At 71.4% G+C, this 56,239-nt stretch carries 50 protein-coding genes and 1 other RNA gene (1 of these 51 cut by a window edge); 33 read left to right on the top strand and 18 right to left on the bottom strand.

The genetic code is table 11. From position 1 onward, the window contains the following. Positions 1-565, top strand: the end of a protein-coding gene (locus J2X36_RS23975) for a bifunctional [glutamine synthetase] adenylyltransferase/[glutamine synthetase]-adenylyl-L-tyrosine phosphorylase (RefSeq protein WP_310354414.1). 2,360 nt of this gene lie to the left of the window's left edge; only the last 565 of its 2,925 coding nucleotides appear in the window; its start codon lies beyond the left edge, outside the window; the stop codon is at positions 563-565. Positions 566-643: 78 nt separating this feature from the next. Here J2X36_RS23975 and J2X36_RS23970 read toward each other — a convergent pair whose 3' ends face one another. Next, positions 644-3,022 carry an ATP-binding protein gene (locus J2X36_RS23970; RefSeq protein ID WP_310354413.1) on the bottom strand — a complete coding sequence of 793 codons (2,379 nt, stop codon included), beginning with the start codon at positions 3,020-3,022 and terminating at the stop codon, positions 644-646. Positions 3,023-3,199: 177 nt separating this feature from the next. Beyond that, on the bottom strand, positions 3,200-5,854 hold the full coding sequence (pepN, locus tag J2X36_RS23965) for an aminopeptidase N (RefSeq protein WP_310354411.1): 2,655 nt from the start codon (positions 5,852-5,854) through the stop codon (positions 3,200-3,202). 296 nt (positions 5,855-6,150) lie between these two features. Here pepN and J2X36_RS23960 point away from each other — a divergent pair, with 296 nt between their 5' ends. Further along, positions 6,151-6,945: a class I SAM-dependent methyltransferase gene (locus tag J2X36_RS23960; protein WP_310354409.1), complete on the top strand. Its 795-nt coding sequence runs from the start codon at positions 6,151-6,153 to the stop codon at positions 6,943-6,945. Positions 6,946-6,996: 51 nt separating this feature from the next. Here the strand turns inward: J2X36_RS23960 and J2X36_RS23955 are convergent, their stop codons facing one another. The 4 genes from J2X36_RS23955 to J2X36_RS23940 are packed head-to-tail and all read right to left on the bottom strand — an operon-like array spanning position 6,997 to position 12,401. Further along, the gene (locus J2X36_RS23955) at positions 6,997-8,631 is read right to left on the bottom strand and encodes a hypothetical protein (protein WP_310354407.1); all 1,635 of its coding nucleotides are present in this window, start codon (positions 8,629-8,631) and stop codon (positions 6,997-6,999) included. Between the two features lie 43 nt (positions 8,632-8,674). After that, positions 8,675-10,642 carry an NAD-dependent epimerase/dehydratase family protein gene (locus J2X36_RS23950; protein WP_310354405.1) on the bottom strand — a complete coding sequence of 656 codons (1,968 nt, stop codon included), beginning with the start codon at positions 10,640-10,642 and terminating at the stop codon, positions 8,675-8,677. Then, entirely contained in the window at positions 10,639-11,544 is a 906-nt protein-coding gene (locus J2X36_RS23945; protein ID WP_310354404.1) for a transketolase, read from the bottom strand. The genes J2X36_RS23950 and J2X36_RS23945 overlap by 4 nt, the downstream gene beginning before the upstream one ends. Further along, entirely contained in the window at positions 11,541-12,401 is an 861-nt protein-coding gene (locus tag J2X36_RS23940) for a 1-deoxy-D-xylulose-5-phosphate synthase N-terminal domain-containing protein (RefSeq protein WP_310354402.1), read from the bottom strand. Before J2X36_RS23940 ends, J2X36_RS23945 begins: the two co-directional genes overlap by 4 nt. Before the next feature lie 252 nt (positions 12,402-12,653). Here J2X36_RS23940 and J2X36_RS23935 point away from each other — a divergent pair, with 252 nt between their 5' ends. Continuing rightward, on the top strand, positions 12,654-13,094 hold the full coding sequence (locus J2X36_RS23935) for a VOC family protein (protein ID WP_310354400.1): 441 nt from the start codon (positions 12,654-12,656) through the stop codon (positions 13,092-13,094). A 44-nt stretch (positions 13,095-13,138) separates the two neighbouring features. Here the strand turns inward: J2X36_RS23935 and J2X36_RS23930 are convergent, their stop codons facing one another. Continuing rightward, the gene (locus tag J2X36_RS23930; protein ID WP_165937822.1) at positions 13,139-13,315 is read right to left on the bottom strand and encodes a hypothetical protein; all 177 of its coding nucleotides are present in this window, start codon (positions 13,313-13,315) and stop codon (positions 13,139-13,141) included. A gap of 204 nt (positions 13,316-13,519) precedes the next feature. Here J2X36_RS23930 and rnpB point away from each other — a divergent pair. The 20 genes from rnpB to J2X36_RS23830 all read left to right on the top strand — a co-directional run bounded on the left by rnpB (position 13,520) and on the right by J2X36_RS23830 (position 38,548). Beyond that, positions 13,520-13,918: RNase P RNA component class A (rnpB, locus tag J2X36_RS23925), an RNA gene on the top strand. A gap of 329 nt (positions 13,919-14,247) precedes the next feature. Then, positions 14,248-15,309, top strand: a complete 1,062-nt coding sequence (gene rsmH, locus J2X36_RS23920; protein ID WP_310354398.1) for a 16S rRNA (cytosine(1402)-N(4))-methyltransferase RsmH — start codon at positions 14,248-14,250, stop codon at positions 15,307-15,309. Further along, positions 15,306-15,761, top strand: coding sequence for a hypothetical protein (locus J2X36_RS23915; protein ID WP_132252577.1), 456 nt, complete (start codon positions 15,306-15,308; stop codon positions 15,759-15,761). Before rsmH ends, J2X36_RS23915 begins: the two co-directional genes overlap by 4 nt. Before the next feature lie 216 nt (positions 15,762-15,977). Next, complete coding sequence (locus tag J2X36_RS23910) at positions 15,978-17,708, top strand: penicillin-binding protein 2 (protein WP_132252650.1); 1,731 nt, start codon at positions 15,978-15,980, stop codon at positions 17,706-17,708. Positions 17,709-17,724: 16 nt separating this feature from the next. After that, positions 17,725-19,200 (top strand): UDP-N-acetylmuramoyl-L-alanyl-D-glutamate--2,6-diaminopimelate ligase, encoded by a 1,476-nt coding sequence (locus J2X36_RS23905; RefSeq protein WP_405029847.1) that lies wholly within the window; start codon positions 17,725-17,727, stop codon positions 19,198-19,200. An 8-nt stretch (positions 19,201-19,208) separates the two neighbouring features. Beyond that, entirely contained in the window at positions 19,209-20,672 is a 1,464-nt protein-coding gene (locus J2X36_RS23900) for a UDP-N-acetylmuramoylalanyl-D-glutamyl-2,6-diaminopimelate--D-alanyl-D-alanine ligase (RefSeq protein ID WP_310354422.1), read from the top strand. Positions 20,673-20,784: 112 nt separating this feature from the next. After that, complete coding sequence (gene mraY / locus J2X36_RS23895; RefSeq protein WP_132252581.1) at positions 20,785-21,870, top strand: phospho-N-acetylmuramoyl-pentapeptide-transferase; 1,086 nt, start codon at positions 20,785-20,787, stop codon at positions 21,868-21,870. A 54-nt stretch (positions 21,871-21,924) separates the two neighbouring features. Beyond that, positions 21,925-23,292 carry a UDP-N-acetylmuramoyl-L-alanine--D-glutamate ligase gene (gene murD / locus J2X36_RS23890; protein ID WP_132252583.1) on the top strand — a complete coding sequence of 456 codons (1,368 nt, stop codon included), beginning with the start codon at positions 21,925-21,927 and terminating at the stop codon, positions 23,290-23,292. Positions 23,293-23,412: 120 nt separating this feature from the next. After that, positions 23,413-24,579 carry an FtsW/RodA/SpoVE family cell cycle protein gene (locus tag J2X36_RS23885; protein WP_132252585.1) on the top strand — a complete coding sequence of 389 codons (1,167 nt, stop codon included), beginning with the start codon at positions 23,413-23,415 and terminating at the stop codon, positions 24,577-24,579. Continuing rightward, positions 24,576-25,685, top strand: a complete 1,110-nt coding sequence (murG, locus tag J2X36_RS23880) for an undecaprenyldiphospho-muramoylpentapeptide beta-N-acetylglucosaminyltransferase (protein ID WP_132252587.1) — start codon at positions 24,576-24,578, stop codon at positions 25,683-25,685. Before J2X36_RS23885 ends, murG begins: the two co-directional genes overlap by 4 nt. 48 nt (positions 25,686-25,733) lie before the next feature. Next, positions 25,734-27,140: a UDP-N-acetylmuramate--L-alanine ligase gene (murC, locus tag J2X36_RS23875; protein ID WP_132252590.1), complete on the top strand. Its 1,407-nt coding sequence runs from the start codon at positions 25,734-25,736 to the stop codon at positions 27,138-27,140. 204 nt (positions 27,141-27,344) lie between these two features. Then, complete coding sequence (gene murB, locus J2X36_RS23870) at positions 27,345-28,265, top strand: UDP-N-acetylmuramate dehydrogenase (RefSeq protein ID WP_310354395.1); 921 nt, start codon at positions 27,345-27,347, stop codon at positions 28,263-28,265. A 62-nt stretch (positions 28,266-28,327) separates the two neighbouring features. Then, entirely contained in the window at positions 28,328-29,251 is a 924-nt protein-coding gene (locus J2X36_RS23865; RefSeq protein ID WP_310354393.1) for a D-alanine--D-alanine ligase, read from the top strand. Beyond that, positions 29,218-30,153: a cell division protein FtsQ/DivIB gene (locus tag J2X36_RS23860; protein ID WP_310354392.1), complete on the top strand. Its 936-nt coding sequence runs from the start codon at positions 29,218-29,220 to the stop codon at positions 30,151-30,153. The genes J2X36_RS23865 and J2X36_RS23860 overlap by 34 nt, the downstream gene beginning before the upstream one ends. 59 nt (positions 30,154-30,212) lie before the next feature. Continuing rightward, positions 30,213-31,535, top strand: a complete 1,323-nt coding sequence (gene ftsA, locus J2X36_RS23855; RefSeq protein WP_132252599.1) for a cell division protein FtsA — start codon at positions 30,213-30,215, stop codon at positions 31,533-31,535. A 104-nt stretch (positions 31,536-31,639) separates the two neighbouring features. After that, positions 31,640-33,421 carry a cell division protein FtsZ gene (ftsZ, locus tag J2X36_RS23850; RefSeq protein ID WP_132252601.1) on the top strand — a complete coding sequence of 594 codons (1,782 nt, stop codon included), beginning with the start codon at positions 31,640-31,642 and terminating at the stop codon, positions 33,419-33,421. A gap of 843 nt (positions 33,422-34,264) precedes the next feature. Beyond that, positions 34,265-35,212, top strand: a complete 948-nt coding sequence (lpxC, locus tag J2X36_RS23845) for a UDP-3-O-acyl-N-acetylglucosamine deacetylase (RefSeq protein WP_310354390.1) — start codon at positions 34,265-34,267, stop codon at positions 35,210-35,212. A gap of 222 nt (positions 35,213-35,434) precedes the next feature. Continuing rightward, positions 35,435-36,313 (top strand): outer membrane protein assembly factor BamD, encoded by an 879-nt coding sequence (locus J2X36_RS23840; protein ID WP_310354388.1) that lies wholly within the window; start codon positions 35,435-35,437, stop codon positions 36,311-36,313. 139 nt (positions 36,314-36,452) lie between these two features. Continuing rightward, on the top strand, positions 36,453-38,126 hold the full coding sequence (gene recN / locus J2X36_RS23835; RefSeq protein WP_310354386.1) for a DNA repair protein RecN: 1,674 nt from the start codon (positions 36,453-36,455) through the stop codon (positions 38,124-38,126). A gap of 209 nt (positions 38,127-38,335) precedes the next feature. After that, positions 38,336-38,548 carry a hypothetical protein gene (locus tag J2X36_RS23830; protein ID WP_132252611.1) on the top strand — a complete coding sequence of 71 codons (213 nt, stop codon included), beginning with the start codon at positions 38,336-38,338 and terminating at the stop codon, positions 38,546-38,548. A gap of 4 nt (positions 38,549-38,552) precedes the next feature. Here J2X36_RS23830 and J2X36_RS23825 read toward each other — a convergent pair whose 3' ends face one another. Next, a complete protein-coding gene (locus J2X36_RS23825) occupies positions 38,553-38,849 on the bottom strand; it encodes a hypothetical protein (RefSeq protein WP_405029846.1) in 297 nt (98 codons plus the stop codon). A gap of 342 nt (positions 38,850-39,191) precedes the next feature. Here J2X36_RS23825 and pstS point away from each other — a divergent pair, with 342 nt between their 5' ends. From pstS to phoB, 6 genes are all read left to right on the top strand, one after another. Then, positions 39,192-40,232, top strand: coding sequence for a phosphate ABC transporter substrate-binding protein PstS (pstS, locus tag J2X36_RS23820; protein WP_310354383.1), 1,041 nt, complete (start codon positions 39,192-39,194; stop codon positions 40,230-40,232). A gap of 106 nt (positions 40,233-40,338) precedes the next feature. Then, positions 40,339-41,316 (top strand): phosphate ABC transporter permease subunit PstC, encoded by a 978-nt coding sequence (gene pstC / locus J2X36_RS23815; protein WP_310354381.1) that lies wholly within the window; start codon positions 40,339-40,341, stop codon positions 41,314-41,316. 11 nt (positions 41,317-41,327) lie between these two features. Further along, positions 41,328-42,230, top strand: a complete 903-nt coding sequence (gene pstA / locus J2X36_RS23810; protein ID WP_310354379.1) for a phosphate ABC transporter permease PstA — start codon at positions 41,328-41,330, stop codon at positions 42,228-42,230. Between the two features lie 52 nt (positions 42,231-42,282). Next, complete coding sequence (gene pstB, locus J2X36_RS23805; protein ID WP_132252620.1) at positions 42,283-43,098, top strand: phosphate ABC transporter ATP-binding protein PstB; 816 nt, start codon at positions 42,283-42,285, stop codon at positions 43,096-43,098. Between the two features lie 53 nt (positions 43,099-43,151). Then, positions 43,152-43,871, top strand: a complete 720-nt coding sequence (gene phoU / locus J2X36_RS23800; protein ID WP_310354376.1) for a phosphate signaling complex protein PhoU — start codon at positions 43,152-43,154, stop codon at positions 43,869-43,871. Between the two features lie 13 nt (positions 43,872-43,884). Further along, a complete protein-coding gene (gene phoB, locus J2X36_RS23795; protein ID WP_132252624.1) occupies positions 43,885-44,586 on the top strand; it encodes a phosphate regulon transcriptional regulator PhoB in 702 nt (233 codons plus the stop codon). A gap of 112 nt (positions 44,587-44,698) precedes the next feature. Here phoB and J2X36_RS23790 read toward each other — a convergent pair whose 3' ends face one another. Beyond that, positions 44,699-45,232 carry a GcrA family cell cycle regulator gene (locus J2X36_RS23790; RefSeq protein WP_132252626.1) on the bottom strand — a complete coding sequence of 178 codons (534 nt, stop codon included), beginning with the start codon at positions 45,230-45,232 and terminating at the stop codon, positions 44,699-44,701. 438 nt (positions 45,233-45,670) lie between these two features. Between J2X36_RS23790 and J2X36_RS23785 the strand changes: the two genes are divergently transcribed. Continuing rightward, positions 45,671-46,864, top strand: a complete 1,194-nt coding sequence (locus J2X36_RS23785; protein ID WP_132252629.1) for a patatin-like phospholipase family protein — start codon at positions 45,671-45,673, stop codon at positions 46,862-46,864. A gap of 31 nt (positions 46,865-46,895) precedes the next feature. Here J2X36_RS23785 and J2X36_RS23780 read toward each other — a convergent pair whose 3' ends face one another. The 4 genes from J2X36_RS23780 to J2X36_RS23765 all read right to left on the bottom strand — a co-directional run bounded on the left by J2X36_RS23780 (position 46,896) and on the right by J2X36_RS23765 (position 50,357). Beyond that, the gene (locus J2X36_RS23780) at positions 46,896-47,024 is read right to left on the bottom strand and encodes a TFIIS helical bundle-like domain containing protein (RefSeq protein WP_132252631.1); all 129 of its coding nucleotides are present in this window, start codon (positions 47,022-47,024) and stop codon (positions 46,896-46,898) included. An 83-nt stretch (positions 47,025-47,107) separates the two neighbouring features. Continuing rightward, the gene (locus tag J2X36_RS23775; RefSeq protein WP_310354371.1) at positions 47,108-48,619 is read right to left on the bottom strand and encodes an NAD(P)/FAD-dependent oxidoreductase; all 1,512 of its coding nucleotides are present in this window, start codon (positions 48,617-48,619) and stop codon (positions 47,108-47,110) included. Between the two features lie 10 nt (positions 48,620-48,629). Then, entirely contained in the window at positions 48,630-49,523 is an 894-nt protein-coding gene (locus tag J2X36_RS23770) for an alpha/beta hydrolase (RefSeq protein ID WP_310354369.1), read from the bottom strand. Between the two features lie 6 nt (positions 49,524-49,529). Next, complete coding sequence (locus J2X36_RS23765) at positions 49,530-50,357, bottom strand: SDR family oxidoreductase (protein ID WP_132252638.1); 828 nt, start codon at positions 50,355-50,357, stop codon at positions 49,530-49,532. A 134-nt stretch (positions 50,358-50,491) separates the two neighbouring features. Between J2X36_RS23765 and J2X36_RS23760 the strand changes: the two genes are divergently transcribed. Beyond that, positions 50,492-51,742, top strand: a complete 1,251-nt coding sequence (locus J2X36_RS23760; RefSeq protein ID WP_310354365.1) for a nucleoside transporter C-terminal domain-containing protein — start codon at positions 50,492-50,494, stop codon at positions 51,740-51,742. 45 nt (positions 51,743-51,787) lie between these two features. On the opposite strand, the gene J2X36_RS23755 is transcribed toward J2X36_RS23760, so the two are convergent. Then, the gene (locus J2X36_RS23755) at positions 51,788-52,147 is read right to left on the bottom strand and encodes a hypothetical protein (protein ID WP_310354362.1); all 360 of its coding nucleotides are present in this window, start codon (positions 52,145-52,147) and stop codon (positions 51,788-51,790) included. A gap of 99 nt (positions 52,148-52,246) precedes the next feature. Between J2X36_RS23755 and J2X36_RS23750 the strand changes: the two genes are divergently transcribed. Further along, entirely contained in the window at positions 52,247-53,248 is a 1,002-nt protein-coding gene (locus J2X36_RS23750; protein ID WP_310354360.1) for a LysR family transcriptional regulator, read from the top strand. Between the two features lie 12 nt (positions 53,249-53,260). Here J2X36_RS23750 and J2X36_RS23745 read toward each other — a convergent pair whose 3' ends face one another. Continuing rightward, a complete protein-coding gene (locus J2X36_RS23745; RefSeq protein WP_405029845.1) occupies positions 53,261-53,617 on the bottom strand; it encodes a DUF167 family protein in 357 nt (118 codons plus the stop codon). Positions 53,618-53,663: 46 nt separating this feature from the next. On the opposite strand from J2X36_RS23745, the gene J2X36_RS23740 reads away from it, so the two are divergent. After that, positions 53,664-55,064: a cytochrome P450 gene (locus J2X36_RS23740; protein ID WP_310354358.1), complete on the top strand. Its 1,401-nt coding sequence runs from the start codon at positions 53,664-53,666 to the stop codon at positions 55,062-55,064. Positions 55,065-55,074: 10 nt separating this feature from the next. Here the strand turns inward: J2X36_RS23740 and J2X36_RS23735 are convergent, their stop codons facing one another. From J2X36_RS23735 to minE, 3 genes are all read right to left on the bottom strand, one after another. Further along, positions 55,075-55,371, bottom strand: a complete 297-nt coding sequence (locus J2X36_RS23735) for a helix-turn-helix domain-containing protein (RefSeq protein ID WP_310354356.1) — start codon at positions 55,369-55,371, stop codon at positions 55,075-55,077. Positions 55,372-55,492: 121 nt separating this feature from the next. After that, a complete protein-coding gene (locus tag J2X36_RS23730; protein ID WP_245516762.1) occupies positions 55,493-55,783 on the bottom strand; it encodes a type II toxin-antitoxin system RelE/ParE family toxin in 291 nt (96 codons plus the stop codon). Between the two features lie 72 nt (positions 55,784-55,855). Next, complete coding sequence (gene minE / locus J2X36_RS23725; protein ID WP_310354354.1) at positions 55,856-56,161, bottom strand: cell division topological specificity factor MinE; 306 nt, start codon at positions 56,159-56,161, stop codon at positions 55,856-55,858. Between the last annotated feature and the right edge of the window lie 78 nt (positions 56,162-56,239).

The raw sequence follows: 56,239 nt of genomic DNA, 5'->3' as shown, positions 1-56,239 counted from the left end.
CCTGGAGGAGGCCGAGCTCTGGGAGCACATGGCGCTGACCCGCGCCCGGGTGATCGCGGGAGACCCGGATCTCGGCGCCGAGGTGGCGGAGGTGATCCGGGCCATCGTCTGCCAGTCGCGCGATCCGGCTTCCGTGAACCGGGCGGTGCGCGAGATGCGCGCCCTCGTCGCGCGCGAGAAGGGCGATGGCGGGCCCCTCGACCTGAAGCTCGCGCCCGGCGGCCTCCTCGACCTCGACTTCCTGGCCCAGGCGCTGGTGCTCGGCCACGCGGCGGCCCATCCCGACCTCGCCGGCCTCGACGCGCCCGGCGTCCTGCGCCGCGCGGCGGGTCACGGGCTTCTGAGGGAGGACGCGGCCGAGCGCCTCTGCGCCGCCTACCGCCTGCTCGACGACGTGCACCATTGGCAGCGCCTGATGGTCGAGGGCGACCCGACCGCGGCCTCACCCGTCGCGCTCGCGCGGCTCGCCACCGCCACCGGAATGCCGGACGCTCGGGCACTGACCGCGCGCCTCGACGCGGAGCGGGCGGAGGTGAGGGCGCTGTTCGAACGGCTGCTGAGATAGGGGCTCAGGATCGCGAGGTTGCGCGCGGAGACCTCGGGGTCTCGTCCGGGCGCGCGAGGGGACCTGTGTTTCCCCCTCTTACACCACTGCCGGCTGGACGGGGCTTGGGCGCAGGCTCGCGCCGGAGGCTTCGCGGAGCGCCGCGACGGTCTGCTGCGAGGCTTCCTCGGCGGCGAGAGCCCGGAGGCGCTCCTGCGTCGGGGCGGGCAGGCGGACGAGGACGACCGTGCCGAGCCCTTCCTCCGAGCGGATGCGGAGCGAGCCGCCGTGCAACTCGGCCATCGAGCGCGCGATCGCGAGGCCGAGGCCCGATCCGTTGTGGCTGCGGGTGAGGTTGGTCTCGACCTGCGCGAAGGGCGCGCCGAGCTTCGGCAGCGCCGCTTTCGGGATGCCGATGCCGCTGTCCTCGATGTAGAGGTGGACGTGATCGCCGGACGAGCGGGCGCGCACCATGAGGCGCCCCTCGGCGGGGGTGAACTTCACTGCATTCTGCATGAGGTTGACGAGGATCTGCTGCAGCGCCCGCTCGTCGGCGAGAAGGCGCAGGCCGGGGCTCAGATCGACGCTGATCGCGAGGGATTTCGCCCGTGCGGGCTCGGCGACGAGCTTGATCGCGCTCTTCACCGCCGCGTCCACGTTCAGATCCTTCCGCACCAGCTTCACGCGGTGCGCCTCGATGCGCGACATGTTCAGGATGTCGTCGATGACCGACAGCAGGTAATTGCCGCTGGAGCGGATGTCCCGGCAGTACTCGGCGTAGCGCGGCGAGCCCAGCGCCCCGTAGACCTCCGTCTCCATGAGCTCGGCGAAGCCGATGATGGCGTTGAGCGGCGTGCGCAGCTCGTGGCTCATGTTGGCCAGGAACTCGGACTTCGCCTGGTTGGCGCCCTCGGCGGAGGCCTTCTGGTCGAGGTAGCGCTCCGCGAGGTCGGCGAGCTGCTGGGTCTGCAATTCGAGGGTGCGGCGGGAGCGCTTGAGGTCCTTGACCGTCTCGATCAGCTCGCGCTCCGAGGCGACGAGCTGCTCCTGGTGTCGTTTCAGGTTGGTGATGTCGGTGCCGACCGAGACGTAGCCGCCGTCCTTGGTCCGCCGCTCGCTGATCTGCAGCCAGCGGCCGTCCGCGAGTTCGGCCTCGAAGGTGCGCGAGGTGGCGCCCGCGTGCTCCGCATCCGGCAATTCCCGCCGGACCCGCGGCAGCACGCCCCGGCCCATGATCTCCCCGTAGCGGCGCCCGGGCTGCGCGTCCTCGGGGCTCAGCGCGTGCAGGTGGCGGAACTTCGAATTGCAGAGCACGAGACGGTTGCTCGTGTCCCACAGGACGAACGCCTCCGAGATCGCCTCGACCGCGTCGCGCAGGCGCATGTCGGCGGTGGCGGTCGATTCCACGAGGTTGTGCTGCTCGGTGACGTCGACGGCGATGCCGACGAGGTGTCGGCCGCCGTCGCCCGGATCCGGCACGATCTCGGCGCGGGTGCGCAACCAGACGTAGGCGCCGTCGGCCCGGCGCATGCGGAACGCGTGGTCCACCGTGATCTGGTTGGCGGCGAGCCCGCGGGCGAGGCTGTAGAGGTCGCCATCGTCCGGATGGACCAGGGCATTGACGTCGCCGAAGGAGAGGAACTCGCGCTCCCGGCGGTAGCCGAGCAGCGCGTACATCGAATCCGACCAGTAGATGCGCCCACGCGGGATGTCCCAGTCCCACAGGCCGCAGCCGCCGCGCCCGAGCGCCGTATCGAGGCGCTGCTTGATCTGCTCGCAGAGCTTGTCGACCGCGTGCGCGCGCCGGGTCTGCAGGCCGTAGGCCACCGCGATGCCGATGATGACGAGGCCGGCCGCACCGAGCAGGATCGCCTGGTTGCGGGCACGCTCGCTCCAGGCGGCGAGCGCCTCGTCCAGGGGCTGGACCACCGCGACGCGCGCGGCGCCCGCGCCGGGCAGGCGGTGCATGGTCGCGAGCGCGCTCCCGCCGCTGGGCAGGGTGACGCTCATCACGCCGGCGCGCTCGGCCAGCACGCTGAGGGCCTGGACCTCGCCGAGCACCTCGGGCAGCCGGGTGACGGATCCCGGCAGCGCGGGATGGGCGGCGATGATCTGCTCGCCCGGGGTGACGATCAGGATCTGCCGCCCGCCATGCAGCGAGCCCTGCGGCAGCAGGGCGTCGAGGCGGCCGGGGACCTCGCGCTGCTCGAGGGCCGCGGGCAGGGCAGCGGCGGCGAGGCGCGCGAAGGTCTCGATCTCCCTGGCCGTCCGGTGCAGGACCTCGTCCCGCTGCACCTGGAGATGCAGGGCCGCGACGCCGCCGAGGCAGGCCAGGAAGGTCGCCAGCAGCGCGGGGACGGCATAGCGCAGCCAGGTCTCGGCGCGCACGAAGCGGGCGTGGGTCGCACGCGAGGGGCGGTGGATGCCAAGAATCGTGTCCGCGCGCGCGGAGAGGGAAGCGGAATCCGCCTCCGGCATAGCCGAACCTCGTCGCTCTCGGTGAAGGTCCGGGGCGGAAGAACGCTCGCCCCGAATCAAGGATATATGATCATCCGAGCGGCCAACTTGTCCACGGCTTTCTCGGCGCCCGGCTTGACAGAACGGACCCCTGTTGCCGGCGGGTTCGCGCTCTGCCCGAATCGAAATTTTCCAGCGTTAAGAATGTGTTAACGGAGTGCCGAGGGTGCGCGTGAGGATGTCGGCGACATCGCGCGAGAGGCCCTCGCGGGACCGCATCCCGGACAGAATTTCTCCGGCCTTGGAAGACCTTGCGGGCTCCAGCCGGCGCCAGGAATTGAAGGTCGTGAGAAGCTTCGCCGCGATCTGCGGATTCGTGCGGTCGAGTGCCTCGACGGTCCCGGCGAGGAGGGCGAAGCCGGCCCCGTCGAGCCGTGCGAATTGCGTCGGGTTGCCGAGGCCGAAGCTGCCGATCAAGGCGCGGACCCGGTTCGGATTCGACATCGAGAAGGCGGGGTGGCGCTGCAGCCGGGCGATCCGGGCGAGGGTCCCCTCTTCGGGGATCGTGGCCTGGATCGCGAACCACTTGTCGAGGACGAGGGGCTCCTCGGCGTAGCGGGTGCCGAAGCTCTCCAGGGCTCTCTCCCGTGCCGGACCGGGGATCAGGGCCAGGGTTGAGAGCGCGGCGAGCCGATCCGTCATGTTGGTGGCGGCGGCGAGCTGCGCTTCGGCGAGCTCGGTCCCGGCCGCAGGATCGGCCGCGGCGATGAGGTCGAGGGCCGCGTTGGCGAGCGCCCGGCGCCCGGCCGAGGCGGCGTCCGGGCTGAAGGGACCTCCGTCGGCCGGCGCCAGCGCCTCGCGCAGTCCGGAGAGGCGGCCGCGAAGGCTTCGTCCGAGATGCCGCCGCAGGGTCTGCCGCGCGCGGTGCACGGCGTCCGGATCGACGTCGCGGCCGATCTCATTGGCGATCTCCCCCTCGCCCGGCAGGCCGAGGACGAGGGCGGCGAAGGCCGGGTCCGCGAGGGCCTCGGTGTCGAGAAGGCCGCCGAGCGCCGCAGCGTAGGCCTCGGCAGAGGGCCCCGCCTCGTCGGCCTCGGGGCTGCCGGCGGCTGCGCGGTCGAGGAGGAGGCGCATCGCCACGCTCTGGGCCGCCTGCCAGCGGTTGAACGGGTCGGAATCGTGCCGCAGCAGGGCCAGCCGCTCGGCATCGTCGAGCGCGATCTCGAGGCGCACGGGTGCCGAGAAGCCCTGGAACAGGGAGGGTACCGGCGGCTCGGAGACCGCCTCGAAGGTGAGCGCGTCCGAGGCCTCCTCCAGCACGAACACTCCGTCCGAGACCCGCGGGCAGGTGGATTCGAGCGGGCCGGACCCGCCCACGAGACCGAGGGCCACGGGGATCACGAGGGGCGTGCCGTCCCCGCCGGGCAGGCTCTGGCGCAGGCTCAGGGTGTATCGGCGCGCGGACGCGTCGTAGCTGCCCTCCGCCGTCACCCGCGGCGTGCCGGGCCGCTCGTACCAGCGGGCGAAGGCGGACAGGTCGCGCCCGCTCTCGGCGGCGAAGGAAGCGAGGAAATCCTCGACGGTGGCGGCCCGGCCGTCGTTCTCGGCGAAGTAGCGGTCCATGCCGGCCCGGAAGGTCCCGGGCCCGAGGAGGGTCCTCAGCATCCGCACGATCTCGGCGCCCTTCTCGTAGACGGTCGCCGTGTAGAAGTTGTTGATCTCGGCATAGGCCCTCGGCCGGACCGGATGGGCGAGGGGGCCCGCATCCTCGGGGAACTGGCGGGCGCGCAGGGTTCGGACCTCGCCGATCCGGTGCACGGCGCGCGAGCGCATGTCGGAGGAGAATTCCTGATCGCGGAAGACCGTCAGGCCCTCCTTCAGGCAGAGCTGGAACCAGTCCCGGCAGGTGACGCGGTTGCCCGACCAGTTGTGAAAGTACTCGTGGGCGATGATCGCCTCGATGTTGGCGTAGTCGGTGTCGGTCGCCGTCTCGGGATCGGCGAGAACGTACTTGTCGTTGAAGATGTTGAGGCCCTTGTTCTCCATCGCCCCCATGTTGAAATCGGACACGGCGACGACGCTGAACACGTCGAGGTCGTAGGGGCGGCCGAACGCCTCCTCGTCCCAGCGCATGGAGCGCACGACCGCGTCGAGGGCGTAGCCGGCGCGGGAGCCCCTGCCGGGCTCGACGTAGACGGCGACGTCGACCCCGCGTCCCTCCATCGTCGTGAAGCGGGTCGCCACCCGGTCGAGCCGTCCGCCGACGAGGGCGAAGAGATAGGCGGGTTTCGGGTGCGGATCGTGCCAGACGGCGAAGTGCCGGTCCGTCCCCGCGACCGGGCCCGCCTCGCCCGGGTTGCCGTTGCCGAGCAGAACCGGGGCTTCCTCGCGTCCCGCCTCGATCCGGGTCGTGTAGACCGACAGCACGTCCGGCCGGTCGAGGAAGTAGGTGATGCGCCGGAAGCCGTCCGCCTCGCACTGGGTGCAGTAGACGCCGTTCGAGCGGTAGAGGCCCATCAGCTTGGTGTTGGCGGTCGGGTCGATCTGGGTCTCGATCCGAAGGACGAAGGGCCGCTGCGGCGGCCGGTGCAGGGTCAGGCTGGAGGGCGTCGCGGCGAAAGCCTCCTCGGGCGGCGCCTGCCCGTCGAGTTCGAGGCCGAGGAGGGTCAGGTCGTCGCCGTCGAGGAAGAGGGGGGCGCCGGCCTCGCCCGCCGGGTTCGGGCGGATCGCGAGCGTGGCCGTCACGCGGGTGTCGTGGGGCGCGAGGCGGATGTCGAGATCGACCCGGTCGATCAGGTGGTCGCTCGGCCGGTAATCCTCCAGCCGGATCGTCTGGGGCGTCTCGGTGCGCATGGATCCTCCGGCAGCCAGAGCGGGGACCCGCTTTCTCACGGCTCCGCCCCGCGACGCAACGCCGGGGCCAGGGCTGCCGCGAAGGCGCTGACCGGTGTTAGCCGATCTTAAGGATGTTCCGGCATGGCTTGATCCGTTCCTGCACGGGCCGGGCCGGCTCGAATGCCGGTGGCCGGGCTCCCGAATCGTGCGGGCAGTTCACCACGGCCCCTTGAGCCTCCGGACGGCCCCTCCCGCAGGACGGTTCGCTGCCCGGACGGCGGGATGAGCGGCTACGACGATCGGGTTGCTGTCGGATGAGTACGCACGCCAACCGCCGCAACCTGATCGGGCAACGGGCGGAACGCTTCAAGCCGCCCGTGTTCCGCCCGAGACGGTCCCGGTGGGACGACGTCCTCGCCGGGGCGCGGCGCTTCCTCGACCTCCAGGCCGGGTCCGCCTGGCGGGACATGCGCGCCGAGTTGGCGACCGCGTCCGGCAGCGTGCTCGATGTCGGATGCGGCGCGCAGGTCTTCCGATCCCTGCTGCCGGCAACGGCCCGCTACCGCGGCATCGACACGAAGGACGCCAAGGACCGGTTCGGCTACGAGGTGCCGGATACCCACTATGTCGAGAGCGACGATTGGGGAATCGCTCCGGGCTCCGTCGACGTGGTTCTCTGTACCGAGGTCCTCGAGCATGTCGAGGCGCCGACGCCGTTCATCGCGACCCTTGCCCGCTGTCTCCGGCCCGGCGGTCGCCTCGTCCTCACGGTTCCCTTCGCGGCCCGCTGGCATTTCATCCCTTACGATTACTGGCGCTACACGCCATCCTCGCTGGAGATCTTGCTGCGTCAGGCCGGGTTCGATCGCATCCGCGTCACGGCGCGGGGCAATCCGCTCACCGTGGCCTGCTACAAGGGCATGGCGCTCGGGCTCACCCTCCTGCTGGACGCGGACGGAAACCCGCTTCGCCGCACGGCGCGGCGCAGCCTCGGCATCGCCCTGCTGCCGGTCCTCGGCCTGCTCGCCACGATCGGCACCCTGTCGCTGCGGTCCGATTGGGGCGAGGATTGCCTCGGCTACACCGTCACCGCGCATCGTCCGGGATGAGGATCGCGCCGAAGCGGCCTGCTCTCACTGCGGGACGTCGGACATCACGCGTCAGGGCAGGGGAGCGGCGCCCTCCCGGACGCGATCCGGCCAGCACGGGCCGCGCGGTTCCGGCCGCAGCATCGTCGAGGGCATCGCCAGAACGCGGCCGGCAAGGCTCGCCTGCACGACATCGAGCCGTGCGAGGTAGTGGAATAGCGGTCCGTCGTTGGGCGGGGTCCGGGCGGCGGCGAGAAGATCGCATCCGCTGATCGCGAAGGCGGGTTCGCGCAAGGCCCGGCCGAGTTCGTACAGCGGCGTGACGGCACCCACTCCCAGCAGGGTGCAGGCGATGGCCGCCCGAGCGATGCTCGTGCCTGAGACCGCCGCGCCGACGCGCAGGGCCAGCAGCGCCAGAGCGGGGATCGACGCCCGCATCACGAAATCGGTCCCTCCGAGCCGGTAGAGCGGTACGAGCAGCAGCAATCCGACGACGAGCAGGATCTCGCTCCGGAAGCCCCGTGAGGTGATCGCGATCCGGTCGCGCGCGAGCCCCAGCACGATGAGGGCCGGCCCGAGTTCGAGGGCGACGAAGAGGACGTAGCGGATGACGAAGAGGTCGCTCAGTTCGTGCAGGCCGTGCGGAACGCGCGCGGCGTCCGAACCGAGGTAGAGGGCGACCGGGATCAGCCCGAGACCCGCCAGCGCCGCAATCGCCGACGATCGAACCGTGACGCGGCCTCGGGGCAGATCCCTCAGCAGGGCGCCGATCAGGAACGGCACGGCGCCGATCATGCTCAGAGGCGACCAGAACACGCAGAGACCGAAGATCACGGCGAGCGATGGGACCCGCAAGGCGTCCGCCCGCCAGAGACAATAGGCTCCGACGAAGATCCAGCCGGAAGCCGCGTGGTTCGGGACCCAGAAGATCTGGGTGACGTGGGACGAGAATTGCAGGTTCTTCGCCCATTGCTCCAGGTGAGTGCCGAAGCCGAGGGGCTGCTCGGTCAGCCAAGTGCCGATGACATCCCAGCCGCTGAAGCCGATGAAGAGCGCCAGAAGCGTCAGGCCGCGCCGGCGCGGCCGCACGATGCGGGCGAAGCCGTAGAAGAGGCATCCGAACAAGAGACCGTTCTGCGCCAGAAGCGCCCCGTGCGCTGCCTGGAGGCCCGCGAGCTTCCCGACGGCGGCCGGAACCAGGAACAGACCGAGGGGCGCGCGCAGCAGCGTCGGGTCCCCCCTGTAGAGGTATCCGACCGGCCAGGGCTCGGCGACGAGGTCGTGCAGCACCGCGTCGCGGATCAGCCAATCGTCGTTGGCGAAAACGAGGTGCGTCTCCCCGCCGAGCAGGCAGAGCGCGTAGCCGGCCGCGAGCGCGATCAGCAGGAGAGGCGCATCGAGCGGCTCGCGCGTGCGGGCGCAATCCCGGAGCACAGGGACGAGCGCCGCCAGGATGGCCGCCAGGCAGCCCGCTGCCAGCACAGAGCTCGCCAGGTGCGTGGCGAGGAACAGAAGGTTCGGTGCCGCCACGAGGAGGACGACGACGCAGAAGGGCAGGTGGCCGAAGCCCGCGCCTTCGTGCGCCCGACGGGTCTCGCCGGCCCGAGCGTCGGCGCGAGCGGCCGGGCCTCGATGCGCCTCAAGGGGGTGAGCCGCGGGGCGCTCCGGTCCGACAACCGACCGATCCAGGTCCCGGCTCGCGATCACGATCCTGCTCCGGGATCCCCGCTTGCGTGCTCACCGAAGCGGGTCACGGGCGCGCCCTCGCCTCGGGCGGGAGGTCCGTCGCGGTGCCGTTGCGGATCAGCGCCGCGCGGATGAGGCGTGGGCGCCCCTTCACCTCCTCCATGATCTTCGCGATGTACTCGCCGATCAGCCCGATCCCGAAGAGGTTCAGAGCGCCGAAGAAGAGGATCGCCAGCAGGATCGAGGTCGCCCCGCGCGGGGCGATGTCCGGCACGAGCAGGCGCAGGGCGACCAGCACGGTGCCGAGCAGCGCGGCGAGGCCGAGCAGCACGATTCCGGTGGCCGTGAGCATCTTGAGGGGCGTGCTGCTGAACGAGAAGATCCCGCGCTTGGCCCATTCGAGATTGGACAGCAGGTTGTTCGTGCTCGCGCCGAACATCCGCTTCGGGCGCACATAGTCCACGCCGGTCTGGCGGAAGCCGACATAGGCGCGCAGGCCGCGCATGAAGAGGTCGCGCTCGGGGCAGTTCAGCAGCCAGCCCACGACGCGCCGGTCCATCAACGAGAAATCGCCGGCGTCATGCGGGATGCGGATGTAGCTGAAGGCCGCGAAGACGCGATAGAACGCCTTGTAGAGGAGGCCCCAGACGACGGGCATCTCGCGCTTCACGCGCCGGCCGTAGACGACGTCGTGCCCGTCGAGCCAGGCCGCGTGGAATTGCTCGATCAGTTCGGGAGGATCCTGCAGGTCGCCGTCGAGGAGCACGCAGGCCTGGGCGGTCGCCAGTTCCATCCCGCTGCGGAAGGCCATCTGCGAGCCGAAATTGCGCGAGTGGGTGATGCCGAGCACGTGCGGGTCCGTCGCCGACAGGGCGCGGATGCGCTCCGCACACCCGTCCGGGCTCGCGTCGTTCACGAAGATGATCTCGTAATCGACGTCGATCTTCCGGAAGACCGCGGTCAGGCGGGCGTGCATGATCGGCACGGCCTCTTCGTCCTTGTAGCAGGCGACGATGGCCGCGATGCTGCGGCGTCGCACGGCACCGGACTTGGTCAGTTCGGACAGGCCCGCGCCGGGGCCGCGCATCCATTCGGCCGTGCGTGCGAGCCCCTCCGCCAGCGGCGTCGCGGCGCGCCAGCCGAGCAGGCGCTCGGCCTTGGCGGGGTTGGACTGCCAGCGCGCGAGGTCCCAGGCGCGCGCGGGCATCGCGCCGAAGCGGGGCGCCTCCGCGATGTCGAAGAGATCGCGCGCGGTCGCGGCCAAGTCGCGGATGGTCGTCTCGACGCCGGTGCCGATGTTGAGCGACTCCCCGTACAGGTCGAGGGACATCTTGGCGGCCGCCCGGACGAAGGCCTCGCAGACGTCCTCGACGAAGACGAAGTCGCGCGCGATGTTCGGATCGACGAAGTCCGGATAGGTGCCGGCGAGCCCCCTCGACACCACGGCCGGAATCAGGCGCCCGGCATCCTCGTAGGGGCCGTAGACCGAGTAGAGCCGCAGGTTGACCACCGGCCAGCGGCGCGTCTTGCCCGCATAGGCGAGAAACTGCGCCGTGGCCGCCTTGGAGACGGCGTAGGCGCTGTTCGGGACGAGCTGGGCTTCCTCGGCCGGGGATGCGGAGTTCAGGCCATACTCGGACGAGCTGCCCGCATGCACGTAGGCCGCGAGATTGCCGCTGAGCGCGAGGAGTTCGACGCGCGCCGCCAGGGAGGTGAAGTTGGTGGCGTAGATGAGGTCGGCATCGGCCTCGAAGGCGTAGGCGCCGTAGGCGATGCAGTCGAAGACCGTCGCCGGACGGATCGCCTCGACGAAGTGGCCCGCAGCCGCCCTGTCGGTGAAGTCGACGGCGACGAGGTGGGCCGGGTCGACGCCGCGCAGGCGGGGCGAGGGCAGGACGCGCGCGACGGCGAACACGTCGCGGCGGCGCGACAGGATGTGACGGAAAAGGTTGCAGCCCACGAAGCCGCCCGCGCCGAGAACGGCGATGGGACCCTTGAGGCTGTCGATCCAATCGGCGGCGGTCTGTGTCATGCGGCGAGCGTCGCGCGGATCGCAGCCGGGTCGAGACCGCTCTCGCGCCGGTGGAAGGCCTGGGAGCCGTAGGTGCCGGAGGGATATCCGGCGGCGGCAAGGTGGCGGAACTCCGCGACCGCGAGGCCGCCCTCCAGGCACCAGGCGGCGAGGCTCTGGCCGAGGCCGCCCTGGGCGACGTGTTCCTCGACGACGCAGAGCCTGCGGCGCGCGGTCAGCGCCGCCACGAAAGCCTGCGGCGGCGGGCTCGCGCAGAGCGGCAATTCGCTGACCGCCCACAGCTCCGGCCCGTCCAGGTCCTCGCGGGAGCCGACGGCGGACCAGACGACGCCCGCCATCGGTCCGACCGCGACGACGACCGGGCCGGTCCCCTCGCGCAGGCGTCGCCAGGGCGCGTAGGCCGGCGCGACGCAGCCCTCCGGCACCTCGCCGCGCCCGAGCCGGATGTAGGCAGGCCCCGCCTGAGTGCCCGCCGCGTCCACCACGGCGGCGACATCGGCGTCGAAGGCGGGCACGAAGATGTGCAGCCCCGGGAGCGTGGAGAGGACCCCGTAATCCTCCAGCGCGTGATGGGTGGGACCCATCACGCCGTAGGCATAGCCGCCGCCATTGGCGAGCATGCGCACCGGCAGGCGGTGGAAGCAGACGTCGTTGCGGATCTGCTCGAAGGCGCGGGCGTAGCAGAAGGGGGCGATGGTATAGGTCCAGGGCTCGAGTCCCTCGCTCGCGAGCGCCGCCGCGACCCCGATCATGTTCTGCTCGGCGATTCCCGCATTGAGGAAGCGCTCGCCGAGCGCGTCGCGCAGGGGCTCGAGCGCTCCGAAGCCGAGATCGCCCGTGAGGAAGACGAGGTCCGGGCGAGCGGCCCGGGCGACGAGCGCCGCGCAGAGCTCGCGTCTCATTGGGCCATTTCCGCGGCGAACGCGTCGCCGAGCACGGCTTCCCGGTGCTGCTCCTCCGTGAGGGGCAGGTAGTGGCTGTCCATGCGGCCCTCGATGGCGGGCACGCCGTGGCCCTTCACGGTGTGCAGGATGACGGCCACGGGCCGGCTCGATCCGGGGGAGAGGGCGCGGCGCATATCCGCGAGGTCGTGCCCGTCCGCTTCGCGGATCTCGACGTCGAAGCCGCACAGGACCCGCCCGATCGGATCGAGCGAGGCGACCTCGGCCGTGGCGCCGAACCCCTGCAGGCGATTGTGGTCGATCAGGATCGTCAGGTTCGACAATCGACGATGGGTGCAGAAGATCAGCGCCTCGAAGGTGGATCCTTCCTGCCATTCCCCGTCCGAGGTCATGCAGAAGACCCGGTTCGTCCGGCGCTGCAGCTTCGCGGCGAGGGCGAGCCCGGCGGAGAGGGAGAGGCCGTGCCCGAGGCTTCCCGTGCCGAAGCGGTTCGTGGGGAGGCCGCGGGCGGGCGGATGCCCGGGCAGCCGCGTGCCGTCGGCGTGGAAGCTGCCCAGCTCCGTGTCGCTGATCAGCCCGCGGCTCCACAGGGTGACGTAGAGCGCGCCCGCCGCGTGGCCCTTCGAGAGAACGAAACGGTCCTGCTCGCTCAGAAACTCGTGATGCACGAGCATCATCGCGTCGAGCGCCGACAGGTTGCCGCCGAGGTGCCCGACATTCGCCGCCCGGTGCATGGCGAGGAGCCGCCAGCGCGCGAGTGTCAGGAGGCCCGGGCTGAGATGCGCCGTGGTCGCGGAAACGGCGCCGTGCGCCCCGCTCCCGGCCTCCACGCGAAGGGTGTGTACAGGCCGTGCCATCCGCTCGCAGTCCACTGCTCCCGCGCGATGGAAGGCTGATCTTGGTTAGCGGCGGGTTAAGGGGCGGCGCGTCGCGCGGCGTCCAGGGGGCTGGGAGCCGCTCGACGAGCCGCGCGCAGCCTACCCGCCGAGCGTTCCCGTCTTAGCTAAGGCGATCGAGCGGCGGCCGGGGGCGAGCGTCCCGCGAAGCCCGTCGCCTCACGGTCCGGCGAGGGCGCAGGCGCCCTCGCACAGCGAAGGGATGGCAGCCTGATGGAATACCTGCACACGATGGTCCGCGTGGCGGATCTCGACCGCGCGCTCGCCTTCTACGTCGACACGTTCGGCCTGCGCGAGGTGCGCCGCGTCGAGAACGAGAAGGGCCGCTTCACCCTGGTCTTCCTCGCCGCCCCCGGCGATGTCGAGCGGGCCGAGGCGGCGAAGTCGCCCCTCGTCGAGCTGACCTACAATTGGGACCCGGAGGAGTACACGGGTGGTCGCAATTTCGGCCACCTCGCTTATCAGGTCGACGACATCTACGCCTTCTGCCAGCGCCTGAAGGACCGGGGCGTCACCATCAACCGGCCCCCGCGGGACGGCCATATGGCCTTCGTGAAGTCGCCCGACGGGATCTCCATCGAGATCCTCCAGAAGGGCGGGTCGAAGCCGCCGCAGGAGCCCTGGGCCTCGATGGAGAACACGGGCACGTGGTAGCGGCCGGCGGCGAGGCTCCCGCAAGCGCCTCGCCGCGAGCCCTGTCAGCCCGCGCCGGTCTCGGCGGCGGGCGTGATGCCGAGCTCCGCGAGCTTGGCCGAGACGGCCTCGATCGGCCGCTTGAGCTTCAGGCTCATCACCGAGACGGGAATGCGCTCGCGCGCCATCTCGGTCAGTTGCTGGACGGTCTCGAGCGTCCAGGTCGTGTCCTGCATCGCCATGGTCGCCTCCTCATCGCGTCAGGGGTCGCGCGTGCGGCGGGGCGCCGGCCGAAGGCCCGGAGCCCTCGGCCGCGACGCTAAAGCGGGGGCCGCCGTCATACAACCGAGAGGTGAAATTCCGGGCATGCCCGGCCGATGGGCAGCGCGGCGGACGGGTGGATGCGCTTGACCGGGCCCGCGCCGCGGCGCACATCCCGGCCCGGATCAGTCGGCCGGGCGGCCGCTCCGGACCTTCGCGTCCGGGGAGGAAAGTCCGGGCTCCATGGAGAGACGGTGCCGGATAACGTCCGGCGGGGGCGACCCCAGGGACAGTGCCACAGAAAGCAGACCGCCCTGCATGCAGGGTCAGGGTGAAAGGGTGCGGTAAGAGCGCACCGCGGACGCGGCAACGCGGACGGCACGGCAAACCCCACCGGGAGCAAAACCGAATAGGGGCGACACGCTCCCCGCGAGGGGAGCAGGCCCTCTCTCCAGGCCGGTCGCCCGGGTTGGTTGCTTGAGGCGGTCGGCAACGACCGTCCCAGAGGAATGGCCGCCACGTGCGGGCCGGCCGCGAGGCCGGTCCGCGCCCTACAGAACCCGGCTTACAGGCCGGCTGATCCGCCTCGAGGCCCGCGATTTTCCGCAGCTTCCTTACCCTCGGTTAACCTTGCTGAGGTCTGATCGGCGCCTGCGATCCTGCGGTTGCATGCGTTGACGATCCTCAGAGCCCCATGGTACCCGCCAACATCCCGTCAACGGCGTATCTCGGAGCGGCGGACGCGCCTCGCGTTCGCCGAGCGGCCGGCCGTGCGCGCACCCTTGGCCGCGCTTCGGAGAACACCTCGACGATCCGGCCCCCATGGCGGCGGGCCGAGGATGCTGCAGGCAGCCATGCTCGAACCCATTCCGGACGACGCCGTCAGGATTCCGCTCCATTTCGCGAGGCCGCGATGAGGCGCCCCGCCAAGGGACAGGGCTCGGCCGAGGGCCGGGGCAGTCCCGCCGCGCCGCACGTGCCCGTGCTGCTCGGACCCGTGCTGGAGGCCCTCGACCTCGCGCGTCCGGGTCTCTCGGTCGACGGCACCTTCGGCGCCGGCGGCTACACCCGCGCGCTGCTCGCCGCCCATCCCGAGGAGCGCGTCGTCGCGATCGATCGCGATCCGGGCGCCGTCGCGGGCGGTCAGGGGCTCGTCGCGGAGGCGGGCGGCCGGCTCCGCCTCGTACCCGGACGCTTCGGCGACCTCGACGCGATCCTGCCCGACCTCGGCGAGGCGGGGGCCGACCGGGTGGTGCTCGACATCGGCGTCTCCTCGATGCAGCTCGACCAGGCCGAGCGCGGCTTCTCCTTCCGGCACGACGGTCCCCTCGACATGCGCATGGAGCGGGCGGGCGCGAGCGCGGCCGACCTCGTGAACGGGTCCGAGGAGGCGGAGCTCGCCGACATCCTGTTCCATTACGGCGAGGAGCGCCGCGCCCGCGCGGTCGCCCGCGCCATCATCGAGCGGCGCCGCCGCGCCCGCATCGAGACGACGGCCGACCTCGCCGACCTCGTTGCCGGCGTGGTCCGCGCCGACCCGGCCAGCGGCATCCACCCGGCCACGCGCACCTTCCAGGGCCTGCGCATCGCCGTGAACGATGAGCTCGGCGAGCTGGTGCGGGCGCTGCACGCGGCCGAGCGCGCGCTCCGGCCGGGCGGGCGCCTCGCGGTCGTGACCTTCCACTCGCTGGAGGACCGCATCGTGAAGCAGTTCTTCTCCGCCCGCAGCGGCCGGGCGGTGCAGGCCTCGCGGCACGTTCCGAGCGTCGAGCGCCCCGTGCCCAGGAGCTTCGAGCCCGTCACGAAGGGGCCGGTCCTGCCGAGCGAGGCCGAGATGGCGGAGAATCCCCGCGCCCGCTCGGCCAAGCTGCGCGCGGCCGAGCGCACCGACGCTCCCGTGCCGGAGCCGCTCGCAGCTATCGAGATGCTGGCGAGCCTGCCGGCCAGCACCACTCGCGGAGGGTCGCGCCGGTGATCCGTCTCCTCAACGTGCTCGCCGTCCTCGGCCTCGTGGCCTCGGCGATCTACGCCTACTCGACGAAGTACGAGACCCTGAATCTCGCGGGCCAGGTCTCGAAGCTGAAGAGCCAGGTCCACAAGGAGCGGCAGGCCATCGCCGTGCTGCGGGCCGAGTGGCAGCTCCTGACGCGGCCGGACCGCCTGCAGGCGGCGGTGGAGAAGCACATCGCGCTGGAGCCGATCGGCACCGAGCACCTCGCCCGCCTCTCCGACCTCCCGGCCCGCCCCGAGCGCGGCGACGAGATCGGCCGGCTGCTCGCCGCGACGGCGACGCCGAAGGAGAAGCCGTCCGCCGCCGAGCCACGCACCACCGGCTCGATCACCCGCACCGTCACGACCACGACCCGGCCGGCGACGACCCACACGCCCAAGGCCGGCCCCACCGCTCCCACGACGGCTTCGAGGTAGTTCCCCGTGTCCGAAGACGCTCATCCCGGCCGCGGCGCGCCTCACGGCGGCGAGGACGGCATCACCCCTCACCACGCCGCCGAGGACGTCGCGGCCTACGAGGCTTCCTCCGTGCAGGAGGAGGCGTCGGGGCCGGAGGCCGGCTGGGACGCGCCGCCGGAGGAGGCGGGCGCGCACGAAGCCCCGCATCCCGGAGCGCCGCGGGACGGCGCCGCGATGCGTCTCGTGCGGGCCATGTTCCGCCTCGCGATCGAGCGCTCCTACACCCGCGTCGGCCTCGTCGGCCTCGCCTTCGCGGGCGTGTTCGGCGCGATCAGCGTGCGCCTCCTGATGATGGCCGCCTTCGGCGACCCGCCGAGCCAGGAGCACCGGGTCGCGGCCGCCGCGACGACGGCGATCCGCCCCGACATCGTCGACCGCAACGGCGAGGTGCTCGCCACCGACATCCGCACCGTCTCGGTCTTCGCCGAGCCCGGCAACATCTACGACAAGGACGAGGCGGTGGAGCTTCTCACCGCCGTCCTGCCCGACCTCAACGCCACGGAGCTGCGCGCCAAGCTGACGCCGAAGCCCGGCAAGAAGGGCGTCGGCTTCGTCTGGGTGAAGCGCGAGCTGACCCCGAAGCAGCAGGCCGAGGTGCACCGGCTCGGCATTCCCGGCATCGGCTTCCTGCCCGACCACAAGCGGGTCTACCCGAACGGCACCGCCGCCGCCCACGTCCTCGGCGTGACGAACCTCGACAATGTCGGCATCGCCGGCATCGAGAAGTACATCGACAACCAGGGCAACAAGGCGCTCAACGAGTTCGGCCTCATCGAGAAGCAGACCGACCTGAAGCCGGTTCAACTCTCGATCGACCTGCGCGCCCAGTTCGCCGTGCGCGACGAGCTCGCGAAGGGCATCGAGCACTTCCGGGCCAAGGCCGGCGCCTCGATGATCATGGACGTGACGACGGGCGAGGTCATCGCCCTCGTCTCGATGCCCGATTTCGACCCGAACAATCCGGTCGACGCGCTCTCGGACGACCGCATCAACCGCATGAACGTCGGCGTCTACGAGATGGGCTCGACCTTCAAGGCGATGACGCTCGCCATGGCGCTGGAATCGGGCAAGTACAACGTCAACTCGACGTTCGACACCCGCGGCGGCGTGCTGAACTGGGGCCGCCAGAAGATCCACGAGTATCACGGCACCAACCGCGTCATCACCATGCCGGAGGTGTTCACGCACTCCTCCAACATCGGCTCGGCCAAGATGGCGCTCGGCGTCGGCGTGCCCGGCCACAAGGCCTTCCTCAAGAAGATGGGCCTGCTCGACCGCCTGCGGACCGAGTTGCCGGAGAGCGCCTCGCCGATCATCCCGCCGCGCTGGACCGAGATCAACACGATCACCATCGCCTTCGGCCACGGCCTCGCGGTGGCCCCGCTCCAGGCGTCGGCCGCGGTGGCCGCGATCTCGAACGGCGGCTTCCTGATGACGCCCACCTTCCTCAAGACGACGCCCGAGGAGGCGATGACCAAGGCGACGCGCGTGCTGAAGCCCGAGACCAGCGAGGCGATGCGCTTCATCATGCGCCTCAACGCCGTGGAGGGCTCCGCCAAGAAGGCGGCGATCCCCTACTACTTCGTCGGCGGCAAGACCGGCACGGCCGAGAAGGTGATCAACGGGCGCTACGTGAAGAACCGCCTGTTCACGACCTTCATGGCGGCCGCGCCCATGGACAAGCCGAGATACCTCTTCGTCACGCTCATGGACGAGCCACAGGGTCTGCCCGAGAGCGGCGGGTACGCCACCGCGGCCTGGAATTCGGGCGTGGTGACGGGCAAGGTGATCGAGCGCGTGACGCCGATCCTCGGCCTGCCGCCCTATTTCGAGCCGCCGGCCAAGCCCTTCCCGCTCATGGTGAAGCTCGGCGCCTATCACGCGACGCAGGTGGGCGGCCCGTGACCGGAGGGTGCGCGCGATGACGGCGATCGGCCCGACGCTGAGTGACCTGTTTCCCGCCGCCCCGACCGACGGGGCCGGAGACTACGTGGTCGCGGGCCTCACCGCCGACTCGCGGAAGGTGGCCCCTGGCTTCGTGTTCCTGGCGGTGCCGGGCACCCGCGTCGACGGCAAGGCCTTCGCGGCAGGCGCCGTCGCCGCCGGCGCCATCGCCGTCGTGGGGGAGGGCGCGCCGCCGGCGGACCTCGACCCCGACGTGCCCTGGATCGCCGTCGAGGACGTGCATCGCTGCCTCGCCCTCGCCGCCGCCCGCTTCCACGGCTTGCAGCCCGAGACCGTCGTCGCCGTCACCGGCACGAGCGGCAAGAGCTCGGTCGCCGACTTCACCCGCCAGATCCTCGCCCGCCTCGGCCGCGAGGCGGCAAGCCTCGGCACGGTCGGCATCGTGACGAACCGCGGCGCCTCCTACGGCTCGCTGACGACGCCCGACCCCGTCTCGCTGCACCGGACGCTCGCCTGCCTCGCCCGGCAGGAGGGCATCACGGACCTCGCCATGGAGGCCTCCTCCCACGGCATCGTGCAGAGGCGACTCGACGGCGTGCGGCTGTCGGCGGTCGGCTTCACCAATCTCGGGCGGGATCATCTCGATTATCACGCCACGGTCGAGGAATACCTCGCGGCGAAGCTGCGCCTGTTCACGACGCTGGCTTCACCCGGCATTCCGGCGGTCATCAATGCGGACGGCGCCTATGCGGAGCGCGTCGTCGCCGCGGCCGAAGCCAACGGGCTCGACATCCGCACCACGGGCCGTGCCGGCACCCACATCCGGCTCGAGGAAACCCGCACCGAGGGCTTCGCGCAGGTGCTCCGCCTCGTCGGGCCCGGCGGCAGCCACACGGTGCGCCTGCCCCTCGTCGGCGGCTTTCAGGTCGAGAACGCCCTCGTGGCGGCGGGCCTCGCCCTCGCGACCCCGGCCGGCGCCGCCGATCCGGCCGCCGTCTTCGCGGCCCTCGATCACCTCGCGGGCGTCCCCGGGCGCATGGAGCGGATCGGCGAGGTCGGCGGTGCGCTCTGCCTCGTCGACTACGCCCACAAGCCGGAGGCGCTGGAAGGCGTGCTGACGGCTCTGCGCCCCTTCGCGACGGGCCGCCTCGTCCTCGTCTTCGGTTGCGGCGGTGACCGTGACCGGGGCAAGCGCCCGCTGATGGGCGCCATCGCGGCGCGCCTCGCCGACCGCGTCATCGTCACCGACGACAACCCGCGCAGCGAGGAGCCCGCCGCGATCCGCGCCGCGATCCTGGAGGCCGCGCCCGGCGCCGTCGAGATCGGCGACCGGGCCGAGGCGATCCGCGCGGCCGTGACGGGTCTCGGGCCGGGCGACGTGCTCGTCGTTGCCGGCAAGGGTCATGAAACCGGCCAGATCGTGGGGGATCGCGTGCTCCCGTTCTCGGACCACGACGTGGTCCGCGCCGCGATCGCGGAGGTGAAGGGATGACCGACCAGATGACCGACGCGCCGCTCTGGACCGCGGAGAGCCTCGCCGCGGCGACCGGCGGCCGCCTGCAGGGCGAGGCCCGGCCGATCACCGGTGCCTCGATCGACACGAGGAGCCTTCAGCCCGGCGACCTGTTCTTCGCGATCCGCGGCGAAGCCCGCGACGGGCACGATTTCGTCCCCGATGCCCTGAAGCGCGGAGCGGGCGCCGCGGTCGTCGCCGAATCCCGCGCCGCGGAACTGTCCGGGCACGGTCCCGTCCTGGCGGTGCCGGAGGGTTCGGTCGATCCGGTCCTCGACGCCATGACCCGCCTCGGGCAGGCCGCCCGCGCACGGACGGGCGCCGCGATCGTCGCGGTGACGGGCTCCGTGGGCAAGACCGGCACCAAGGAGGCCCTGCGCCACGTGCTCTCGGCGCAAGGAGCGACGCACGCCTCGGTCGCCTCCTACAACAACCATTGGGGCGTGCCCCTCACGCTGACCCGCATGCCGGCCGGTAGCCGCTTCGGCGTGTTCGAGATCGGCATGAACCACGCCGCCGAGATCCTGCCGCTCGCCGCGATGGTGCGGCCGGACGTGGCCCTGATCACCACGGTCGAGCCGGTCCATATCGAGCATTTCCGCTCGCTCTCGGCCATCGCCGACGCGAAGGGCGAGATCTTCTCCGGGCTGAAGCCCGGCGGGGTCGCCGTGATCAACCGGGACAACCCGAACTTCCCGCGCTTGCTGGCCCACGCGCAGGCCTCGCGCGCCGGCCGCGTCGTCACCTTCGGCGAGCATCCGGACGCCGACGTGCGGGCGAACCGCATCGTCCTGCGCCCCGACCTGTCGGTGGTCGACGCCAGCGTGATGGGAATTCCCGTCACCTACCAGCTCGGCACGCCGGGCCGCCACGTCGCCATGAACTCCCTCGGCGTGATGGGCGTCGTGCACGCGCTCGGAGCCGACCTCGCCCGCGCCGCGCTCTCGCTCGCGGCCTTGAAGCCGCCCGTCGGCCGCGGCGAGCGCACCGCGCTCTCGATCAAGGGCGGAGAGGCCTTCCTCGTCGACGAGAGCTACAACGCCAACCCGGCCTCGATCCGCGCCGCCTTGGCGACGCTCGCCGCCATCGAGACCGGTCCGCGCGGGCGCCGCATCGCCGTGCTCGGCGACATGCTGGAACTCGGCGAGGCGGCCGAGCGCCACCACCGGGAGCTCGCCGCTGCCGTCGAGGCGAGCGGGATCGATCTCGTCTTCACCGCAGGGCCCCTGATGCGCCACCTCTTCGAGGCGCTGCCGGTCGGCCGCCGTGGGGTCGCCTGCGCCACCTCCGCCGATCTCGTCGATCCGCTCCTCGGCGCCCTGCGATCCGGCGACGCCGTGATGGTGAAGGGCTCGAACAGCATTCGCATGGGACGGATTGTCGAGGCGCTCAAAGCCCGCTACGCGGGCGGCGCTGACCAGCGCGGGGCGGCCCTCTCGGCGGCCCCGTGACATCGCTATTCGCGCCGCGAGCCTCCCTCGGGCGGGCGCGGACGGGCCGGAGGTCGCCGCACCCTCCCAAGCCCCGCTTCCCACTTCGAACCCTGCTGCGGCCGAGCCCCGGATGCTGTATCTCCTGTCGGACTTGAGCGGCTCCTTCTCGCCCTTCAACGTCTTCCGCTACATCACCTTCCGCACCGGCGGCGCGCTCTTCACGGCGGGCCTGTTCGTGTTCTGGTTCGGCCCCTTGATCATCTCGCTGCTGCGCCTGCGGCAGGGCAAGGGCCAGCCGATCCGCGAGGACGGGCCGCAATCCCACCTCCTGACCAAGCGCGGCACGCCGACGATGGGCGGGCTGATGATCCTGGCCGGCGCCATCGTGGCGGTGCTGCTCTGGGCGAACCCGCGCAACCACTACGTCTGGATCACCCTCGTGGTGACGCTGGGCTTCGGCGCGATCGGCTTCTACGACGATTACCTCAAGGTCACGAAGCAATCCCACAAGGGCTTCTCGGGCAAGTTCCGGCTCGCGCTGGAGGCGCTGATCGCGATCTCCGCCTGCACGATGATCGCGGTCTACTCGCCGGCCGCCCTCCAGAACCAGCTCGCCTTCCCCGTCTTCAAGGACGCGCTCCTGAATCTGGGCTGGTTCTACGTGCTGTTCGCGGGCTTCGTGATCGTGGGCGCGGGCAACGCGGTCAACATCACGGACGGTCTCGACGGCCTCGCCATCGTGCCCGTGATGATCGCCTGCGGCACCTTCGGGGTGATCGCGTACCTCGTCGGAAACTCGTTCACCGCCAACTACTTGCAGGTGAACTACGTGCGCGACACGGGCGAGCTCGCGATCGTCTGCGGCGCGGTGATCGGTGCGGGCCTCGGCTTCCTCTGGTTCAACGCGCCGCCCGCGCAGATCTTCATGGGCGATACCGGCTCGCTCGCGCTCGGCGGCCTCCTCGGCACCGTGGCGGTGGCCACGAAGCACGAGATCGTGCTCGCCATCGTCGGCGGCCTGTTCGTCCTCGAGATCATGTCGGTGATCATCCAGGTCGCCTCCTTCAAGCTCACGGGCAAGCGCGTCTTCCGGATGGCGCCGATCCACCACCATTTCGAGCAGAAGGGCTGGAAGGAGCCGCAGGTCGTGATCCGCTTCTGGATCATCGCCGTGATCCTGGCGCTCGCCGGCCTCGCGACGCTGAAGTTGCGCTAGCGGCGACGATATGGTCCTTCGGCGGCGAAACGTTGCCCGCGTACCGGAAGGCCCATGACCCCCGTCACAACCTACGAAGGGCGCCGCGTCGCCCTGTTCGGCCTCGGCGGATCGGGGCTCGCGACCGCGCTCGCCCTCCGGGCCGGCGGGGCCGCGGTCGCGGCCTGGGACGACAACCCGGCGAGCCGGGAGCGGGCGGACGAGCAGGGGATCGAGACCGTGGATCTCCGCGAGGCCGAGTGGTCGGACTTCGCCGCGCTGATCCTGTCGCCCGGCGTGCCGCTGACCCATCCCGAGCCGCACTGGACGGTGGGCCTCGCCCGCGCCGCCGGCGTCGCGGTGATCGGCGACGTCGAGCTGTTCTGCCGCGAGCGGGCGAAGAGCGCCCCGGGCGCCCCCTTCATCGCCATCACCGGCACGAACGGCAAGTCGACGACGACGGCGCTGATCGCCCATCTCCTGCGCGCGGCGGGGCACGACGTTCAGATGGGCGGCAACATCGGCACGGCGATCCTGTCGCTGGAGCCGCCGATGGCGGGCCGCGTCCACGTGATCGAGCTGTCCTCTTTCCAGATCGACCTGACGCCCTCGCTCAAGCCCTCGGTCGGGATCCTCCTCAACATCACGCCGGACCACCTCGATCGCCACGGGACGATGGAGCAGTACGCGGCCATCAAGGAGCGGCTGGTGGCGGGCGCCGACCTCGCGGTCGTCGGCATCGACGACGGGCCGAGCCGGCTCATCGCCGAGCGGCGGGAGGGCCCGACGGTGCGCGTCCACGTCGCCGGCCCGACCGAGGCGCTGACCCCCGTCGACGGGCTCGTCGCCCGCGAGGGCGTAATCCGCGAGGGCGAGGCGGTGGTGGCGGAGCTGTCCGGCATCGGCTCGCTGCGCGGCGCGCACAATTGGCAGAACGCGGCCGTGGCGGCCGCCGCCGTGCGCGGCCTCGGGGTGACGGGGGAGGCCCTGCAGGCGGGTCTGCGCAGCTTCCCCGGCCTGCCGCACCGGATGGAGGAGGTGGCCCGGCGCGGCCGCGTGCTCTTCGTCAACGATTCGAAGGCCACGAACGCCGACTCGACCGAGAAGGCACTCACCGCCTTCCGCGACATCCACTGGATCCTCGGCGGCAAGGCGAAGGAGGGCGGCATCTACCCGCTCGTTCCCCTGTTTCCCCGCGTCGCCCACGCCTACCTGATCGGCGCGGCGAGCGACGCCTTCGCGGCGACGCTCGAGGGCGCGGTGCCCTACACCCGCTGCGAGACGCTCGACGCGGCGACCCGCGCCGCCGCGGAGGGCGCCGCCGCCTCCGCCGCGCCCGAGCCCGTGGTGCTGCTCTCGCCGGCCTGCGCCTCCTACGACCAGTTCCGCAGCTTCGAGGAGCGCGGCGACCGCTTCCGCGATCTCGTGCGGGCGCTACCCTGAGTCGTAACGCCCGTCAGAAACCGATAACCATAAGAGACCCTTTACCATTCGGGCACAGGATCGCCGCCGGCTGTCGGACGCCTCCCCCGGGCGTCCCCCGGACGGAGCACGCCGCTTGCCATGATGTCCCGCGCGGAACGCACGCCCCTGACCGACTGGTGGTGGACCGTGGACCGCGGCCTGCTCGCCGCGCTCGGTGCCCTGATGGTGGCGGGCCTCGTCTTCCTGATGGGCGGCGGCCCGCCGGTGGCCGAGCGCATCGGCCTGCCGACCTTCTACTTCCTGAACCGCCAGGCGCTCTACCTCGCGCCCACCATCCTCCTCATCGTCGCGGTCTCGTTCCTGTCCCTGCGCCACGTCCGCCGGATCGCCCTCGTGACCTGGCTTCTGGGCGTCGTCCTGTGCGTGCTCGCCGGCAAGTTCGGCCCTGAGATCAAGGGCGCGCACCGCTGGATCCAGTTCGGCTCCTTCGGCCTGCAGCCCTCGGAATTCGTGAAGCCCGCCTTCGTGGTGGTGGCGGCCTGGGCGTTCTCGGAGGGCGCGCAGCGCCGCGACATGCCCGGCGGCTTCCTCGCCATCCTGCTCCTGCCCATCACCATCGTGCCGCTGATCCTGCAGCCCGATTTCGGGCAGACCATGCTGATCACGATCGTCTGGTGCGCCCTGTTCTTCGTGGCCGGCCTGCACTGGTTCTGGGTGGCGGGACTCGGCGCCCTCGGCCTCATCGGCGTCTTCACCGCCTACACGTTCCTGCACCACGTGCGCGAGCGCATCACCCGCTTCCTCGACAAGGATTCGGGCGACAGCTTCCAGGAATTCTGGTCGCGCGAATCGTTCCGCTCCGGCGGCTGGTTCGGCACCGGGCCGGGGGAGGGGGTGGCCAAGCGCCACCTGCCCGACGCACATACGGACTTCATCTTCTCCGTCACCGGCGAGGAGTTCGGCGTGCTGGTCTGTCTCGGTCTCGTGGCCCTCTTCGCCTTCATCGTGATGCGCGGCCTCAAGCTCGCGCGGCGCACCGACGACACCTTCACGCGCCTCGCCATCACGGGCCTGACCACCCTGTTCGGCCTGCAGGCCTGCATCAACATGGCGGTGAACACGCGCCTGATGCCCGCCAAGGGCATGACGCTGCCCTTCGTCTCCTACGGCGGCTCGTCGCTGATCTCGCTCGCGCTCGGCATGGGCTTCCTCATCGCGCTGACCCGCAAGCGCCCCCGCATGACCATGCTCAGCCAGAAGCCGCCCGGCACCGCGCCCGCCACCGTCGCGGGAGTGATGCGGTGACGGTCTTCCAGGCGACGATCCTCCTCTGCGCCGGCGGCACGGGGGGGCATCTCTTCCCGGCCGAGAGCCTCGCGCACGCCCTGCGCGACCGGGGCCTGCGCGTCGCGCTCGCCACGGACGCGCGGGTCGATTCGATCGCGCAGGACTTCCCGGCCTCCGAGATCGTCACGATTCCCTCGGCCACGCCCTCGGGGCGCTCGCTGGTGCGCCGCGCCGGCGCACTCCTCACCCTCGGGCGCGGCTTCGGGGAGGCGGCCCGCCAGATCCGGCGCATCAACCCGGCCGTCGTCGTGGGCTTCGGCGGCTACCCGACCGTGCCGCCGATGCTGGCCGCGCAGATCCTGCGCGTGCCGACCGTGCTCCACGAGCAGAACGCCGTGATGGGCCGGGCCAACGCCTTCCTGGCCCGTGGCGCCCGCACCCTCTGCACGGGCTTTGCCGAGGTGCGCGGCGTGCCGGACAAGGCGCGGGCGCCCCGCATCCACACCGGCAATCCGCTGCGCCCGGCCGTGATCGAGGCGGCCGGGATCGCCTACCCGCCGCTCGGCCCCGGCGACGACCTGCGCCTCCTCGTCTTCGGGGGCAGCCAGGGTGCCCGCGTGATGGGCGAGGTGGTGCCCAAGGCCGTCGCGCAGCTGCCCGCGGACCTGCGCGCGCGCCTCGTCCTAGTCCAGCAGGCCCGGCCCGAGGACCTGACGGCGGTCCAGAACGAGTATCTCGCGATGGGCCTGCGCGGCATCGAGGCCGCGCCCTTCTTCCGCGACCTTCCAGGGCGGATGGCGGGAAGCCACCTCGTCGTCGCGCGCTCCGGCGCCTCGACGGTGTCCGAACTCGCCGCGATCGGCCGGCCCGCGATCCTGGTGCCCCTGCCCGGCGCCCTCGACCAGGACCAGGCGGCCAATGCCGCGACCCTCGCTCGCATCGACGCGGCGCTGGCGATTCCGCAGAGCGCCTTCACCCCCGACCGGCTCACGGCCGAGCTCGTCGACCTCTTCGGAAATCCCGAAAAATTGACCCGGGCGGCCGCAGCGGCCAAAAGCGCGGGCATTCACGACGCCGCCGAGCGTCTCGCCGCGGTCGTCCTCGAGACGGCTTCCCGCACCTGACAATCCCGATTCTGCGCTCACCGCGCCCGAACGGAACGGTTCTGAACCATGAAGCTGCCCGACAAGCTCGGACCCATCCACTTCATCGGCATCGGCGGCATCGGCATGTCCGGCATCGCCGAGGTGATGCACAACCTCGGCTACACGGTGCAGGGGTCGGACGCGAACGACAACGCCAACGTCCGGCGCCTCTCCGAGAAGGGCATGCGCACCTTCGTGGGCCACGCGGCCGAGAACGTCGAGGAGGCGGCCCTCGTCGTCGTCTCGACCGCGATCCGCCGCGACAACCCGGAATTGGTGGCCGCCCGCGAGCGCCGCCTGCCCGTGGTGCGCCGCGCCGAGATGCTGGCCGAGCTGATGCGCTTCAAGTCCTGCGTGGCGATCGCGGGCACCCACGGCAAGACGACGACGACCTCCCTCGTCGCGACGCTGCTCGATGCCGGCAACCTCGACCCGACGGTGATCAACGGCGGCATCATCAACGCCTACGGCACCAACGCCCGCATGGGCGAGGGCGAGTGGATGGTGGTGGAGGCCGACGAATCGGACGGCACCTTCCTGAAGCTGCCGGCGGACGTCGCCATCGTCACCAACATCGACCCCGAGCACCTCGACCATTTCGGCTCGTTCGACGCGGTGAAGGACGCCTTCCGGCGCTTCATCGACAACATCCCCTTCTACGGCTTCGCCGTGATGTGCATCGACCACCCGATCGTGCAGGACCTCGTCGGGCACATCGAGGACCGGCGCATCATCACCTATGGCGAGAACCCGCAGGCCGACGTGCGCCTCATCGACGTGGATCTCCGCGGCGGCCAGAGCCGCTTCCGGGTGATGATCCGCGACCGGCGCCCCGGCTTCCGGATGGAGATGGAGGACCTCGTTCTGCCGATGCCCGGCAAGCACAACGCGCTGAACGCGACCGCCGCGCTCGCCGTCGCGCACGAGCTCGGCGTCTCGGCGGAGGCGATCCGCAACGCGCTCGCGGGATTCGGCGGCGTCAAGCGGCGCTTCACCCGCACGGGCGAGTGGAACGGCGCGCAGATCTTCGACGATTACGGGCACCATCCGGTGGAGATCAAGGCGGTGCTGAAGGCCGCCCGCGCCTCGACGGACGGATGCGTCATCGCCGTGGTGCAGCCCCACCGCTACACCCGCCTGCAGACGCTGTTCGACGATTTCTGCACCTGCTTCAACGACGCCGACACCGTCATCGTCGCCCCCGTCTACGCGGCGGGCGAGCAGCCGATCGAGGGCATCGACCGGGACAGCCTCGTGGCGGGCCTGAAGTCGCGCGGGCACCGGGACGCGGTGGCGCTGGAGCGCTCGGAGGATCTGGCCGGCATCGTCGCGGGCCACGCCAAGCCCGGCGATTACGTGGTGTGCCTGGGTGCGGGCAACATCACGCAATGGGCCTACGCCCTTCCGGGAGAGCTCGCGAGCCTGAAGGGGTGAGGGCGGCTCAGGCGGCTGCGCGCTCGGGCACGATCTCCGCGATCGCGGCGCCGCGTGCCCGAGCCGGCCGCCGGTGGAGATGGACCGCCGGCTCGGGCTGCGTGCCGCCGCGCGGGTGAGGACGATCCCTCTCGCCATGCCGCCCCCGTCCCGCTATCGCGGCATCACTCCGGCGGCCTGCCCCCGCCTCTAGCGAACGCCAGCATGACATTCCCCGACCTGATCGATGACATTCGCGCCAGAGCGCCCCAGCTCCGCGGCCGGCTCCTGGCGAACCAGCCGCTCTCCGACCTGACGTGGTTCCGCGTCGGCGGCCCGGCGCAGGTGCTGTTCACCCCCGCCGACGAGGAGGATCTCGCCCAGCTCCTCGCCGCCCTCGATCCGGACGTGCCGGTGACCGTGATCGGCCTCGGCTCGAACCTCATCGTGCGCGACGGCGGCGTGCCGGGCGTGGTGGTGCGCCTCGGCGGCAAGGCCTTCGGCAGCGTCGAGATCGACGGCGAGAGCCTGCGCGCCGGCACCGCCGTGCCGGACATGCGGCTCGCCAAGGCCGCGGCCGAGGCCGGGCTCGACGGGTTGGCCTTCTTCCGCGGCATCCCGGGCTCGGTCGGCGGAGCGCTCCGCATGAACGCGGGCGCCCACGGCGGCGAGACCACCGACGTCCTCGTCGAGGCGCGGGGCGTCGACCGGCGCGGCGCTCTGCGCACCTTCACCCACGCGGAGATGGGCTTCGCCTACCGGCATTCGTCCGCGCCGGACGACGTCATCTTCACGAGCGCGCTGTTCAGGGGCCGGCCCGGCGACCGCACGGCGATCGAGGCGGAGATGGAGCGCGTCACCGCCGCCCGCGAGGCCGCCCAGCCGATTCGCGAGCGCACCGGCGGCTCGACCTTCAAGAACCCGCCGGGGGGCAAGGCGTGGCAGCTCGTCGACGCGGCCGGCTGCCGGGGCCTGACGATCGGGGGCGCCCAGGTCTCCGAGATGCACTGCAACTTCCTGATCAACCGGGGCGGCGCCAGCGCGGCCGATATCGAGGGCCTCGGCGAGGAGGTCCGCCGGCGCGTGCGCGAGACTGCCGGAATCGAGCTGCACTGGGAGATCAAGCGGATCGGCATCGCGGCCTGATCGGGATCGCTGCCGTCGACGCCCTCCCAACGTCCCATCCTCCCCAACCCACGAGGCCGCCCATGTCCAAGCACGTCGCCGTCCTGATGGGCGGATGGTCCTCCGAGCGAGAGATCTCGCTGCGCTCCGGCACCGCCTGCGCCCGCGCCCTGGAGGAGCAGGGCTACCGCGTCACCCCCGTCGATGTCGGACCCGACGTCGCGACCGTGCTGACGGAGCTCAGGCCGGATGTCGCCTTCAACGCGCTGCACGGCCCGGCCGGCGAGGACGGCACCATCCAGGGCCTCCTGGAGCTCCTGAAGATCCCCTACACCCATTCGGGCGTGCTCGCCTCGGCGCTCGCCATGCACAAGGAGCGTGCCAAAACGATCATGCACGCGGCCGGAGTCAGCGTGCCGGAGGGCCGCGTCGTTAACCGTCATGATGCAGCCAGAGCACACCCGTTAACCCCTCCCTACGTCGTCAAGCCGATCGCGGAAGGCTCCTCGATGGGGGTCATCATCGTGCGCGACGGGCGCTCTCACCCGCCTCAGGAACTCGGCCGCGAGGACTGGACGTACGGGGAGCAAGTCCTTGCGGAGACTTACGTTGCGGGCCGCGAGCTGACCTGCGCGGTGATGGGCGACCGGGCCCTCGGGGTGATCGAGATCAAGCCCGCCTCGGGGGAGTGGTACGACTTCGACGCGAAGTACGCCGCGGGGGGGTCGATCCACGTGCTGCCGGCAGAAATTAAACCAAATGTTTACCAGCGTGTCCAAGAGTTGGCGTTAACGGCGCATCAAGCACTGGGCTGCCGGGGCGTCAGCCGTGCCGACCTTCGTTACGACGATACACCGGGAGGAACCGGTGCCCTCGTCGTGCTGGAGGTCAACACGCAACCCGGCATGACCCAGACGAGCCTTGTGCCGGAGATCGCAGCCCATGCTGGCTTGAGTTTCGGTGAGCTCGTCCAATGGATGGTGGAGGACGCTTCTCTGGGCCGCTGAGCCCCGCCGGGTACCCCGGTGACGGCGGCCTGCGCGCGCGCCTCGCGGCCCGGCTGCCCCGGTTCCTCCGCCGCAGCCGCCGCCTGCGGCCCGTGGCCCCGATCGCCGAGCGCCTGCCGCCCTACGCCGGCACGCTCGGCCTCTCCGCCGCCTTCGCCCTGGTCGCCGTCTCGGGCTTCGTGGCGAGCGGGCGTTACGACGCCTTCGTCGCCGAGCACGGCCGCCCCCTCGACATCGCCGCGCGGCTCGCCGGTTTCGGCGTCGAGCGCGTGACGATCTCCGGCATCTCCCGCATGTACGAGCGCGAGGTGCTGCAGGCCGCCGGCATCGACGGGCGCTCCTCCGTCGTCTTCCTCGACGTGACCGACGTGCGCGAGCGCCTGATGCGGGTGCCGCTCATCGCCAGCGCCTCCGTGCGCAAGCTCTACCCGAACGAGATCGTCATCAACCAGGTGGAGCGCGAGCCCGCCGCCCTCTGGCAGAAGAACGGCGAGCTCAGCGTCATCGCCGCCGACGGCACCGTGATCGACACGATGCGGGACGACCGCTACGCGAGCCTGCCCCTCGTGGTGGGTGACGAGGCCAACACGCGGCTCGGCGAGTATCTCGGCCTGATCGCCGCCGCGGGCGCTCTCGGCGAGCGCGTCAAGGCCGGCACCTTCGTCTCCGGCCGCCGCTGGACCCTGAAGCTCGACGGCGTCGACGTGCGCCTGCCCGAGCGCGGGGCGGCCGAGGCGCTCGCCCGGCTGGTCAAGCTCGAGCGCGAGGCGAAGATCCTGGAGAAGGACATCATCGCGGTCGACCTGCGCATGCCGGACCGCGTCGTGGTGCGCCTGACCGAGGAGGCCGCCGCCGCCCGGGCCGAGAGCCAGAAGAAGCCGAAGAAGGGGACGGCGACATGAGCGCTGCCGTCATCCGCCCCTCCGCGCCCGTCCCCGTCTCCTTCGTCCGGTAGCGTTCGATGCACAGCCACCACGGCCTCACGCCGAGACTGAAGCCGCTCTCCGCCCGCCGGAGCGCGACGCTGTCGGTCCTCGACATCGGAACGAGCAAGGTCGTCTGCCTCATCGCCGAGCTGCAGCCGGCCGAGGCGCTGACGACCCTCAAGGGCCGCACGCACCTCGCCCGCATCATCGGCATCGGCCACCAGCGCTCGCTCGGCCTCAAGGGCGGCGTCATCGTCGATCTGGAGAAGGCCGAGAACTCGATCCGGCACGCGGTCCAGGCCGCCGAGCGGATGGCCAAGGTCGAGGTCCAGTCGGTCATCGTCAACATGTCGGGCGGCCGCCTCGGCTCCCAGCATTTCGAGGCACGGGTCGGCGTCCGCACCGGCACCGTCACGGGCTCGGACGTCGAGCGCGTCCTCGAGACCGCGAGCGCCCACGCGGTGAGCCCCGGCCGCGCCGTGCTGCACGCCCTGCCGACCGGCTACGCGCTGGACGGACAGGGCGCCGTGATCGATCCCTCGGGCATGATCGGCGACGCCCTCGGCGTCGACCTTCACGTCGTCACCAGCGAGGCGGCGGCCGCCCGCAACCTGATGCTCGCCGTCGAGCATTGCCATCTCGGCGTCGAGGCGGTGATCGCCACCCCCTACGCCGCCGGCCTCTCGGCCCTCGTCGACGACGAGGCGGAGATGGGCGTGGCCGTCGTGGACATGGGCGGCGGCACCACCAGCGTCGGCGTGTTCTCGGGCGGCCACCTCGTCCATTGCGACGCGATCGCGGTGGGCGGCCACCACGTCACGATGGACATCGCCCGCGGGCTCTCGACGCGGGTCGCCGCGGCCGAGCGCCTCAAGACCCTCTACGGCTCGGCCATCGCCACGCCGTCCGACGAGCGCGACATGATCGCGGTCCACGGCGTCGGCGAGGACGAGGCCGACGCGCCGACCCACGTGCCGCGCTCCCACCTCGTGCGGATCATCCGGCCGCGGGTGGAGGAGGTGGTCGAGCTGGTCCGCGACCGCCTGCGCAATGCCGGCTTCGCCGAGCAGGCGGGCCGCCGCGTCGTGCTCACGGGCGGCGCCAGCCAGCTCGTCGGCCTGCCCGAGGTCACCCGCCGGGTGATGCAGGGGCAGGTCCGGATCGGCCGGCCGCTCGGCATCCGCGGCCTGCCGGAGGCGGCCAAGGGTCCCGCCTTCTCGGCGGCGGTCGGGCTCCTCGTCTACCCGCAGGTCGCGCATGCGGAGCATTTCGAGCCGCGCGGTGCCGGCTTCTTCGCGGGCACGGGAACGGACGGATACTTTGACCGGCTCATCGACTGGATCGGCCGGAGCTTCTGAGGTGAGGCGCGGCGGGCGAGACGCTCCGCCGCGGCATCGGACACGAATCGGCGCCCCCGCCGGGACGCCCTAGCACATCGCGAAACACGAGAGGGTCGAGCATCATGGCCATCAGTCTCCAGGCGCCGGACATCCGGGAACTCAAGCCCCGCATCACCGTCTTCGGTGTCGGCGGAGCCGGCGGCAACGCCGTCAACAACATGATCGAGTCGGGGCTCCTCGGCTGCGAGTTCGTCGTGGCCAACACCGACGCGCAGGCGCTGACCTCGTCGAAGGCCGAGCGCGTCATCCAGATGGGCATCGGCGTCACGCAGGGCCTCGGCGCCGGCTCGCACCCCGAAGTCGGATCGGCGGCGGCGGAAGAGGTGATCGACGAGATCCGCGACCAGCTCTCCGGCGCCCACATGTGCTTCATCACCGCCGGCATGGGCGGCGGCACCGGCACCGGCGCGGCCCCGGTCATCGCCCGGGCGGCCCGCGACATGGGGATCCTGACGGTCGGCGTCGTGACGAAGCCGTTCCAGTTCGAGGGCATCCGCCGCATGCGCACGGCCGAGGCCGGCATCCAGGAGCTGCAAGCGGCGGTCGATACCCTGATCGTGATCCCGAACCAGAACCTGTTCCGGGTCGCCAACGAGAAGACCACCTTCGCCGACGCCTTCGCCATGGCCGATCAGGTGCTCTACTCGGGTGTCGCCTGCATCACCGACCTGATGGTGAAGGAGGGCCTGATCAACCTCGACTTCGCCGACGTGCGCGCGATCATGCGCGGCATGGGCAAGGCCATGATGGGCACCGGCGAGGCCTCCGGCGAGAAGCGCGCCAACCGCGCCGCGGAAGCCGCCATCGCCAACCCGCTCCTCGACGACGTCTCGATGAAGGGCGCCCGCGGCCTCCTGATCTCGATCACCGGCGGCAACGACCTCACCCTGTACGAGCTCGACGAGGCGGCCACCCGCATCCGCGAGGAGGTCGACCAGGACGCCAACATCATCCTCGGCGCCACCTTCGACGAGAGCCTCGACGGCATCATCCGCGTCTCGGTTGTCGCCACCGGCATCGAGCCCCTGCTGATCTCCGCGAACTCACCGAACAATCCCGAGATCGTGCAGACCGAGCAGCGCATCGCCGAGGTCGCCGAGCGGCTGCGGGCCGAGGCCCGCGCGCGCGCCGCGCACCCCGCCGCCGCACCCCGCGCGGCCGAGCCGGCGCCGCAGATGATGACCCAGAGCCCGCTCCAGGCGGCCCCCGCGCCGAGCCCGGTCATGCCGGTGCGCCCCGCCGCACCCGAATCGATGATCGCCGGATCCGACCTGCGGTCCGAGATCCCGGCCCATGTCGTGCGCGACGACGTCGTGCTGACCCAGTCCCAGCCCCGCGTCGCGGTGCCCTACGCCGCCCCGCCCGCCCCCCAGGTCGAGCCCGCCGCCCCCGTCGCCGCGGGACCCTACGTGCCGCCGCGCCCGGCCGCCCCGGCGAATGCCGCGGCCCCGCTCGCCCGCCCGCCGCGCATGCCGCAGATCCACGAACTGCCCCCGATCGGTCAGGCTCAGATCCGCATGAGCCGCGGCGAGGAGCCGGTGGAGGCCCCGGCCGATTCGAAGCGCATGACGCTGCTGCGCCGCCTCGCCACGGTCGGCTTCGGCGGCCGCCGGGACGAGCCCGAGGCCGCTCCGGCCCCTGCCCGGGCTCCCGCCCCGGCCCCGCAGCAGGCCGCCCTGCCGCCGGCGGCCCCGCCGGCACCCCGCGCTCCCGCGGCGCCGGCCTACCGCCCGGCTCAGGGCAGTCTCGACCCCCAGGGTCGCGTCGCCCCGGCCCAGCGGATGATCGACGACGATCAGCTCGAGATCCCGGCCTTCCTCCGCCGTCAGGCGAACGGGGCCTGAGCCGGGACCCGAGAGGCGAACGCCGTCCCGCTCGTCGGGGCGGCGGATTCTCTAAATGCCGCTGATGCGTGCCGGGCCGCGGAGATCGGTCGTATTGCCCGCCCGCGTTCGTCGTGGGCGGCGATGACGCAGGAAGCGTCGCTGCGGCCCAGTCGCTGCCCTGCCCAAACTCCCTCGCGACCGGGCCACGCCGGCCCGATGCGGGGGCGGCCGTCTCGGACAAGGCCGGGATCGGATCGTTTGGAACCGCAGGGGTGAGACCCGCGGAGCGCATGCCTCCCCTGGCGGGCGAGGAACGCGACGCCGATCCTCGGCATCCTCCCGCCTTCATGGATGGATCGGGTCAGGGCGCCCTCCGCCCGGACCCCGTGCCCCTCACCGCACCCGTTCACACTTCGTCCGAAGGCGCGCGAACCGGGGAAACCGCGTGTCGCCCGCCCCGGCCGCCGAGCCTCCGCCCCTGGATCGCGGGATGCCCGCGAACCGTCCCCGATGCCTGGAAAGCGCTCACTCCGCGGGGCGTGCGCCGGGCGGCCGGGATCGGTCTGCGGTTTTTCTGCAACAGTGAAATCGATACAACCGGCCAGCGTTAACTAATTGTTAACACATTGATCAAGAACAGCTTTTGGATTCGCGTCCGAGGCGGTCGGTTGTAACAGAGCGTAAGAATCCGTGATTTGGCCGGGCTTGGGGGCACGGCTATAGACGATTTCGGAACGACAAAAGCGCGGCGGTCTCGCCGCCCGCGCACGCAGGGGCACCAAGCAGCGGACGGATCAGAGAGGGGCTTCGCGCGCGTCTATTCGGCGCCGGAGCGGCCCGATCGCGGCCGAGGGCTAAGGAATGCGAACGAACCAACAAACGACCCTCAAAGCTCCGACGACGCTGTCCGGTATCGGCGTCCATTCCGGGAATCCGGCGCAGATCACGATCCGCCCCGCGCCCGCCAATCACGGAGTCGCCTTCCTCCGGACCGGGATGCCCACCGGCAACGACCGGTTCATCAAAGCCCACCACGCCTGCGTCTCCGCCACCGAACTCTGCACCGTCATCGGCGACGTCGCGAGCGGCGCGGTCGCCACCGTCGAGCACCTGATGTCCGCCCTCTACGGGCTCGGGATCGACAACGCGCTGATCGAGATCGACGGGCCCGAGATGCCCATCCTCGACGGCAGCGCCCTTCCCTTCGTCCGCGCCATCGACGGCGTCGGCCTCACGGCCTGCGGGGCGCCCCGCAAATGGGTCAAGGTGCTGCGCCCCGTCCGCATCGAGGTCGGCCGCGCCTTCGCCGAACTCCGCCCCATCGACCGGGGCTTCCGCCTCGACGTCGAGATCGATTTCGAGAGCCCGGTGATCGGCCGCAGCCGCAAGGCCATGGACCTCACCCCGGCCTCCTACCGCCGCGAGATCGCGGGCGCCCGGACCTTCGGCATGATGAAGGACGTGGAGCGCTACTGGAAGGCGGGCTTCGCGCTCGGCGCCTCCCTCGAGAACACGGTCGCCATCGGCGAGACCGCGGTGGTGAACCCGGAAGGCCTGCGCTTCGCCGACGAGTTCGTCCGCCACAAGTTCCTCGACGCGGTGGGCGACCTCGCGCTCGCCGGCTTGCCGCTCCAGGGGGCCTACCGCTCCTATTGCGGTGGCCATCGCATGAATGTCGGCGTCCTCACCGCCCTCTTCTCCGACCGCGCCAACTACGCGATCGTCGAGGCGCAGGGCGGCCGCCGCGAGAGCGCTCTCGCCGAGTTCGGCGTCGGCCTCGGGATCGCCGCCTTCGCGGGCGAGCTGTAACCCTCAAGACACACCCTGCATCCGATCGCGGCGGCGGCTCGGCCGCCGTTTTCACGCCCGAATTGGACGCCAGGGTGAATCGTCTGTGAAGAGCGGGCTGCAGGGGAGGCGACGGTGCTTTGTGCCGTGGCATGGTCCCATCCGCCGGATCGACACTCGTGATGGCTTGGCGGCGCGAGGCTCTCGCAGAACGAGCCGCGCCTGTTGGGGAATGAACCGCAAATGCCTGTCACCTATCCGAACCGCGGTGCGCTGGCGGCCGTGCTCCTGAGCGTCCTCGGCCTCGGACTCGGCGGCTGCGACGCGCTCGATTCGATCAATCCGTTCGCCGAGAAGTACAAGCCGGAGGTCATTCCGGATGTCCCCGCGGACAAGCTCTACAGCGAGGGCTTGGCCAAGATGGAGGACAGCGACTACGAGGGTGCGGTCAAGAAGTTCGGCGACCTCGACAAGCAGTATTCCTACTCGGACTGGTCGCGCAAAGCGCTGCTGATGACGGCCTACGCGAATTACGAGGGCCAGAAGTACGACGACGCGATCAACGCCTCGAAGCGCTACCTGCAGCGGCACCCGGCGAGCAAGGACGCGGCCTACGCCCAGTATCTGATGGCGATGTCGCAGTACAAGCAGATCCCGGACGTGACCCGAGACCAGGACCGTTCGGAGAAGGCGCTCGTCGCCCTTCAGGAACTGGTCCAGCGCTACCCGACCTCGGAATACGCCAGCGACGCCAAGGCCAAGATCCAGATCACCCGCGACCAGCTCGCCGGCAAGGAGATGGAGGTGGGCCGCTACTACCTGCAGCGGCGCAATTTCCCGGCTGCGATCAACCGCTTCCGCGACGTGATCAGCAAGTACCAGACGACCCGCCACACGGAGGAGGCGCTGGAGCGCCTCGTCGAGGCCTACATGGCGCTCGGCATCACGCAGGAGGCGCAGAACGCCGCGGCCGTGCTCGGGCACAACTTCCCCGATTCGCCCTGGTACAAGGACGCGCACGCGCTCCTGCAGAACGGCGGCCTGGAGCCCCGCGAGGAGAAGAGCTCCTGGTTGAGCCGCGCCTTCTCCTCGGTCACCGGCCGCACCGCCGCCATCCAGTGAGCGGGCGCTAGCCCGGATGCGACGCGCGGGCGAGGCCGGCCGATGCCGCCTCGCCCGCGCTGCATTTTAGGCGTGCGCTCCGCCGCGCTTGGCCTTACATGACGGCCTTCCAGAGTGACGACAGGGCTTCCGACGCGGCATGCTCGTGCAGCTTGCGATCCGCGACATCGTTCTGATCGACAAGCTTGAGCTGAACTTCCGCGAAGGGCTGAGCGTCCTGACCGGGGAGACCGGCGCGGGCAAGTCGATCCTTCTCGACGCCTTCGCCCTGGCGCTCGGCGGGCGCGGCGACGGGCGCCTCGTCCGGCATGGCGAGGGCCAGGGCAGCGTCACCGCGGTCTTCGATGCGCCCCTCGACCACCCGGCCCGCGCCATCGCCGCGGAGGCCGAGATCGACACCGAGGGCGACCTGATCCTGCGCCGCACGCAGATGGCGGACGGGCGCACCCGCGCCTTCGTCAACGATCAGGCGGTCGGCGTGCAGGTTCTGAGGGCGATCGGCGCGGCCCTCGTCGAGATCCACGGCCAGCACGACGACCGGGCCCTGGCCGATCCCGGCACGCACCGCGCCATCCTCGACGCCTTCGGCGGGCTGCAGAAGCCGCTCGCGGCGGTCGGCGAGCAGGCGAAGCGGGTGCGGGCCGCCCGCTCGGCTCTCTCCGAGAAGCGGGCCCGCGTCGAGGCCGCGCGCAAGGAGGCCGACTTCCTGCGCCACGCGGTGGACGAACTCGCCACCCTCGACCCGCAGCCCGGCGAGGAGGCCACCCTGGCCGAGCGCCGCACCGTGATGCAGCAGAGCGAGAAGGTCGCGCGCGAATTGAACGACGCGCTGGAGGCGGTCGGCGGCCCGAATTCCGGCAGCGCCCACCTCTCCTCGGCCGTGCGCAAGCTGGAGCGGCGGGCCGCGCAGCTTCCCGCCCTCGTCGAGCCCTGCGTCGCCGCCCTCGACGCGGCGCTCACAGCCCTGGACGAGGCGCGCAGCGTCCTCGACGCGGCGCTGTCCGAGACCGAGTTCGACCCCCGCGAGCTCGAGCGCGTGGAGGAGCGGCTGTTCGCCCTGCGCGCCGCCTCCCGCAAGTACGACGTCGCCGCCGACGATCTCGCGGCGCTGCGCGAGCGCTACGAGGCCGACGTGGCGGCGATCGATGCGGGGGAGGAGGCGCTTGCCGGCCTGCAGCAGGATCTCGATGCGGCCGAGGCCGCCTATGCCCGGGCGGCGGAGAAGCTGAGCGAGGGGCGCAGGCGCGCGGCCAAGGCCCTCGATGCGGCCGTGAAGGCGGAGCTGCCCCCGCTCAAGCTCGAGCGGGCGCGCTTCATCACGGAGATCGTCACCGACCCCGAGTCGCGGGACGCCGCCGGCAGCGACCGGGTCGAGTTCTGGGCGCAGACGAACCCGGGCACGCGGCCGGGCCCGATGATGAAGGTGGCCTCGGGGGGCGAACTCTCCCGCTTCATGCTGGCGCTGAAGGTGGTGCTCGCCGACAAGGGCTCCGCGCCGACCCTCATCTTCGACGAGATCGACACCGGCGTCGGCGGCGCGGTCGCGGACGCGATCGGCGCGCGGCTCGCCAGATTGTCGCGCAACGTCCAGGTCGTGGCCGTCACGCACGCCCCGCAGGTGGCGGCTCGGGCGCAGACGCATTTCCTCATCGCCAAGGATCCCGTGAAGGGCAGCGACCGGGTCGCGACGCGGGTCGCGACGCTGCCGGTCGAGGCGCGGAGGGAGGAGATCGCCCGCATGCTGGCCGGGGCCACCGTCACGGACGAGGCCCGCGCCGCCGCGGCGCGCCTTCTCCAAGGTGCGGATGCCTGAGGCGCGCGAACGCGCGAGATGCGACGCAGTTGCGCAGGGTATTCGGAGTTTGTCGGGTCGTTCACTCGGGGCCGCACCGGAGCCCGTTCGACTTCGCACTGTCCGACAACTTGGCTGTAATGATTTGTTAACCATCCCGCGCGAGATTCACCGCGCGCTTCCGGTGAAGGTGCGGAAAGCGACATTTCTGTCTCAAGGGGGGAGAGACGATGTGCGAGGACATCGCCCAGTCCGATAGCTTCTCTGCGGAGAATTGCGGTGCCGTGCCGGCGCTGAGCGTCGATACCGCCTATCGCCTCGGCCACGCGCTCCGCACGATCTACGAGGACAGCGTCGATCGGCAGCCGATCCCCGATTCGCAGATCGACCTGCTGCTGCGCCTGCGCCACAAGGAGCGGGACCGCCAGCGGATGGCGGGCTGAGGCCTCACCACTGCCGGGCGCCGGGTCGGCGCCGGTACTCCGCCGCGCGGATCAGGGTGAGCACCTGATCGAGATCCCGCAGCAAACCTCCCTCATCGGCCTTCGCCCGGTTCGCCTCCGCGGCGTCGGGCGCGCAGCGCAGGCGCACCTGCACGAGCGCGAGATTCCGCTCCAGCGCCTCGCGACGCCTGTGGAGGTCCAGGAAGGCCGCTTCGCCGGGATCGGTCCGGCCCCGATCCCCTGGCCCTGAATCCGTCTGGCCCGCAGGCTCCACGGACATATCGTTGTCCACGCTCGGCATTGGTCTCGTCCGGCCTCATGCCGCCGCTGACGATGCGCGGCAGTGCCGAGACGAGAACGCGCGAGCCGCCCAAACCGTGCCATGCGGGTCGGCTTATCCCGTCCGCCCTCCCGCGGGCGCGAGGGGCCCGAGACCCGAATATTGCGGCGCACTGCGTAAGCGGTGCAGGGACTTGCAGCCGCCCGGCTGTTGTCATCGCCCTGTCATGTCCCCGTCATAGAGGCGGCATCGTCGGGCGGCTATCGCAGCCCCGGCCGCTGTCGCGGCCGACCGCGCGATGCCGCGGCGCCCGGAATCCGGCGCGCCGCGGTCCAGAGCGCCCGGCAGCAAACGGAGACGCACGTGAAACCCTTCAGCTACGCGCTCGCCCTCGGCCTCGCGACGATCCAGCTCGCCCTCCCGGCGGCTGCCGCGGACATCACCGGTGCCGGGGCCACCTTCCCCTTCCCGGTCTACTCGAAATGGGCCGAGGCCTACCGCAAGGAGACCGGCACCGGACTGAACTACCAGTCGATCGGCTCCGGCGGCGGCATCAAGCAGATCCAGGCCAGGACCGTCGATTTCGGCGCCACCGACGCGCCGCTCAAGGGCGCGGCCCTCGAGAAGGACGGCCTCGTCCAGTTCCCGACCGTGATGGGCGGCGTCGTCACCGTGGTGAACATCGCGGGCGTGGAGCCCGGCAAGCTCAAGCTCACGGGCGAGGTCGTCGCCGACATCTACGCCGGCAAGATCACCAAGTGGTCCGATCCGAAGATCGCGGCCCTCAACGAGGGCGTGAAGCTGCCCGAGGCGACGATCACCCCGGTCTACCGCTCGGACGCCTCCGGCACGACGAACATCTTCACCACCTACCTGTCCCAGGTCTCCGAGCCCTGGAAGAAGGAGTTCGGCGCGGCCACGACGATCTCCTGGCCGGCCGGCCAGGGCGGCAAGGGCAACGAGGGCGTCACCGCCACCGTCAAGCAGGTCCCGAACGCCATCGGCTACGTCGAATCGGCCTACGCCAAGCAGAACAAGCTCAGCCACACGCTGATCCAGAACAAGGCCGGCAGGTTCCCGCAGCCGGACGACAAGGCGTTCCAGGCCGCCGCCGCCAGCGCCGATTGGAAGGCCGCCCCGGGCTTCGGCATCTCGCTCACGAACCAGGCGGGCGAGGGCGCGTGGCCGATCACGGCCGCGACCTTCATCCTCGTCTACAAGGAGCCGGCTGACGCCGCGAAGTCGACGGACGTGCTCAAGTTCTTCGACTGGGCCTACAAGAACGGCGACCGGCTCGCGACCGAGCTCGACTACGTGCCCCTGCCCGACGCCGTCGTCGGCCTGATCCACGAGGAGTGGAAGCAGATCAAGGGCAAGGACGGGAAGCCCGTCTTCAACATGTGAGGCCGGCCGCCGCTCCCCTCCCCGCACGGGGAGGGGAGAGCCCCGCCGCTCCGCTCGCATCCGACACCGCCGCGCGCTAAACGCCTCGAACCGACGAGAATTGCGGATGGCCTCCTTGACCGAACAGATCGCGCTGGCGCGCTCCGATGCGGGAATCGTGCGCAGGCCCCCGAGCAAGGGTCTCGACGGCCTGTTCCGCGCCGCCGCCTACGGCTCCGCCCTCGTCGTCCTCCTCGTCCTCGCCGGCATCCTCGGCTCGATCGCCTATGGCGGCTGGCCGGCCTTCCGCGAATTCGGGCCCGGCTTCGTCACCTCGACCGCCTGGAACATCGGCACCGAGCAGTTCGGCGCCTGGGTCGCGATCGTCGGCACCCTCGCCTCGGCCCTGATCGCGCTTCTGATCGGCGTGCCCCTCTCGCTCGCCATCGCCGTCTACCTGACGCAGCTCTGCCCCGGATGGGCGCGCAAGCCCGTCGCCATGACGATCGAGCTCCTCGCCGCGGTGCCGAGCATCATCTACGGCATGTGGGGGCTGTTCATCTTCGCGCCGCTCTTCGCACGCTTCGTGCAGGTGCCGGTCTCGAACCTCGTCGAGGGCCTGCCCATCGTCGGCACGCTGCTCTACGCCCGCGTTCCCTCCGGCGTCGGCATCCTGACGGCGGGCATCATCCTCGCCATCATGATCGTGCCCTTCGTGGCCTCGATCACCCGCGACATGCTCGACCAGATCCCGACCATCCTGCGGGAGAGCGCCTACGGGATCGGCTGCACCACCTGGGAGGTGGTGCGCCACGTGCTCGTCCCGCAGGCCTCGGTCTCGATCATCGGCGCCATCATGCTCGGGCTCGGCCGGGCGCTCGGCGAGACCATGGCGGTCACCTTCGTGATCGGCAACGCCAACCGTCTCTCCGCCTCGATCTTCGATCCGGGCTCGACCATCGCGTCCCGCATCGCCAACGAGTTCAACGAGGCGGACGGGATGCAGCTCAACGCGCTGATGGCGCTCGGCTGCATCCTCTTCGTGATCACCTTCATCGTGCTCATCGTCGCGCGCCTGCTCGTGCGCCGCGTCAAGGTCGCCTGAGGAGGCCGCCGATGGATGCCGTCAACCCCTTGACCGAAGCCGCGCCACGGGGCGGTGCGCCCATCGGGAGCCGGGTGCGCCCGAGCCGCCGTCTGGCGGACCGGACTCTGAGGACCGCCTGCCTGCTGGCGACCATCATCGGCGCCGTGGTGCTCGGCTCGATCCTGCTGATGCTCATCGTCGAGGGCCTGCGCGGCTTCTCCGCGACGCTCCTGACCCAGCCGACGCCGGGTCCGGGCTCCGAGGGCGGCGGCATCGCCAACGCGGTGCTCGGCAGCCTCATCCTCACCTTGATCGGCATCGTGGTGGCGACCCCGATCGGCGTGATGGCGGGGACCTACCTCGCCGAGTACGGCCGCGGCTCGAAGCTCGCCGACCTGATCCGCTTCCTCAACGACGTCCTGCTCTCGGCCCCCTCGATCCTGATCGGCCTGTTCGTCTACACGCTGATGGTGCGGCCGATGGGGACCTATTCGGGCTGGGCCGGCGGCGTGGCGCTCGCCATCATCGCGACGCCGGTCATCGTGCGCACCACCGAGGACATGCTGCGCCTCGTGCCCGGCACGCTGCGCGAGGCCGGCGCCGCGCTCGGCGCACCGACCTCACGGGTGATCATGAGCGTGACGTGGCGCGCCGCCTCCGCCGGCATCGTCACGGGCGTGATCCTGGCCCTCGCCCGCATCGCCGGCGAGACGGCGCCGCTCCTGTTCACGGCGCTCAACAACAATTCCTGGTTCAACGCCAACCTGATGGGCGGCGTCGCGAACCTGCCGGTGATGATCTACCAATTCGCCCTCTCGCCCTACCCGAACTGGCAGAGCCTCGCCTGGGCGGGCGCCCTCCTGATCACGATGGCCATCCTGGCCCTCTCCGTGGTGGCGCGCCTCGTCATCAAGACCGAGCGGGCGCGCTGAGCGCCCGCCTTCACGCTTCCCGGCCGACCGGCCTTCCGAAGGAATCCCTCCGATGAGCGCCTCCCCCGCCGTCAGCGCGCCGCTCAGCGGCCGCAGCCAGGCCAACGCGAGCGCGCCCGTGCGCATCGCCGTGAAGAACCTCGACTTCTACTACGGCACGTTCCACGGCCTGAAGAACATCAACCTCAACTTCCATGACCGGCAGGTCACCGCCCTGATCGGGCCTTCGGGCTGCGGGAAGTCGACGCTGCTGCGCACCTTCAACCGGATCTACAGCCTCTACCCGGAGCAGCGCGCGGACGGCGAGATCCTCCTCGACGGGCAGAACATCCTCGACCCGAAGGTCGACCTCAACGAGCTGCGTGCCCGGGTCGGCATGGTGTTCCAGAAGCCGACGCCCTTCCCGATGTCGATCTACGACAACGTCGCCTTCGGGCTGCGCCTCTACGAGCGCCTGCCGAAGGCCGACCTCGACCTGCGCGTCGAGGAGAGCCTGCGCAAGGCGGCGCTCTGGGACGAGGTGAAGGACAAGCTGAAGCAATCCGGCATGGGCCTCTCGGGCGGCCAGCAGCAGCGCCTCTGCATCGCCCGCACGGTGGCGCAGCGCCCGGAGGTGATCCTGTTCGACGAGCCGACCTCGGCGCTGGACCCGATCTCGACGGGGCGGATCGAGGAGCTGATCGAGCAGCTGCGCGACGAGTTCACGATCGCCATCGTCACGCACAACATGCAGCAGGCGGCCCGCATCTCGCAGTTCACCGCCTTCATGTATCTCGGCGAACTCGTCGAGTTCGGCCCGACGACCCGGATCTTCATGAACCCGGAGAAGCGGCAGACGCAGGATTACATCACCGGCCGCTTCGGCTGAGCCGGCCCGTCACCCGCTCTCCCGTTCCCGCGCCCGACCCGAGGATCACGACCATGTCCGAGCACATCGTCACCTCCTACGACAACGATCTCGACGACCTGCGCCGGTCGATCTCGGAGATGGGAGGCGTCGCCGAGAAGATGATGGCCGATGCGAGCCAGGCGCTCGTGCGGCGCGACACCGTGCTCGCCCAGGCCGTCATCGCCGCCGACAAGCGCCTCGACGTGCTCCAGCGCGAGATCGAGGAACGCGCCGTCCTCCTCATCGCCCGCCGCCAGCCGCTCGCCATCGATCTGCGCGAGACGATCTCGGCGATCCGCGTCTCGGGCGATCTCGAGCGGATCGGGGATCTCGCGAAGAACATCGCCAAGCGCGTGGTCGCGATCAGCGATCAGGCGCAGGCTCAGAAGATCGTGCTCGGCGTCCAGCACATGAGCGACCTCGTGCAGGAGCAGCTCAAGGACGTGCTCGACGCCTATGCCAGCCGGGACACGACGTCGGCCCACGACGTCTGGGAGCGGGACGGGGCGATCGACGCCCTCTACAACTCCCTGTTCCGCGAACTCCTGACCTACATGATGGAGGACCCGCGCAACATCTCGTTCTGCACGCACCTCCTGTTCTGCGCCAAGAACGTCGAGCGGATCGGCGACCACACCACCAACATCGCCGAGACGATCCACTACCTCGCCACCGGCGAGACGCTCGCGATCGAGCGTCCGAAGAACGATGCCTCGAACTACGCGACGGTGTCTCCGGGAACGGCGGCCTGACGCAGGAACGGGGATGAGCACGCGGATCCTGATCGTCGAGGACGAGGAGGCGCTGACCCTCCTGCTTCGCTACAACCTGGAGGCGGAGGGCTTCACCGTCGATTCCGCCGCCCGCGGCGACGAGGCGGAGTTGCGCCTTGCCGAGCAGGTGCCGGACCTCGTCCTCCTCGACTGGATGCTGCCGGGGCTGTCCGGGATCGAGATCTGCCGCCGCATCCGGGCCCGCCGCGAGACGGAGCGGCTGCCCGTCATCATGCTCACCGCCCGCGGCGAGGAGGGCGACCGCATCCGCGGGCTGGGCACGGGGGCGGACGACTACATCGTCAAGCCGTTCTCGGTGCCGGAACTGCTCGCCCGCGTGCGCGCGCTCCTGCGCCGCGCCAAGCCCGCCCATGTGGCGAACCTCCTGGTTGCCGGCGACATCGAGCTCGACCGCGTCAGCCATCGCATCCGCCGCTCGGGCCGCGAGATCCATCTCGGCCCGACCGAGTTCAAGCTCCTCGAATTCCTGATGCAGAGCCCCGGACGGGTCTTCTCCCGCGAGCAGCTCCTCGACGGGGTCTGGGGGCACGACGTCTACATCGACGAGCGCACGGTGGACGTGCATGTCGGGCGCCTGCGCAAGGCCATCAACCGCCCGCGCCAATCCGATCCGATCCGCACCGTGCGCGGCTCCGGCTACTCCTTCGACGAGATGTTCTCGGGCGTGGACTAGCGCGCGGGCCGCTCGAACCTCGGGCGCCCCTGAATCGACGAAGCCCGCCGACGGCGTACCGGGGCGGGCTTCATCGATCGGGTCTTCCCAGGAGAGGGGAGGGACGCCCCTCCTAGCGGAACCCCGCCACCCGGCGGTCCCGCTTGCGCTCGGCGGCGGGCTGATAGGCGATCTGGGCGTGGTGCGTGCAGTAGGGCAGCCCGGTGATCGAGCGGGCGCCGCAGAAGCGGAATTCCGGCGTCGTCGGATCGCCCATCGGCCAGCGGCACATCGATTCGCGCAGGTCCATGATGGTCACCCGCTCGGAGACCGCCAGTGCCACGGTCTCGGAGGCCGGCTGCGCCGGCGGCGGGAAATCGGGGGCCGGCCGGTGCGCGGTGATCGCGATCGGCTCCGGCGCCTCCTCGATGATCTCGACGGCCGTCGCCTCGGCCTCCCCGTCGCGCTCCGGCTTGCGGCGCCCGTTCACGGGAGCGGGGGCGGCCTTGATCCGGCCGGCGAGGCCGAGCCGGTGGACCTTTCCGATCACGGCGTTGCGGGTCACGCCGCCGAGCTGAGCCGCGATCTTGCTCGCGCTCTGCCCGTCCTCCCACAGACGCCGCAGCAGCTCGACGCGCTCGTCCGTCCAGCTCAGGCCTGCTTCCATCGTCGCCCCCTCCTGAACGCTGCGATCACCGCGGCCACGCCCTCAGGCAGGCGTTGCAGGCCGGTCGCGCAGGTCAGCCGCCTCCAAGCCGCGGGTCCCGGTCAGTCGGGCAGCCGGTGCAGGATTCGAACGATCGCGCCACTGGTGATGGCCGCCGGGGGCGTGCCCCTGGCGACGCGGATGAACCTACAAGAGGGCTCGTGGACGATGCAAGAGTCGACACAGGGCCCACCTCCGGGGGCGCCCCTGTTTCCACCGCCAAAGGCCGGGGCCGCCCTCCGCGTGCCGCCGGGCTTGTGCGCGGCGGCACGGATCTGTGGCCGCCGCGCATCAGCCCGGCCGAACCCGTCCGATTGCCGGGCCCGGGCCGGAACGATAGAATGGCCAAGCTCGTTCGGCTGGGGGTGTGGTCAGAGGCAGGGCACGGGGACAATCGCCATGGCGGGTCGGTTCAGGATCTCGCACGGGCTGCTCGCGCTCTGCGCGGCGGCCAGCCTCTCTGCCTGCTCGTCGCTGCCGCGGGTGTCCTACACCGCGGAGCAGGCGGCCTTCGCGAGCGTGCCGAACATTCCGGAGGCCCGCGTCTCCTCCGACGCCTCGGCCGACGCCTTCACCCAGCTCGCGGCCCGGCCCGAGGCGCGCCGCCAAGCCTTCTCCTACCTCGCCCTCTCGGGCGGCGGGGGCGACGGGGCCTACGGCGCGGGCATCCTCAACGGCTGGACGGCCTCGGGTACGCGGCCGGACTTCACCCTGGTCTCCGGCGTCAGCACGGGCGCGCTCATCGCGCCCTTCGCCTTCCTGGGGCCGGCCTACGATGCCTATCTCACCGAGTTCTACACGAGCGGCGTCGCCGAGACCCTGGTGCAATCGCCGAGCCTGACGAACGTCCTGTTCGGCTCCGGCCTGTTCGGCGACGGGCGCCTGCGCGACCTGATCGGCCGCTACGTCACGGCGGACCTCCTCGCCGCCGTGGCCGAGGAGCACGCCAAGGGCCGGCGCCTCCTCGTGGTGACCACGAACCTCGATTCCCAACGCGCCGTGATCTGGAACATGGGCGCCATCGCCGCGAGCGGCGCTCCGAACGCGGTCGAGCTGTTCCGCGACGTGCTCACCGCCTCGGCGAGCATCCCGGCGGTGTTCCCGCCGCAGCTGATCGACGTGCAGGCGGGCAACAGCGCCTTCCAGGAACTCCACGTGGACGGCTCGGTGGTGACGCCGGTCTTCACCCTGCCCCAGTCCTTCCTGCTGCGGGACGGGCGCCTGCGCACGAACGGCAAGGCCAACATCTACGTCGTGATCAACGGGCGCCTGGAGCCCGAATTCGACGTGACGCGCAACAACACGCTCTCGATCGTCGAGCGCTCCTTCACGACGGCGAGCCGTGCGCGCAGCCGGGCGACGCTCGCCACGACCTACGCGTTCACGCGCGCCAACAAGATCGGCTTCAACCTGACCTACATCGACGAGAGCGCCCCCGCGGCGACGGCCGCGCGCGGCTTCGACACCGCCTACATGCGCAGCCTCTACCAGGCGGGCTACGAGAAGGCGCGCCTGGGGAATTTCTGGGAGCACACCGTGCCGGCCGCGCCGGTCACGAAGGCGGTCGCGGCGGTGGCCGCGACCGCGCAGTAGGGGCTGCTCCGCCGCCTACTTGCTCCGCGGCCTACTTGCGCAGGATCTTGGTGACGATCCGGCCGACGAGGTTGCTCGAATCCGCGTTGCGGTCGTCGCGGGAGACGGGGCGATCCTCGTTGCCGAGGAGCTTGGTGACGATGCGTCCGATCAGGCTCATGGTGGGGTCCTCGCGTCAGATGCGCCGCGGCGCGGCGCAAGCTTTGCCGAACCAACGGGCGGCCCGGGTCGGGTGTTCCGCCCTCAGCGCACCCGATAATCCGAGGACAGGCGCGCACGGCGGGCACCCCGGCGATAGGCGAGGACCGAGCCCGGCCAGATCGCCGTGTTGCGTCCTTCCGCGTCCTGGTACCAGCTGGTGCAGCCACCCGCTTGCCAGATGCTGTCCGAGAGCCGCGCCCGGACGCCCTTGAGGAAGCGCGCCTGCGCCTCCGGCCGCACCTCGACCGCGCTGAGGCCGCGGCTGCGCATCGCCAGGAGGCAGGAGAGGGCGTGCTCCACCTGCGCCTCGATCATCAGGATCATCGAGTTGTGGCCGAGCCCGGTATTCGGCCCCATCAGCAGGAACAGGTTCGGGAATCCTGCCACCGTGATGCCCTGGAAGGCGCCCATCCCGTCGCGCCACGCCTCGGCCAGGGTCAGCCCGTCGCGCCCCGTCACCGGCAGACGGCGGAAGCTGCCGGTGACGTCGAAGCCCGTGGCGTAGACGATCGCGTCGAGGGCGTGCTCGGCCCCGTCCTCCATCACGACGCCGGCAGGCGTGATCCGGGCGATCCGCCCCGTCTCCAGGGTCACGTTTCCCCGCATCAGGGCGGGGTAGAAATCATCCGCGATGAGGACGCGCTTGCAGCCGAGGCGGTAGCGCGGCGTCAGCTTCTGCCGGAGGGCTTTGTCCGGCACCGCCTTGGCGAGGTGGCGCCGGGCGAGCGCCTCCGCCTGCGCCGTCAGCTTCGAGACCTTGGTGAAGCCGAGCAGCGCCCGCATTTCGTGGATCCAGAACAGGCGCTCGCGGAAGAGCCGCCGCGCCAGGGGAACCCGCCGGTAGGCGGCCTGCGCCCGCTCGCCGATCGCGCGGTCGTGCTTCGGCATGATCCAGGCTGGCGTGCGCTGGAACAGGGTGAGGTGGGCTGCACTCTCGGCGATCTGCGGCACGAATTGCACGGCGCTCGCCCCCGTACCGATGACGCCGACGCGTCGCCCCCTCAGCTCCACCCCGTGATCCCAGGCGGCGGAGTGGAAGGCGCTGCCCGCGAAGGATGCGCGACCGGGAATGTCCGGCAGGGCCGGATGATGCAGCCCGCCCATGCCGGAGACGACCGCCCGCGCCCGCAGGGGGCCCCGGCTCGTCTCGACCCGCCACAGGGCCTGCTCCTCGTCCCAGGTCAGCGCCGTGACGCCGGTGTTCAGGTGCAGGTGCGGCAGCAGGCCATGGTCGCGCGCGGCCTGTTCGAGATAGGCCTTGATCTCCGCCTGCTGCGGGTAGAGCCGCGACCAGTCGGCCTTCGGAACGAAGGAGAGGGAATAGAGGTGGGAGGGGATGTCGCAGGCCGCGCCCGGATAGGTGTTGGCGTGCCACGTGCCGCCGATGCCGTCGCCCTTCTCGACGATCCGGAAGGGACCGATCCCCGCCTCACGGCAGCGGATGCCCATGGCGAGGCCGGAGAAGCCCGCGCCGACGATCAGGACGGCGAGCGTCTCCCGAGGCAGCTCCTCGGGAGGCTCCTGAGGAAGCCCCGGTGTCGTGCCGTTGCTCATCGCGCGCTCCTCACGCTTCGGCCCCCGCTCTCGCATGCACCGTCAGGAAGGTCGAGGCCGCGTTGAGCGAGGTGCGCGCCTCCGGCAGGTAGGCGTGGGCGAATTGCCAGACATGGGGCACGACCGGGAACACTCGCAGGCTCACCGTGACGCCCGCCGCCCGCGCCCGCTCGGCGAGCCGCACGGAATCGTCGCGCAGCACCTCCCGCGCGCCGACATGCAGCAGGAGCGGCGGCAGGCCCGCGAGGTCGCCGTAGAGCGGCGAGACGTGGGGATCGATCGGGTCGGCACCCCCGAGATAGAGGGGCGCGAGGGCGCGCAGGACCTCCGGGTCGAACATGGCGTCCCGCTGCCCGTTCTCGATGTAGGAGGCGCCGGTTCCCACGAAGTCGGTGGCGGGCGAGAACAGGATTGCCGCCTGCGGCAGGGGCAGGCCGCGGTCGCGCGCCCGCAGCATCAGGGCGAGGGCGAGGTTGCCCCCGGCGGAATCGCCGCCGATCGCCGCCGGCCCCTCGGCCGAGAACGCCTCCCATGCGGCGAGCGCGTCCTCCAGGCCGGCCGGGAAGGGGTGCTCGGGAGCGAGGCGGTAGGCGGGGGCGAAAACCCGGAATCCGCGCCGGGCGAAGGCACCCGTCATCGGCCTGTGGGTGCGCGGCGAGCAGGCGACGAAGCCGCCCCCGTGCAGGTAGAACAGGCGCGGGCCCGTCCCGTCGCCGGGCCTGCGCACCCACTCGCCGGGTATGCCGCCGGTCTCTCCGGGCTCGTACCGGACGCCGCGGGGTGCGATGAAGGCCGCGCCCTCGAAGGTGCGCCGCATCCGCGCGATGTCGAGCTGCCTGCCCAGCCGGTCGCGCACGTTGCGGCGGACCATCCAGGCGAAGACGTGGGCGCGCAGGCTCGCCATCGGGGGTCAGCGCTCCATCCCGGACAGGCGGGCGATCAGCCGCCAGTACCCGACCGGCATGAGGCGCTGGATCAGGGCGACGCGGCGCGCGTCCGTGCCCACGATGATCCGCGGCGCCCGCCGCTCGATGCCGCGCAGGATCTCGGCGGCGGCCGCCTCCGGGCTGAGGCGCAGGAAGCGCTCGAAGGCGGCGCGCCCGGCCTCGACGGCGGCCGCGTCGAGCCCCTTCGGATGGCGCGCGCTGCGGGCGATGTTGGTCGCGACGCCGCCCGGATGAACCAGCGTGACGCCCAGGGCGCTGCCGGCGAGTTCGTGCCGCAGCGCCTCGCTGAAACCCCGCACCGCGAACTTGCTGGCCGCGTAGGCCGTCTGGCCCGGCGGCGCGATCAGGCCGTAGAGGCTCGACATGTTGACGATCTGCGCCTCCGCCTCGCGCATCAGGAGCGGCAGGAAGGCGTGCGTCATCCGGACGGTGGCGCGGAAATTCACGTCCATGAGCCACTCGAAATCGGCCAGATCCGTCTCCGCGAAGCGGCCGCCGAGCGCCACGCCCGCATTGTTGACGAGGAGGCTCAGCCGCCCGTGGCGGGCCTCGACCGCATCCCTCAGCGCCGGGATGGCCTCCCCGTCGGTGAGATCGAGGACGTGCCGGCTCGCGCGGGCGCCCGAGGCGGCGACGGCTTCCTCCGTCGCCCTCAGCCCCTCGGCATCCCGGTCGACCAGGGCGAGGTCGCAGCCCCGGCGCGCGAGCGCGACCGAGAGCGCCGCCCCGATCCCGCTCGCCGCGCCCGTGACGAGCCCGACCGCTCCGCGCAGCGCGAAGGCCTGTGCCACATTCCCGTCTCCGGCGCCCCCGCCGGGGGCGGAACCTAGCGGACCGGCCGTCAGGGTCCAGGGCGTTCGCCCGTGGCGCTCTTGGCCCGGATCGCGCATGTGTGGCGCTCGGGTGCCGAGAGTGCGGGGGATGAATGATCGAGCGCGTTGTCCACGCGGGCATGAGCATCGCGCTGCTCGTCGCGGTCGCGGTGCTGGCCTCGACGAACCGGCGGGCGATCCGGCCGCGCACCGTTTTGGCCGGCCTCGGGCTGCAGGTCGGCCTCGGCGCCCTCATCCTGTTCGTGCCGGCGGGCCGCGCGGCCCTCGGCGCGGTGGCCGATCTCGTCAGCCAGGTCCTCGCCTACGGGGACCGCGGTGCGGCCTTCCTGTTCGGCGGCCTCGTCGATCCGAAGATGTTCGAGCTGTTCGGCGGCGGCGGCTTCGTCATCGCCTTCCGGGTCCTGCCGCAGATCCTCTACGTCTCGGCGCTGATCGGCGTGCTCTACCATCTCGGCCTGATGCAGGCGCTGGCCCGCTTCCTCGGCGCGGGGCTGCGTCGGCTCCTCGGCACCGGGCCGATCGAGTCCTTCTCGGCCGTCATCACGATCTTCATCGGCCAGAGCGAGATCGCGGTGGCCCTGCGGCCCTTCCTGCCGCTGCTGACGGGATCGGAGCTCTTCGCCGTGATGACGAGCGGAGCGGCCTCGACGGCGGGCTCGATCCTCGCGGGCTACGCCGCTCTCGGCGTGCCGATGACCTACCTGCTGGCGGCCTCCTTCATGGCGATCCCGGGCGGGCTCCTCTACGCCAAGATCCTGGTCCCGGCCGTCGAGCCGACCCGGATCGTCACGACGCGGGTCGAGTTCGGCGAGCGCCGGGCGGCCAACGTCATCGAGGCGGCCGCCGACGGCACCCAGAAGGGGCTCGCGGTCGCGGCCGCGGTCGGCGCCATGCTGATCGCTTTCGTCGGGCTGATCGCGCTCGCCAACGGCATCGTCGGCTATGCGTGCGGGCTCGCCGGCTATCCGTCCGCCTCGATCGAGACGATCCTCGGCTACGGATTCGCCCCTCTGGCCTGGCTCCTCGGCGTGCCGTGGGAGCAGGCGGCGCTCGTCGGCGGCGCGCTCGGGCAGAAGATCGCCTTCAACGAGTTCCTGGCCTACGCGAACCTCTCGGATGTCCTGAGATCCGGCAGCCTCGGCCCGCGCACGACCGCGATCCTGTGCTTCGCGCTCTGCGGCTTCGCCAACCTCGCCTCGATCGCGATCCAGCTCGCGAGCTTCTCCAGCCTCGTGCCCGAACGCCGGGCCGAGGTCGCGAGCTACGGCCTGCGTGCCATCCTCGGCGGCACGCTCTCGAACCTGACCAGCGCGGCCATCGCGGGCCTGTTCATCGGCGGGTGAGGGGACGACGAAGGGGCCGGCCTCGCGGCCAGCCCCCTGTCCTTCCTAGTTCAGCGCGGCGGCCTCCTGCACCGCCGCGCGGGCCCGGGCGGGCACCACCGTGACGGCCTCGCCCTTGCGGGCGATCTCGACGGCGTCCGCCGCCTGGCCAAGGCCGCGGGGCGCCGAGAGCGTCACCCGCTGGCCCTCGGCGAGCACCGCCTCGAAACGGACGGCCGGAGCCGCCGCGCGGGGCGCCAGGGTGACGACGACCCGGTAGCCCTCGGAGTCCGGCGTGTAGTAGGCGACGCCCGCGAGCGTGCCGAGATCGACGCTCTGCGCCCGGGCGGGCTTCAGGCCCTCGGCATTCGCCGTGCCGGCGGCGAGGAGGGCGGCGGCGGCGAGAATCATGGTCCGGATGGTCATGGTCTGCGTGTCTTTCTGCTGTGCAAGGTGTCCATCGCCCTTGCCTGTGAGGCGAATATGCTTTGCACTGCAGCATGGATCAAACCGATTGGATCGGTAATGACTATTGATCACGTCGATCTCGCCAGCGTCGATCTCAACCTCCTCGTGGCCCTCGACGCCCTGCTCGCCGAGCGCAGCGTCACCCGCGCCGCGGCCCGGATCGGCCTCGGGCAATCGGCCATGAGCAGCGCGCTCGGGCGGCTTCGCGCGCTGTTCGACGACGAGCTTCTCACCCGCGCGCCCGAGGGCATGCGCCCGACGCCGCGGGCGATGGCGCTGGCCGAGCCCGTGCGCACGGCGCTCCGCCAGATCCAGGCGCTGGTCCGCCGCGACGACAGCTTCGACCCCGCCACCGTCGAGCGCGTCTTCACGATCAGCCTGCCGGACAGCGTCGAGGTCCTGCTCGGCCCCCGCCTGCTCGCGCATCTGCGGGCCGAGGCGCCGGGGGTGCGGCTCCTGTTGCGCACGATCGACCGCGCCCGCATCCTCGCCGAGCTCGACGCGGATCAGGTCGATCTCGGCATCGGCCTGTTCACGGAGGGGCAGGCGCACCACAAGATGCGGCTCCTGCACCGGGACCGCTACGTCTGCCTGTTCAACCCGGCCCGCGTCGGGCTCGAGGCGCCGATCTCGCTTCAGGATTACGTGCGCTTCCCGCACATCCTGACGAGCCTGCGCGGGACCGCGCACGGGGTGGTCGACGACGCGCTGGCCAGGATCGGCCTCAGCCGGACGATCGCCGTGACGACGCCGAGCTTCGTCGCCGTCCCCTTCCTCGTGCGCGACGCGCCGGTCATCGCCACGATGCACGCGCGGGTGGCGCATTTCTTCGCCGGGACCCTGGGCCTCAGCGTCAGCCCGGCGCCGGTGGCGCTCGACGACGTGGCGATCGCGATGCTCTGGCACGCCTCCTACGACGCCGACCCGGCCCATGCCTGGCTGCGCCGGACCCTGCTGCGGCTGGCCTCCGAGGTCGAGAACTCCGATCCGAGCGGGCGGGACGGCGCGATCGGCCTCGGATCGGCGAACGACGGGGCCGGCCGGCCGGGCGGGGCGTAGGCGCCCGGCGCTCTACCGGCGGTCGAGGTCGGCCGCGAGCCGTTCGGCCAGGGCCGGCCCGTCGCCGGAGAGAAGCAGGACCTTGAGGCGCGCGGTCTCGCCCGACAGGATCGCGATGTCGGAGCGGCGCATCCGCAGCCTCTTGGCGAGGAGGGCGACGAGGGCGGCGTTGGCCGCCCCCTCCAGCGGCGCTGCCGCGACCCGGACCTGGAGCACCGACCGGCCGTCGGCCCCGACGCCCACGCTATCGATGCCGTCGCGGCCGCCGCGGGGCGTCAGGCGCACGCCGAGCCGCAGCCCCTCGGCCTCGAGGGTCCAGGGGCGGGTCGGGGCGGGCGCGGGCGGCATCGAGGCGTGTTTACACGCCACCCGGCCTCCGGCATCAAGCCGGAGGGCGCCCGGGGCGAGGACAGCCATGGATTCGGGTCAGACCACCCTCGACGTGCCGCGGCGGTTCCCGGATGGCCCGCGGCCCCGGCCGCCGGTGCCCGAGCCACCGGCCCACGAGCTCTCGCTGCCCGCCTATCTCGCCGCCCTGCGCCGGAACGCCCTCGCGGCGTGGCCGCAGCGCACCTACGACGAGCCGATCGTCCACCGCCGGCTCCTGGGGCGCCGCAGCTTCATCGTGAGCGACCCGGACGCGATCCGGCACGTCCTCATCGACAACCAAGCGGCCTATGCGCGCACGCGCGCCTCGGTGCGCATCCTGCGCCCCGTCCTCGGCGACGGTCTCCTGATCAGCGAGGGGGCGGCCTGGCGCCATCAGCGCCGCACGCTCGCCCCGGCCTTCACGCCGCGGGCGGTGGAGGACCTCGTGCCGCACATCGACGGCGCGGTCGACGCGGCCGCCACGCGGCTCGAGGCGGAGGCCGCGCGCGGACCCGTCGCGCTGTTCCCGGCGCTGCACGCGCTGGCCCTCGAGATCGCGGGCCGCACCATGTTCTCGGTCGGCATGGAGACGGACGGTGCGGCTCTCCGCTCCTTCGTGGCGGAATACGCCGAGCGGATGGGGCGGCCCCATCTCCTCGACATGCTGCTGCCGCTCTCCTGGCCGGGGCCCCTCGACCTCGCCCGGGTCCGGTTCCGGCGCCGCTGGATCCCGTTCCTCGACCGGATCATCGCCCGCCGGGCGGCCGACCCTGCGCCGCACGCCGCGCGCGACCTGCTCGATCTCCTCGTGACGGCCAGGGATCCGGAGACCGGACGGTCCTTCGACCAGGACCAGCTCCGCGATCAGGTCGCCACCATGATCCTGGCCGGGCACGAGACCACGGCCGCCGCGCTCCTCTGGGCGAGCTACCTGCTCGCGCTCGCACCCGACATCCAGGACGCGGTCGCCGCGGAAGCGCGCGAGGCCGGCAAGGGCCTCGGGAGCGGGTACGAGCGGAGGCTGCCGCTGACGCGCGCCGTCGTCGACGAGACCCTGCGCCTCTATCCGCCCGCCTTCGTCCTCGCCCGCGCCGCCCGCGCGGCGGACACGCTCGGCGGGCACCGGATCGAGCCGGGCGACATCGTGATGATCTCGCCCTGGGTGCTGCACCGGCACCGGCGGCTCTGGCGCGACCCGGACATCTTCGATCCGGCGCGCTTCCTGCCGGGTGCGGCCCCGCCCCCGCGCTTCGCCTACCTGCCGTTCGGGGCAGGCCCGCGCGTCTGCATCGGCGCCCATTTCGCCCTGCTGGAGGCCACGCTCGCGCTCGCGCGCCTCGTCGGCCGCTTCCGCATCAGCCTGCCCGCGGGGGCGGCGATCCATCCGGCGGCGATCGTGACGACGCAGCCCGACGACCCGCCGGCCTTCACGCTGACGCCGCGGTGAGCCGGCCGGTTCAGCTCTCCACGAGCGCCCGCTGCACGACCTCCGGCTCCCGGCGGATCACCGTGAGGTAGGCGCGGGTCGAGCTGTCCGGGCTGGCGCGACCCTGCTCCAGATCCCTCAGCGTTCCGATGGGAAAGCCGAAACGGTGGGCGAACTCGGCCTGCGTCAAGCCAAGGCCGGTACGGATCGCGCGCACGTCGATCTTGGGGGGGACATGGACGCGGTAGGTTGCGGGGTCAGCCTCGCCTCGCGCTATCGCGAGCGCCTGCTCGGCGGATTCGATCGGACCTTTTCCGAACGCGGTCATGGGCCGCTCCTCCAGAGGTCTCGTCAGGGCTCAGCGCAACCGCGGATCCCGCGCCCGGCGCCTGACCCCCTCACGATACGCCTCCGCCGGCGTGGCCAGCACCGCCCGCAGGGCGTTGCGGTCAGCCTGACTGAGATCCGCCCGCTGCCTCTTGCTGCCTCTTGGAGACGAGCCTCAGGAGGAACACCGGTACGTCCTCGGCCGCGTCGAACGTGATCACGCGGTCGCCGCCGGACTTGCCCTGGTTTCGGCCGGCCACCCGCAGCTTGCGTGCGCCGCCGGTTCCGACGATCGCGTCGCCGGCGTGTGGGTCGGCAGCGATGGTCGAGACGATCGCGGCAAGCTCCTCGTCCGTAACACCCGCCGCCTTCGCATCCGCGAGGAAGAGGGGCGTCTGGATGACGGTCTGCACCTCACACAAAGTACGGACTACCCGTACCAAGACAAGCGGCAGCGCGCGACCCGTGTGGATGCCGCGGCCTGATCAGGCCGCGGCGAGCTTGGTCTTGGCCGCCGACTCGATCAGGCCGGTCAGCTTGGCGGCCGCGGGCAGCGGCAGCTCGATGTCGACGCCCAGCGTCGAGACGCCCTCGCCGCGCTCCACCGTGATCGAGACCTTGTCCCGCTCGATCGCGACATGCTTGGCGATGACGGCGAGGATCTCCTCGCGCAGCGTCACGACGAGGTCGGAACGCCCGTTGTCGGCCCGCTCGTGAGCGATGATGAGCTGCAGGCGCTCGCGGGCCACCGGCGCGGAGCCGCGCCGGGAGAAGAGGCTGAGTAGGCTCATGCCGCCCTCCGTGTGAAGATCTTGCCGAGGAAGGACTTGCGCTCGCTGGGCACGCTCATCGGCACGGTCTCGCCGTTC

It is taken from the genome of Methylobacterium sp. BE186 (assembly GCF_031457035.1).
Lineage (GTDB): Bacteria > Pseudomonadota > Alphaproteobacteria > Rhizobiales > Beijerinckiaceae > Methylobacterium > Methylobacterium segetis.
This window is presented reverse-complemented; position numbering and strand designations above follow the sequence as displayed.

Bases quoted from the DNA above. Each gene is read 5' to 3' on its own strand.
- J2X36_RS23940 (WP_310354402.1), bottom strand. From the start codon at position 12,401: ATGGCACGGCCTGTACACACCCTTCGCGTGGAGGCCGGGAGCGGGGCG.
- J2X36_RS23760 (WP_310354365.1), top strand. From the start codon at position 50,492: ATGATCGAGCGCGTTGTCCACGCGGGCATGAGCATCGCGCTGCTCGTC.
- recN (WP_310354386.1), top strand. From the start codon at position 36,453: ATGCTCGTGCAGCTTGCGATCCGCGACATCGTTCTGATCGACAAGCTT.
- minE (WP_310354354.1), bottom strand. From the start codon at position 56,161: ATGAGCCTACTCAGCCTCTTCTCCCGGCGCGGCTCCGCGCCGGTGGCC.
- murC (WP_132252590.1), top strand. From the start codon at position 25,734: ATGAAGCTGCCCGACAAGCTCGGACCCATCCACTTCATCGGCATCGGC.
- J2X36_RS23770 (WP_310354369.1), bottom strand. From the start codon at position 49,523: ATGGCGAGCCTGCGCGCCCACGTCTTCGCCTGGATGGTCCGCCGCAAC.
- ftsA (WP_132252599.1), top strand. From the start codon at position 30,213: ATGCACAGCCACCACGGCCTCACGCCGAGACTGAAGCCGCTCTCCGCC.
- murD (WP_132252583.1), top strand. From the start codon at position 21,925: ATGACCCCCGTCACAACCTACGAAGGGCGCCGCGTCGCCCTGTTCGGC.
- J2X36_RS23860 (WP_310354392.1), top strand. From the start codon at position 29,218: ATGGATGGTGGAGGACGCTTCTCTGGGCCGCTGAGCCCCGCCGGGTAC.
- J2X36_RS23785 (WP_132252629.1), top strand. From the start codon at position 45,671: ATGGCGGGTCGGTTCAGGATCTCGCACGGGCTGCTCGCGCTCTGCGCG.
- J2X36_RS23740 (WP_310354358.1), top strand. From the start codon at position 53,664: ATGGATTCGGGTCAGACCACCCTCGACGTGCCGCGGCGGTTCCCGGAT.
- J2X36_RS23935 (WP_310354400.1), top strand. From the start codon at position 12,654: ATGGAATACCTGCACACGATGGTCCGCGTGGCGGATCTCGACCGCGCG.
- J2X36_RS23840 (WP_310354388.1), top strand. From the start codon at position 35,435: ATGCCTGTCACCTATCCGAACCGCGGTGCGCTGGCGGCCGTGCTCCTG.
- J2X36_RS23900 (WP_310354422.1), top strand. From the start codon at position 19,209: ATGACCGACGCGCCGCTCTGGACCGCGGAGAGCCTCGCCGCGGCGACC.
- J2X36_RS23945 (WP_310354404.1), bottom strand. From the start codon at position 11,544: ATGAGACGCGAGCTCTGCGCGGCGCTCGTCGCCCGGGCCGCTCGCCCG.
- J2X36_RS23755 (WP_310354362.1), bottom strand. From the start codon at position 52,147: ATGACCATCCGGACCATGATTCTCGCCGCCGCCGCCCTCCTCGCCGCC.
- pstB (WP_132252620.1), top strand. From the start codon at position 42,283: ATGAGCGCCTCCCCCGCCGTCAGCGCGCCGCTCAGCGGCCGCAGCCAG.
- phoU (WP_310354376.1), top strand. From the start codon at position 43,152: ATGTCCGAGCACATCGTCACCTCCTACGACAACGATCTCGACGACCTG.
- rsmH (WP_310354398.1), top strand. From the start codon at position 14,248: ATGAGGCGCCCCGCCAAGGGACAGGGCTCGGCCGAGGGCCGGGGCAGT.
- mraY (WP_132252581.1), top strand. From the start codon at position 20,785: ATGCTGTATCTCCTGTCGGACTTGAGCGGCTCCTTCTCGCCCTTCAAC.
- J2X36_RS23825 (WP_405029846.1), bottom strand. From the start codon at position 38,849: ATGCCGAGCGTGGACAACGATATGTCCGTGGAGCCTGCGGGCCAGACG.
- J2X36_RS23865 (WP_310354393.1), top strand. From the start codon at position 28,328: ATGTCCAAGCACGTCGCCGTCCTGATGGGCGGATGGTCCTCCGAGCGA.
- J2X36_RS23905 (WP_405029847.1), top strand. From the start codon at position 17,725: ATGACGGCGATCGGCCCGACGCTGAGTGACCTGTTTCCCGCCGCCCCG.
- J2X36_RS23930 (WP_165937822.1), bottom strand. From the start codon at position 13,315: ATGGCGATGCAGGACACGACCTGGACGCTCGAGACCGTCCAGCAACTG.
- J2X36_RS23750 (WP_310354360.1), top strand. From the start codon at position 52,247: ATGACTATTGATCACGTCGATCTCGCCAGCGTCGATCTCAACCTCCTC.
- lpxC (WP_310354390.1), top strand. From the start codon at position 34,265: ATGCGAACGAACCAACAAACGACCCTCAAAGCTCCGACGACGCTGTCC.
- ftsZ (WP_132252601.1), top strand. From the start codon at position 31,640: ATGGCCATCAGTCTCCAGGCGCCGGACATCCGGGAACTCAAGCCCCGC.
- J2X36_RS23885 (WP_132252585.1), top strand. From the start codon at position 23,413: ATGATGTCCCGCGCGGAACGCACGCCCCTGACCGACTGGTGGTGGACC.
- phoB (WP_132252624.1), top strand. From the start codon at position 43,885: ATGAGCACGCGGATCCTGATCGTCGAGGACGAGGAGGCGCTGACCCTC.
- J2X36_RS23830 (WP_132252611.1), top strand. From the start codon at position 38,336: ATGTGCGAGGACATCGCCCAGTCCGATAGCTTCTCTGCGGAGAATTGC.
- J2X36_RS23790 (WP_132252626.1), bottom strand. From the start codon at position 45,232: ATGGAAGCAGGCCTGAGCTGGACGGACGAGCGCGTCGAGCTGCTGCGG.
- J2X36_RS23910 (WP_132252650.1), top strand. From the start codon at position 15,978: ATGCGTCTCGTGCGGGCCATGTTCCGCCTCGCGATCGAGCGCTCCTAC.
- pepN (WP_310354411.1), bottom strand. From the start codon at position 5,854: ATGCGCACCGAGACGCCCCAGACGATCCGGCTGGAGGATTACCGGCCG.
- J2X36_RS23960 (WP_310354409.1), top strand. From the start codon at position 6,151: ATGAGTACGCACGCCAACCGCCGCAACCTGATCGGGCAACGGGCGGAA.
- J2X36_RS23950 (WP_310354405.1), bottom strand. From the start codon at position 10,642: ATGACACAGACCGCCGCCGATTGGATCGACAGCCTCAAGGGTCCCATC.
- murB (WP_310354395.1), top strand. From the start codon at position 27,345: ATGACATTCCCCGACCTGATCGATGACATTCGCGCCAGAGCGCCCCAG.
- J2X36_RS23970 (WP_310354413.1), bottom strand. From the start codon at position 3,022: ATGCCGGAGGCGGATTCCGCTTCCCTCTCCGCGCGCGCGGACACGATT.
- J2X36_RS23775 (WP_310354371.1), bottom strand. From the start codon at position 48,619: ATGAGCAACGGCACGACACCGGGGCTTCCTCAGGAGCCTCCCGAGGAG.
- pstA (WP_310354379.1), top strand. From the start codon at position 41,328: ATGGATGCCGTCAACCCCTTGACCGAAGCCGCGCCACGGGGCGGTGCG.
- J2X36_RS23780 (WP_132252631.1), bottom strand. From the start codon at position 47,024: ATGAGCCTGATCGGACGCATCGTCACCAAGCTCCTCGGCAACGAGGAT.
- J2X36_RS23735 (WP_310354356.1), bottom strand. From the start codon at position 55,371: ATGACCGCGTTCGGAAAAGGTCCGATCGAATCCGCCGAGCAGGCGCTC.
- pstC (WP_310354381.1), top strand. From the start codon at position 40,339: ATGGCCTCCTTGACCGAACAGATCGCGCTGGCGCGCTCCGATGCGGGA.